The organism is Pseudomonas sp. USTB-Z, from assembly GCF_019691255.1.
Taxonomy (GTDB): Bacteria; Pseudomonadota; Gammaproteobacteria; order Pseudomonadales; family Pseudomonadaceae; genus Aquipseudomonas; species Aquipseudomonas alloputida.
The window spans coordinates 1-57,671 of sequence record NZ_JAECZP010000015.1; the positions used below are offsets into that span (position 1 = coordinate 1).

The window sequence follows — 57,671 nt, forward strand, 5'->3', positions numbered from 1 at the left end:
CAAGCCCGCCCCTACGAGGACATGCGTGTTCTGTGTAGGAGCGGGCTTGCCCGCGAAGGGGCGCAAAGCGGCCCCAGCTTTTTCCGACCCTGATTACACTTGCTCACAGCAATTTCCAGTCATTTCTGGCATATAGCGTGACCCCGCCCGCCACACCCGATACGTCATCATGAAACCACTGCTGTATATCACCCCTCTGCGTGCCTTGCTGTTCGGCCTGACCCTGGCCCTGTTCGAACTGCTGACCTACCTGGCCAGCGACGCGGTCATGCCGGCCATGCCTGTCGTGGTCAACGACCTCGACGCCAGCCCCGAATACATACCCCATGCCCTCAACCTGTACCTGCTGGGCGGCGTAGTACTGCAATGGCTGATCGGCCCGTTGGCCGACCGTTATGGACGGCGCCCGCTGCTGCTGGTCGGTTGCGCATTCTTTGGCCTGGCCTGCCTGGCCACCTTCTGGGTCCAGGACATCGGCCTGTTCAACCTGCTGCGCCTGTTGCAGGGCATTGGCCTGGGCTTTGTGGTCACGGTCAGCTACCCGGCCCTGAACGAGGCTTTCAGCGAGGCTGATGCTGTACGCATGATGGCCCTGCTGGCCAACATCGCCTTGCTGTCGCCCCTGCTCGGGCCGCTGGTGGGCACCTTGCTGCTGCAATGGCTGGATTGGCGCTGGCTGTTCGTGGCGTTCGCCATCGGCGCGGTGCTGGCCTGGCTGCTGTTGTACCGGCTGATGCCGGAAACCCTGGGCGTGGAGCGCCGTGACGGCTCGCGGCTGGCGTTCACGCCGATTCACCTGCTGCCACTGTTGGCAGGTTATGGCCAACTGCTGGGCAACCGCCGCTTCGTTGCAGGCAGCGCCGCCCTTGGGTTGGTCGGATTGCCGCTGATTGGCTGGATTGGCCTGTCGCCGGTGCTGCTGATTCACGATGAGGGATTGAGTACCCTGGAGTATGCCTTGTGGCAGTTGCCGGTCTTTGGCGGGCTGATCCTCGGTAACCTGATCATCAACCGCATTGCCGATCGCTACCCGCTGCCAGCCCTGGTGCGTGGTGCGCTCTGGCCATACCTGGCGGGCCTGTGCCTGATGGTGCTGGCGACCTGGTACTGGCCGAGTGTGACCAGTGTGGTGGCTGGCATGTCGCTGTATGCGCTGGGGTTGGGCGTGGCCAATGCGGTGCTGTACCGCATGACGCTGTTCTCCAGTGAGCAGAGCAAGGGGCTGGTTTCGGCCATGCTGGGGATGATCACCATTGCCTTGCTGGGGCTCGGCGGTGCGCTGCTGGCGATGATTGGCGCCGGTGCCAGCTTGCTGCATTTTGCCCTGGCGGCGGGGGTGGCGGGGGCGTTGGCGCTGTGGCCGCTGTGGTTTGTGGTGGGGGGGCGGCCTGGGGAAGGGGCTGTTGCTTGATAAGCGGTATTGCCTGTGCCGGCCTCTTCGCGGGTAAACCCGCTCCTACAAGGCAGCGCGGCCCGGGCTCTTCGCGGGTGAACCCGCTCCTACAAGGCAACGCGGGCCGGGCTCTTCGCGGGTAAACCCGCTCCTACAAGGCAACGCGGCCCGGTGTAGGAGCGGGTTTACCCGCGAAGAGGCCTGTACAGGCAATACAAAGTTTCAGGGCCGCTCAGCCACCGAGTGGTCGTCCGCCACCGGCGTTCCCCGCCCGGCTTCCTGATGCCACTGCAGGGCGATCAGGATCAGCGTAGGCACCCCCAGCAGCGCCGTGATCAGGAAGAAGTCGTGGTAGCCGAACTTCTCCACAATAACGCCCGAATACCCGCCGATCAGCCGCGGCAACAGCAACATGATCGAACTGAGCAGCGCGTACTGGGTCGCCGAGAACTTCAGGTTGGTCAGGCTGGACAGGTAGGCGACAAAGGCCGAGGTAGCCATGCCGGAGCTGAAGTTGTCCAGCGAGATGGTCACCACCAGCATTTCCAGGTTCGGCCCCATGTCAGCCAACATCAGGAACAGGATGTTGGTGCCGGCAGAGGCTACGCCGCCAATGAACAGGATGGGCATGATGCCGAAGCGTACGATCAGCAGGCCGCCAACCCCGGCGCCGACCAGGGTCATGATCAGGCCGAAGATCTTGCTGACGCTGGCAATCTGGTCCTTGGTGAAGCCCATGTCGATATAGAACACGTTGGCCATCACCCCCATCACCGTGTCCGACATGCGATAGGTGGCGATCAGGCCGAGCAGCAGCAGAGCCTGCCAGCGGTAGCGGGTGATGAAGTCGTTGATCGGGGTCAGCACGGGGGCCAGGCCGCGACGGCCGAGGCTCGACAGGCAGGCCCAGGTCAGCAGCACGTAGAGGATCAGGCGCAGGAAGGCGCGGTCTTCCAGCAGCAGGTCGAGCGGCGTGGCATCACCGGAGACCACGCTGGACCAGCCGGTATTGAACATCTGGGTGAAGCTGGCCGGTACCGAGACCAGCAGGATGATCAGCACGAACACCGAAGCCATCTGGTGCACCAGCCCGTAGCGCGCTGCCGACAGTTGGGTGCGCATGGGCACTGGCGGTTCGCGCATGACCAACGTGGTGAACAGGGCGGGCAGCATCATCACCCCGAATATCACGTAAGTGCCGGCCCAGGCCTTGTGCAGGTAGCTGAAGCCGGTAGAGCCGAACCACTCGGCGAAGAACAGGGCACCGGCCGTGGCGAGCAAGGCAGCCACCCGGTAGCCGGCCATGTAACTGGCTGCGAGCGCGGCCTGGCGCTGGTCGTCAGCGATTTCCAGGCGGTAGGCGTCGACAGCAATGTCCTGGGTAGCCGAGGCGAAAGCCACCAGTACGGCCATGGCAATCAGCCAGGAGAGATGCTGTTGCGGGTCGCACAGGCTCATGCCGACCAGCCCGATCACCACCAGCGCTTGCGACAACAGCAGCCACGAACGCCGGCGCCCGAGGCCGCCAAGCAGCGGCAAGCGCCATTGGTCGAGCAGCGGTGACCAGACCCACTTGAAGGCGTAGGCCAAGCCAATCAGGCTTGCATAACCGATGGTTTCACGGGCAACGCCGGCTTCGCGCAACCATACCGACAGGGTCGAAAACACCAGCATGTAGGGTAGGCCGGCGGCGAAACCGAGTAGCAAAAGTACCAATGTTGACGGGCTGGCATAGGCAGCAAGCGCAGCGCGCCAGGTTTTACGGGGCATGGGCCAACATCTGCCTCAAGTTTTCGAAAACAAAGCGCGCACTCTAACCGCTGTGCTCCATTGGGCGCCAGCCATGGCGCGTCATATCCACACGATTGTTGCTTACATTCACACCTTCTGCGCGTAACCGCGCCCGTTGTTCATCGCCCGACGGGGTGCCCAGCGCCAGGCTCAGCCGGCCACCTGCACCAAGCACCCGGTGCCAAGGCAGGCGTGTGTCTGCAGGCAACTGCCCCAGGGTGCGCCCAACCCAGCGCGCCGCACGGCCAAGCCCTGCCAGTTCGGCCAGTTGGCCATAGCTCACGACCTTGCCGGGTGGCACTTGGCCCAGTACTGAATACAGCGCCGTTCGTCGGCCCTCGGCCGAATCGAGGGCGTGCTCATATCCATCAGACATCTCGCCCGCCTTGGGCTGCAGATGAAACCGGACCGGTGGTCTGGTCAATGAGAGTTGAACTCAACGGCATACTCCCGGTCTGTCCTTGCTCTGGTCGTGGGTATCTGGATAATGCCCGGCTTTTTCGTCAAATCGAATCCATAGTCCGCAAACAAAGCCCGTTTATGAATTCTAGATCCTTGTTGTGCCTTCTCGCTGTTTCCCTGTGTGCCTCTCCGGTGTTCGCCGACACTGTGTGGATGAAGAACGGTGACCGGCTAAGTGGCAAGATCAAGGTATTCGACGGCGGCAAGCTGCTGCTGGAAACCCCTTATGGCGGGTCCATCGCCCTGGACTGGAAACAGGTCCAGACGCTGGAGAGCGACCAGGAGATGCTGGTCAAGCAGGACGCCTACAGCGGAGAGAAAGCCAAGTCGCTCAAGGCGGCAGAGCCAGGCAAGGTGACCTTGGCCAATGGCGAGGCACCGAAGACGGTGGAGCTGGCCAGTATCGAGCAGATCATGAAGCCCAAGCCGCTGGTCGAGGATTTCGTGTGGAAAGGCAATGTCGACGTGGCACTGGACTACAAGCGCGCCGAGAACGACACCGACGATTACGACGTGGGCTTCAAGACCACCGCCCGTCATGGCCTTTGGCGGCACAACGCCGAGGGTGAGTACAACCGCGAGACCAAGGACGACGTCACCACCACCGACAACTGGAGCGCCGAGTACGCGCTGGACCGCTTCATTACCGAGAAGTGGTTCTGGCAGGGGCGTGCGGAATACAAACGTGATCGCATCGAAGACCTGGCCCGCCAGCGCACCGTGGGTACCGGCCCGGGTTACCAGTTCTGGGACGATGAGCTGGGCGCGTTCTCGCTGGGCTCACTGATCAACCGTACTGACTTCGAGTATCAGGATGGTGGCAAGGATAATTTCTATTCTGCGGCCGTGAAGTGGGATTACACCCGATACCTGATCGGCAAGAACGTGCAGCTGTTCACCAACGGCGAGTTCGCCAAGCCGCTGGGTGGCGTGGCCGACTACTCGCTGGATGCCGAGGTTGGCCTGCGCTACAAGGTCACCGAGTGGGCCTCGCTGAACCTCAAGGCGGAGAAGGACATCATCACCGGCACGCGTGAAAGTGAGCTGGACAAGACACGCTATACCGCGGGCTTCGGCGTTACCTGGTAAGGCGTCTGGATGCAGGTCAGTGGCACAGGCAGCTGATAATGCTTATCTTGTCCCCAACCCGTCCGCCAGGAGCCGCCCTCAAGTGAGTACCAACGCCATCCGCCCCGCCCGGGAACTGCTGCTCAAGGAATACCGCGGCGTGCTTTCGACACATTCCAGGTCGATGCCTGGCTACCCCTTCGGTTCGGTCGTGCCGTACTGTCTGGACGACCAGGGCAACCCGCTGATCCTGATCAGCCGCATTGCCCAGCACACCCATAACCTGCAGAAGGACCCCAAGTGTTCGCTGTTGGTGGGTGAGCGCGAGGCTGAGGATGTGCAGGCGGTAGGGCGCCTGACGGTGATGGCCGAAGCGCACAAGCTGGTCGACGAGGCCGTCATCGAGGCCGCCGCCGAGCGCTATTACCGCTATTTCCCGGATGCGGCCAACTACCACAAGGCCCACGACTTCGATTTCTGGGTGCTGCAACCGGTGCGTCACCGTTACATCGGCGGCTTCGGTGCGATCCACTGGCTTGACCATGTCACCTTGGCCAACCCGTTCGCGGGCAAGGCCGAGGGGAGCATGATCGAACACATGAACAGCGATCACGCCAGTGCCATTGCCCACTACGTCGAGTTGACCGGGTTGCCACGGCACGTACCGGCGCAGATGGTTGGGGTAGACAGTGAAGGCATGCACCTGCGCATCGGCCAGGCCGTGCACTGGTTGCCTTTCCCCACTACTTGCAACACGCCGACACAAGTCCGCGAGGCCTTGGTTTTGCTGGCTCGCGCCGACCATTGGCCGCTTGTGATGCAAACCGAGGGTTGAAATCCGGAGCGCAGGCATCCATGTGAGGTCTTATTGGAAGGTTATCTTCCGTCGAGGAACCCTTGATGCGTGCTTTTCTACTGCTGTTTCTGATTTTTCCTGTGCTGGAGCTGTTCGTCTTCGTGAAGGTCAGCGCGGCAATCGGTTTCTTTCCGGCGTTGCTGCTGATCATCGCCGGCTCCGCCTTGGGCGTACTGGTCATGCGGGTGGCCGGCCTGGCGACTGCATTGCGCGCCCGTGAAAGCCTGCAGCGCGGTGAATTGCCCGCCGAGGACATGTTCCAGGGCATGATGCTGGCCGTGGGTGGTGGCCTGTTGTTGCTGCCCGGCTTCATCAGCGACGTGCTGGGTGTGCTGTGCCTGCTGCCATTCACCCGCCGCCTGGCCGCACGCAAGATGCGCGAGCGTGCCGAGGCCCAGGCCATGCGCCAGCGTGCATTCCAGGATGACCCCTTCCAGGCGCAGCCGCGTGATGGCGGCCACCGCCCGAACGTGATCGAAGGCGAGTACGAGCGCCGCGACAAGTAAAAAGGACCGGGGCCGCACAAGCGGCCCCGGTTTTTTTTGGCCTGATGAAAATTTTTCTATCTCGAGCCTTGTAATTGGATGTGGCGGCCTCATGTATGTGGTCACCGCAAGGTTTCTGGTGGCAACACCAGACATTACACAGGTGGTTCGCTCACAGCGGGCCACCCCCGGCAACGCCGGACAGCATCAAAACCGCCGGTGTCGAACCGGCCGATGAAAACCACAATTTGGGAGAGATCGACAATGAAACTTCGTCCTCTGCATGACCGCGTAGTCATCCGTCGCAGCGAAGAAGAATCGAAAACCGCTGGCGGTATCGTCCTGCCGGGTTCGGCCGCTGAAAAACCAAACCGCGGCGAAGTTGTAGCCGTCGGCACCGGTCGCGTCCTGGACAACGGCGAAGTTCGCGCGCTGGCCGTGAAAGTGGGTGACAAAGTGGTTTTCGGCCCGTACTCGGGCAGCAACACCGTGAAAGTCGATGGCGAAGACCTGCTGGTCATGGCCGAGAACGAAATCCTCGCCGTTGTTGAAGGCTGATTTCCCCCCGACTTCCCGTTACTCCAAAGTTTTTCAAGGATTAAACGATCATGGCTGCTAAAGACGTAAAATTTGGTGATTCCGCCCGTAAGAAAATGCTGGTTGGTGTCAACGTTCTGGCTGACGCGGTAAAAGCGACCCTGGGCCCGAAAGGCCGTAACGTGGTACTGGCCAAGAGCTTCGGCGCGCCGACCATCACCAAGGACGGCGTTTCCGTCGCCAAAGAAATCGAGCTGAAAGACGCTTTCGAAAACATGGGCGCCCAGCTGGTCAAGGAAGTTGCTTCCAAGGCCAACGACGCTGCCGGTGACGGCACCACCACCGCTACCGTTCTGGCTCAGGCCATCGTCAACGAAGGCCTGAAAGCCGTCGCTGCCGGCATGAACCCGATGGACCTGAAGCGCGGTATCGACAAGGCCACTGCTGCCGTTGTTGCCGAGCTGAAGAACCTGTCCAAGCCATGCGCCGACTCCAAGGCCATCGCCCAGGTAGGTACCATCTCTGCCAACTCCGACAACTCCATCGGTGAAATCATCGCCGAAGCCATGGAAAAAGTCGGTAAAGAAGGCGTGATCACCGTTGAAGAAGGCTCGGGCCTGGAAAACGAACTGTCCGTCGTAGAAGGCATGCAGTTCGACCGCGGCTACCTGTCGCCGTACTTCGTCAACAAGCCAGACACCATGGTTGCCGAGCTGGAAGGCCCGCTGCTGCTGCTGGTCGACAAGAAAATCTCCAACATCCGTGAGCTGCTGCCAGTTCTGGAAGCCGTTGCCAAGGCCGGCCGCCCACTGCTGATCGTTGCCGAAGACGTTGAAGGTGAAGCGCTGGCTACCCTGGTAGTCAACAACATGCGCGGCATCGTCAAGGTTGCTGCAGTCAAGGCTCCAGGCTTCGGCGATCGCCGCAAGGCCATGCTGCAGGACATCGCCGTCCTGACTGGCGGCCAGGTCATCTCCGAAGAAATCGGCCTGTCCCTGGAAACCGCTACCCTGGAGCACCTGGGTAACGCCAAGCGCGTCATCCTGTCCAAGGAAAACACCACCATCATCGACGGTGCTGGCGCTGACACCGAGATCGAAGCACGCGTCAAGCAGATCCGTGCCCAGATCGAAGAAACTTCCTCGGACTACGACCGTGAGAAGCTGCAAGAGCGTCTGGCCAAGCTGGCTGGCGGTGTTGCCGTGATCAAGGTGGGTGCCGGCACTGAAGTTGAAATGAAAGAGAAGAAAGCCCGCGTTGAAGACGCCCTGCACGCTACCCGTGCAGCCGTTGAAGAAGGCGTGGTGCCTGGCGGTGGTGTTGCCCTGGTTCGCGCCCTGGCGGCCATCGTCGACCTGAAAGGCGACAACGAAGACCAGAACGTCGGTATCGCGCTGCTGCGTCGCGCTGTTGAATCCCCGCTGCGCCAGATCACTGCCAACGCCGGTGATGAGCCAAGCGTGGTTGCTGACAAGGTCAAGCAAGGTTCGGGCAACTTCGGCTACAACGCCGCTACCGGTGAATACGGCGACATGATCGAGATGGGCATCCTGGACCCAGCCAAGGTTACTCGCTCGGCGCTGCAAGCTGCTGCTTCGATCGGCGGTCTGATGATCACCACCGAAGCCATGGTTGCCGACCTGCCGGAAGACAAGCCAGCTGCTGGCATGCCTGATATGGGCGGCATGGGTGGCATGGGCGGCATGATGTAAGCCAGCCTTACCCCCTGCACCATCAAAAAGCCCCGGTTCGCGAGAACCGGGGCTTTTTGTTATTCCAGTCGGGGCCTCTTCGCAGCACAAGGCTGCGCTTGAGCCTTGTGCTGTGAAAAGCGTGGATCAACCGACCAGCGGATCACCCACGTGCAGGATCTTCATGCCGTTGGTGCCACCGATAGTGTGGTAGCTGTCACCTTTGGTCAGGATCACCCAGTCACCTTGCTCCACCAGGCCACGTTTGAGCAGTTCGTCGACCGCTGCCTGGCTCACCTTGTCGGCCGGCAGCGCGGCCGGGTCGAAGGCAATCGGATACACGCCACGGAACATCGAGGCGCGTGCCTGGGTGGCGCGGTGCGGCGACAGGGCGAAGATCGGTACATGCGAACGCAGGCGCGACATGATCAGCGGGGTGTAGCCGCTTTCGGTCAGGGCGATGATCGCCTTTACGCCCGGGAAGTGGTTGGCAGTGTACATGGCCGCCAAGGCGATGCTTTCGTCGCAGCGCTGGAAGGTGGTGTGCAGGCGATGGCTGGACTTCTGGCTGGTCGGGTGCTTTTCGGCACCCAGGCAGATGCGTGCCATGGCCTGGACAGCTTCGATCGGGTAGGAACCGGCGGCGCTCTCGGCCGACAGCATCACCGCATCGGTGTTGTCCAGCACGGCGTTGGCCACGTCGGACACTTCCGCGCGGGTCGGCATCGGGTTCTGGATCATCGACTCCATCATCTGAGTCGCCACGATCACGGCCTTGTTGTTGCGGCGGGCGTGCTGGATGATCTTCTTCTGGATAGCGATCAGCTCGGCGTCGCCGATTTCCACGCCCAGGTCACCACGGGCAACCATCACAGCGTCGGAGGCGGCGATCAGCTTGTCGAGGGTCTCGTCATCGGCAACTGCTTCGGCGCGTTCGATCTTGGCCACCAGCCAGGCGCTGCCGCCAGCTTCGTCACGCAGCTTGCGCGCGTATTCCATGTCGCTGGCGTCACGCGGGAAGGACACGGCCAGGTAGTCCAGGTCCATTTCCGCAGCCAGTTTGATGTCGGCCTTGTCTTTTTCGGTCAGGGCCGGTGCGGTCAGGCCACCACCTTTACGGTTGATGCCTTTGTGGTCCGACAGCGGGCCACCGATGATCACCACACAGTGCAGGGCGTCTGCAGTGGCGGTTTCGACGCGCATGACCACACGGCCATCGTCGAGCAGCAGTTCGTCACCAACGCCGCAGTCCTTGACCAGATCGGGGTAGTCGATACCGACGATGTCCTGGTTGCCTTCGGTCAGCGGGTGGGCGGTGGAGAAGGTGAACTTGTCACCGATCTTCAGTTCGATGCGCTTGTTGGCGAACTTGGCGATGCGGATCTTCGGACCCTGCAGGTCGCCCAGCAGTGCAACATGGCGGCCGTTCTTGGCGGCGATGTCACGGATCAGGCGCGCGCGGGCCTTGTGCTCGTCCGGCGTGCCGTGGGAGAAGTTCAGACGTGCCACGTCCAGGCCGGCGAGGATCAGTTGTTCGATCACTTCCGGCGAGTTGCTGGCGGGGCCAAGGGTGGCGACGATTTTGGTGCGGCGGATGCTCATGCACAGACTCCTATAGTGAAGCGCAGCGAAAGGCTACTCCTGAATCTCGCTGTAGTCATTGTTCCGTTGCACTACCTGCGACCAAGGCAGGGTGGCATTTGAACGGGGCAGGGTATCCTTGCAAAAGGGTGTGAAGATTTGCAGGCAAACGCCGATACACTGGCATCAAAGGAGATCCCCATGCGAGCCCTGATCGTTTTAGCCTTGGCCGCCAGCGCCGTCGGCTGTACCCGCTGGTCCATGGACCACCATCTGAACAATGCCTACCGCGCCTACGACCGCGGCGATTGCGCACGGGTCATGCTCGAACTGTCGCAGGTTGATCGCACCAGCCGTGCCCGGCCGTTCATCCACCCCGAAGTATCACTGCTGCGCGGCCAGTGCCTGGAGCGCCAGGCGTTGTACGTGGACGCGGCGCAAACCTATCAGTACCTGATCCAGCAGTACCCGGGCAACGAATATGCCTATCGCGCCCGAGCGCGCCTGCAGACGCTGGAAAAACTCGGCCATTTGCGCGGCGCAGAAACGGCCGTGGCCAATCCGGTGACGACCGTACCTTGGCGCTAACACAAAGGTGTGGTTTATTTCACGGGATTTGCTGCGCGTGCTGCGCTAATCTGTAACTCAGCTGTTACAACAACCGCCAGTACCTAGTATTCCTGGCATCAGGTACGGAATACACTCGCGATCATGTTTAACAAGCGCCACATCGAACGTCATCAGCTACCTTGTGTCCTCAAGGTGTTCAACCGCTTTACCGGTCAGGAGATCGGTCAGCTAGGCAATGCCTCTGAAAATGGGTTGATGGTCATCAGCCAGCTGCCCGTGTTGGTCGGGCCTGATTACGAGCTGCAACTGCGTATGCCCCTGCCTGGCGGCGGGCACCAGTTCGTCAACCTCACGGCCAGTTGCCTGTGGTGCCGCGAGGACCAGACGCCTGGGCACTACGATTCGGGCTTCATGCTGCTGCAGTCTCCGCGCGAGTACGATGATTTCGTACGTTCGTTGCGCGACTATTTCAGTTTCCGCCCCGCGAACGCTCCCGTCTGAACGTTCATTTTTCAGAATCGCGCTAGAATCGGGTCGACCTCGATACAGGACGACCCCGTGACCTCCAGCATTTTCTGGCACGACTATGAAACCACCGGCATCAACCCGCGCTGCGATCGGCCGCTGCAGGTGGCCGGCGTGCGCACTGACTTCGACCTCAACGAAATCGACGAGCCAATCAGCCTTTATTGCCGACCGTCGGACGACATCCTGCCGCACCCGGCGGCCTGCCTGGTGACAGGCATCACGCCACAACTGTTGGCGGAGCAGGGCCTGTGCGAAGCCGAGTTCATGACTCGCGTGCACGCCCAGCTGGCGCAACCGGGCACCTGTGGTGCCGGCTACAACACCCTGCGCTTCGACGATGAAGTGACTCGCTACAGCCTTTACCGCAACTTTTTCGACCCCTATGCCCGTGAATGGCAGGGAGGCAATAGCCGCTGGGACCTGATCGACATTGTGCGCACCGCCTATGCCCTGCGCCCGGAAGGCATTGAATGGCCGCAGCAGGACGGGCGCACCAGCCTGCGTCTGGAGCTGCTGAGCAAGGCCAATGGCATTGACCACGGTCATGCCCACGAAGCGCTTTCCGACGTGCGGGCAACCATTGCCTTGGCTCGCCTGATTCGGCAGAAACAACCCAAGTTGTATGACTGGCTGTTTCAACTGCGTAGCAAGCATAAAGTGATGGAGCAGATCCGTCTGTTGCAGCCACTGGTGCATATATCCGGGCGTTTTTCGGCGGCGCGCAATTACCTGGGGGTCGTATTGCCACTGGCCTGGCACCCGCGTAATCGCAATGCACTGATTGTCTGCGACCTGCATCAGGAAACCCTACCGTTACTGCGGGAAAGTGCTGAAGTTTTGCGTCAGCGCTTGTACACCCGGCATGATGAATTGGCTGAAGGTGAATTACCGGTACCGCTCAAATTGGTGCAGATCAATCGTTGCCCGGTAGTGGCGCCGCTGTCGGTATTGCGCCCGGTCGATCAACAACGATTGGGCCTGGACTTGACGTTGTTACAATCGCGCGGCGAACAATTGGCCAATCAACAGGCGCAATGGCAAGAAAAGCTGGAGCACATCTATGGCAAGGACGAGTTCGCTCCGAGCGAGGACCCGGAACAGCAGTTGTATGAGGGTTTTATAGGTGACCGCGACCGGCGCTTATGCGAGCAAGTTCGTGCGCTGGAACCGGCGCAGTTGAGCCATGGCCAATGGATGTTCGATGATCCGCGTTTGCCGGAGCTGTTGTTCCGCTACCGGGCACGTAACTTCCCTGAAACCTTGACCCCCGAAGAGCGGCAACGTTGGTATGACTTCTGCCAGCAACGCCTGAGCGACCCGCAGTGGGGCGCGCCGAATACCTTGGGCGACTTCGAACAGGCACGCCAGCAAGCCTGGGAGGGCGCCGACGAGGCGGGCAGGCGAGTGTTGGAGGCCTGGCAACTGCATGCTCGACAATTGCAGGAGCACTATTCAATCGGCTGATGGCCGGTAAACAAAAACGCCGGCAGTGTGCCGGCGTTTTTGTTGTGCGAAGCAAGAGGCGTATGCGGATAATCAGTCCAGCAGGGTTGCCCAGCTTTCAACCACATCGCCGCCCCAAGTGGCTTTCCACTCTTTCAGGGTCTTGTGGTTGCCGCCTTTGGTTTCGATCACTTCACCGTTGTGCGGGTTCTTGTATTGCTTGACCTTGCGTGCGCGCTTGGTGGCGGTAGTCTTGACCGAACCACGAGGTGCCTTGCTCAGTTTCGATTCTGGATCGAGCAGGGCAATCACGTCGCGCAGCGACTTGGAGTACTCGCCCATCAGTGTGCGCAGTTTGCCTTCGAACTCCAGTTCTTTCTTCAGCTTGTCATCCTGCGACAGATTGGCCAGGCGGGCCTGAAGTTCCTTGATGGCTTCTTCGGTAGCGCGGTACTCGTTGATCAGGGACATGGAGTGTTCCTTAATGCGTGTTCAGAAATGTGTGGGGCAATAATAGACAGCCCATACTCGCAAGTAAACATAAGATTGGGCAATTAACTGTTAATTAAGCTGTGACAGCATTTCTCTACGTGAACAAATTTTTACATATGCCCCGTGCGTTTCCTCTTGTCTGTCAGGCAGCGCCCGTGTGGCGTTTTCGGGCCTGCATATGCAATCGCGGCAGCGATCAATACTGCGTTTTTTCTGGCGGGCCGCTAGAATAGGCGCCTTTGCGAAGTTCTGGAGTCTCATTCATGCGCACCTATCGTCTGGTGATCGCCTGCCCCGACCGTGTAGGCATCGTGGCGAAAGTCAGTAATTTCCTGGCCTTGTACAATGGCTGGATCAACGAAGCCAGCCACCACTCCGATGAGCAGAGCGGTTGGTTCTTCATGCGTCATGAAATCCGCGCTGAATCGCTGCCGTTCGGTATCGAAGCCTTCCGTGAGGCGTTTGCGCCGATCGCCGAAGAGTTCTCCATGACCTGGCGCATTACCGACTCGGCTCAGAAAAAACGCGTGGTATTGATGGCCAGCCGTGAGTCGCACTGCCTGGCAGACTTGCTGCACCGCTGGCACACCGATGAGCTGGACTGCGAGATCCCTTGCGTCATCTCCAACCACAACGACCTGCGCAGCATGGTCGAGTGGCACGGTATTCCGTTCTTCCATGTTCCGGTCGACCCCAAAGACAAGGCCCCGGCCTTTGCCGAAGTGTCGCGCCTGGTGCAGGAGCATGCCGCCGACGTCGTGGTGCTGGCCCGCTACATGCAAATCCTGCCACCACAACTGTGCCGGGACTATGCCGAGAAGGTGATCAACATCCATCACAGCTTCCTGCCGTCGTTCGTCGGCGCCAAGCCTTACCACCAGGCTGCCCTGCGTGGGGTGAAGCTGATTGGCGCGACGTGCCACTACGTCACTGAAGAGTTGGATGCCGGCCCGATCATCGAGCAGGATGTGGTGCGTGTCAGCCATGCCGACAGCATCGATGACATGGTCCGCTTTGGCCGTGATGTGGAGAAGATGGTGCTGGCCCGTGGCCTGCGTTATCACCTGGAAGACCGTGTGCTGGTGCATGGTAACAAGACTGTGGTGTTCGACTGACACCGTCCGGCTTGCTGTGAGGTGCTGGGCTGCTGCGCAGCCCAGTCGCGACAGGGGCGCAGAGCGCCCCGGCAATCTTGGGTGAAACGGCAATGACCAAGCAACGCAACAACCCCGTCGCCTCACCTCCACCGATCCTTGGCGAAGGCTGCCTGGCCCGCTACGACCCTGAAGCCCTGGATGATACGGATGGCACCGACTTCCCCGGCGCCGCCGAACTCTGGCAACAGCTCAACCCGCCTGACGCCGCCAGCGCTCCAGCAACGGACGTCCCAGCAGGCACACAAACACCGGCCCCCCAGCCAGCAGATAAAAGTAGTAAGTAACCGCCCGCCATATCAGGATTGCCGCAGCTGCGGTCGAGCTGCCCACCAAGGGTGTCAACAGGCTGGCAGACGTCAGCTCGGCGGCCCCGGCCCCGCCAGGCAGCAGACTGAATTGGCCGGCGCTGAGCGACAGCATCTGCACCAGGAAGCTGGGAATCCACTGCAGGTCTACCCCCAAGCCCCGCAACACCAGGTACAGCACGCTGTAGCGCAGCGCCCAGTGGATGCAGGTCAGGGTGAACACCAGGCTCAGCCTGCGCTTGGGCAGGCGCCAGGTCTGCGCCAGTGCTGCAACGAAGTGCAGCAGTTTGCGCGCCCAGCGACGTTTGCGCGGCTGGCCCATCCCCATGCGCTGCAACAGCCTGCCGTTCATGCGCATTATCGGGCGCCGGTAGCGCAACAGCCCGATCACCCCGGCCAACGCTGTGCACAGCAGTAACGCACTGCCAAGCAACATGCTTTCCTGGCTGCGGCCCAGGCTGTGGAACAGCGCGTAGCCGGCAATCGCCAGCATTGCGCAGAAGAAGAACACCAGGTCGTTCAGCTGGTCCATGGCAAAAACGGCGCCGCTGCGCGCCGGGCGGATGCGGTCTCGCGCCAGCAGCGCCATCAGGGTCAGCGGCCCACCACTGCCGCCAGGGGTGGTGCAGATGGCAAACTCGGTGGCCATGACCACGCCGAGGCTGCGAGCATGGCTCAACTGTTTTGCCTGCTCACCCAGCAACAGGCGCAGGCGCAGCGCATTGATGACCCAGCACAACAGAATCATGCCTAGCAGCATGAGCAGCAGGTGCGGGTCGAACCGGCTCAGCCTCGGCAGCAGCTCGCTACCACCCAGCAACGCTGGCACCAGCGCTGCCCCCAGCAGTGCCAGCGCCAGCCAGGCCCAACGCTTCATGCTGCCCCCTGGCGCTCCAGCCAGGCAGATTTGGTCAGCGGTTCGCGGCCATCCTTCACCAGTGTTTCCAGCGTTCGCAACCAATAGTCTCGGGATGAGCGATGACGCATGTCTACAGGGTGCAGCCCCAAGCGCAATGTGCTCGCGCCTCGCCAGCGCCGGCATTGCCAGTCGCACAGCGTGCGGGACAATGTGCGCCGCCATGCGCTCCGTGCGCTCCAGACCAGGCCTGGCGCATCAATGGCTGTAAAGTCTGGCAACCGGTACAGATGCTGCGGTGTACTGGTGTATTTGAGTGGCAGGCGGCACAGGGCTTGCCGCGTGCCCTGGCTCATGAGCCAGGCCGGTGCGACAAAGCCTGCCACAGGCCAACCTTGGCTCTCGAACAGCGCCAGGCCCTCCTGTAGCCGGGTAAGCGCTTCGTTCTCATCAAGGCCGTAGAACTCGCCTTCATGGGTATAAATGCGCCGCATGAAGTAGTCGATGGGGCTGCGCGGTGCGGGGCCTTCGTCAGCATGGGCATAGCCGTGAAGCGCCAGTTCGTCGCCTTTGGCAAGGCGTTCGTCCAGGAGGCGGCAGAACGAAGGTGCCTGGTGCAGCGGATTGCGTCGATGGAAGTCCGGGACCACCAGCCATGTCATTGGCACGTGGCCCAGCGCGTCCACAGCCCTTACGAACGGTTCATAGTCCGGCCAGGTTTCCGGGGCAATATCGTGCAACACCAGCATGAGGCTGCGCTGGCTGGCGGAGGGCTCAAGCATGGGCGCGCACCTGCGGCTGGTGGCCGAGCACGGCCTGGTAGTGCTGGAGCAGGCCAGCTACCACGTTATCCCAAGAATAATGTTGCTCTACATGGTGGCGGGCCTGCAGGCCGAGCTCGCGGGTACCCGCCTCGAACGCCTCGCGCACGGCGCACGCCATGGCCCGACCATCGTTGGGCGTGCACAGGCGGCCACACTGTTCGTTGATGATTTCAGGGAACGCACCGGCGCGCACGGCCACCACAGGGGTGGCGCTGGCCATCGCTTCGAGAATGACCAGGCCGAATGTTTCCTGGTCGCCAGCATGCACCAGCAAGTCGGCGCTGGCGATCAGCCGGGCCACCTCGGCAGACGGGCAGAAGTGATCGATGACGCTGACGTTGGACGGCACGCTGGCCGGCATGTTCGAGCCTACCAGTAACAGGTGGTAGGGGGCGCCGAGTTGCTGCATGCAGTCAAGCAGCACCGGCAGGTTCTTCTCCCGCGAGCCGCGGCCGGCAAAGATCAACAGGCGGCTGGTGTCGGGAATGCCCAGTTCGGCACGCACATGTGGGTCGCGCCGGGAGGGGTGGAAAGTGGCAAGGTCAACGCCCAGCGGCTGCACATGGACATCGCGCACGCCCAAGCGGCGTAATTTGTCGGCCATCACCTGGCTGGGGGCCAATACCCGATCAAAATTGCCGTATAGCTTGCTGACGTAGGCCTCGACATTGGGTGCGAACCAGTTGCCCATGCGGTTGCTGACCAGTAACGGCAGGTCGGAATGGTAGAAACCGATCACGGGCACGTCGAGCTGGCGCCGCGCTTCCAGCGCCGCCCAGGCGGTCAGGTAGGGGTCGCCAACTTCAATCAGGTCGGGTTTGAGCGTGCGCAGTGTATTGCACCAGGGGGCCAGGCGTACCGGAAAGCGGTAGCCCTTGCCAAACGGCAAGGGTGGCGCAGGTACCTGATAGATGCCATCGCCGTGTTGGGCGCTGGCACCGGGAATCAACAGGCTGTGGCGTACGCCGTGAATGGCGTCGAGACGGTGATGTTTGGCATCAAGATAGGTACGTACGCCACCGCTGGCCGGGGCGTAGAACATGGTGATGTCGGCGATGTGCACGATCAGCATCCCTCCGGGATCGTCTTCGGGTCTGTCATCCGGCGTTGAATGGCCGGCGATGAAACGCCTAAAGGTGGACCTATCAGAAGGATAGTTTGTTCGATCGGTTTGAGAGGGGGAGTGCGCAATGCCTGGAGCAGCACAAGGCTGCTCCAGGTGAAGGTGTAGCCTTTATCAGATACGGAAGCTGCCCACCAGGTGTTTCAGGCGGCCAGCCTGCTGCTCGAGGTCGGAGCAGGCGCGCAGGGTCGCTTGCAGGTTCTCCACGCCTTCCTGGTTGAGCATGTTGATCTCGTTGATGTCCATGTTGATCGCCTCGACCACGGCGGTCTGCTCTTCGGTGGCAGTGGCCACCGACTGGTTCATGCCGTCGATCTCGCCAATGCGCACGGTAACGCTGTCCAGTCGCTCACCCGCCTGGTTGGCGATCTGCATGCTGTCCTGGCTGTGGCGCTGGCTCTGGTCCATGGTGTCGACCGACTCGCGGGCACCGACCTGCAGCTCTTCGATCATGGTCTGCACTTGCTGCGCCGACTCCTGGGTGCGGTGCGCCAGATTGCGCACCTCATCGGCGACCACGGCAAAGCCACGCCCGGCCTCACCGGCGCGGGCCGCTTCGATGGCGGCGTTCAGCGCCAGCAGGTTGGTCTGCTGGGAAATGCTGGTGATCACTTCCAGGATCTGGCCGATATTCACGGTCTTGCTGTTCAGTGTCTCGATGTGCGCGCTGGAGGTGACGATCAGGTCGGACAGGCGGTTCATCGCGGCAATGTTGCGCTCGACCACTTGCTGGCCTTCTTCGGCCAACAGGCGCGCGGAGCTTGCGTGCTGCGAAGCTTGGGCGGCGTTGCCGGCGATTTCCTGAGCCGCAGCGCCCAATTCATTGATGGCGGCGGCGACACTGTTGGTCCGGTTGGACTGCTCGTCGGAGTTGGTCATCGACGAATTCGAAGCGCTGATCACCCGCAGGGCTACTTCGTTGACCTGCTCGGTGGCCGAGGACACTTCGCGAATGCTGCTGTGAATGCGCTCGACGAAGCGGTTGAAGGCGTTGCCGAGGACACCGAATTCGTCGTGGTTGTGGATGTGCAGGCGCTTGGTCAGGTCGCCTTCACCTTCGGCAATGTCTTCCATGGCGCGGGTCATGGTGTGCAGCGGCTGCATCAACACGCGGATTAGCAAGCCGAGCAGGCCGATGATGATCACCACTGCCACCACCGTGGCGATCACCGCCGAGGTGCGGAAGGTACTGAGCATCGAGAAGGCCTTGTCCTTGTCCACCGACAGGCCGATGTACCAGTTTGCCGACGGCAGGCCAGTAATCGGGCTGAAGGTCAGCAGGCGGGTCTGGCCCTCGCTTTGCACTTCGGTCAGCTCACCGGTCAGTTTCGGCGTGTGCTGCGGGAACAGGTCCGACAGCGATTTCATGACCAGATCTTTATCCGGGTGCACCAGGATCTTGCCCTGGTCGTTGACCAGGAAGGCGTATCCCATGCCGCCGAAGTTCAGCGAGTTGATGATCTGCACCAAGCCGTCCAGGGCCAGGTCGCCGCCGACCACGCCCACGCTGCTGGAGACCTTGCTGAGGATACCAATGACCATCTTGTTGGTGGTCATATCGATGTAGGGTTCGGTCAGCGTCGCGCCGCTGGCGTTCATGCCGTCCTTGTACCAAGGGCGGGTGCGCGGGTCGTAGCCGTCGGGCATCTTCGCGTCCGGGCGTACGCTGAAACCGCCGTCGACTTTGCCCAGGTAGACCGTGAGGAAGCTGGATATCAGCGCATTCTGACCCATCAGGGTTTCGGCGTTGGCTGGGTCTTGGGCAATGTTCTGCGCCAGGTTCTCCACCAGCTTTATCCGGCCCTCGAACAGGTTGCGAATGTTGGTCGACGTGGAGGTGCCCATTTCAGCCAGATAGTTTTCCAGGTCCTCGCGGATCGCATTACGCTGGAGGTAATCGTTGTAGAGGGTGAAAAGGCTGAAGGCGAGTATCACGATCAGTGATGCCGCCAAAAGAATCTTGTGGCTGAAACGAAGGCTTTTGTTCATGGCGTAATCGGTTCCGCTAAGGTTTTATATCAGGCGTTCGCACGAGTGGAGCCGTAGGTTGTGCAACATCCCGAAAAGTCCCTTTTCGGCTGTTCCTCTCTAATTAAGGCGAATAACACCCACAGGTATCGGCCGAATTAAGCTAAAGCTTGAGCAGAGGATTAAAGAGATGTCGGAATTTTCGACCATCGTTGTAGGCGCGGGCCCGGATGGCCAGCCAGTCGGGCAAGCAATGCGCCTGGCCAACCGCCACGGTCTGGTGGCTGGCGCAACCGGTACTGGCAAGACCGTCACCCTGCAGCACCTGGCGGAGGTGTTCAGCGACGCGGGGGTAGCGGTGTTCGCCGCCGATGTCAAAGGCGACCTCTGTGGCTTGGGGGCTGCTGGTGCGCCACAAGGCAAGGTGGCTGAGCGCATCGCCGGCATGCCGTGGCTGGGGCATACGCCCAAGGCCTACCCGGTGAGCTTGTGGGATATCGCCGGGCTGTCGGGCCACCCGCTGCGCACCACCCTCAGTGAAATGGGGCCGCTGCTGCTGGGCAACTTGCTGGAACTGACCGACAGCCAGCAGGCGGCGCTGTATGCAGCATTTAAGGTGGCCGACCGCGAAGGCCTGCTGCTGCTGGACCTCAAAGACCTCAAGGCCCTGCTGGCGCATCTGAAGGACAACCCGCATCTGCTTGGCGAAGACAGCGCGCTGATGACCACGGCCTCCACCCAGGCTTTGTTGCGCCGGCTCGCTACCTTGGAGCAGCAGGGTGCCGAGGCATTGTTCGGCGAGCCGGCATTGCAACTGGAGGACCTGCTGCGCCCTGATCCGGATGGCCGTGGACGTATCCACCTGCTCGATGCCAGCCGATTGGTGCACGAGGCACCCAAGGTGTACGCGACGTTCCTGTTGTGGTTGCTGGCCGAACTGTTCGAGCAGTTGCCCGAGCGCGGTGATGCCGACAAGCCGGTGCTGGCGCTGTTCTTCGATGAAGCACACTTGCTGTTCAACGGCACGCCCAAGGCGCTGCAAGACCGTCTTGAGCAAGTGGTCCGGCTGATCCGCTCCAAGGGGGTGGGGGTCTATTTCGTTACCCAGTCGCCGGGTGACTTGCCGGACGCGGTACTGGCCCAGTTGGGCTTGCGCATTCAGCACGGCTTGCGGGCGTTCACGGCCAAGGAGCAGAAGTCGCTGCGGGCGGTAGCCGATGGTTTCCGTCCCAACCCAACATTCGACACCCTGGCGGTGCTTACCGAACTGGGTATTGGCGAAGCGCTGGTGGGTACGTTGGAAGAAAGGGGCACACCGGCCATCGTGCAGAGGGTGCTGGTTGCACCGCCGCAGTCGCGTATCGGGCCACTGAGTGCGGCTGAGCGCAGTGCGCTGATTGCGGCTTCGCCATTGTCGGGGCGCTATGACAAACCGGTGGACCGTGAGTCAGCCTATGAAATGCTGAGCCAGCGTAAGGGCGAGCCGGTGGAACCGGCGCCGCAACCGAAGGCGGATGAAGAGAGTTTTGCCGACAAGGCGGGTGAGTTCTTGCAGAGTGCAGCGGGGCAGGCGATCAAGTCAGCAGTGCGCCAGGCCGCTAACCAGTTGGGGCGGCAGTTGGTGCGCGGGTTGATGGGGTCGTTGTTAGGGGGCAAGAAAAGGTAGTCTTCCTGCGCCGCGCCCATACCCTTGGTAGCACAAGGCTGCTTCGGCAGGCATAACGGCTATGAAAAAGGCGCCCGAGGGCGCCTTTATTCATTGCGGTGTCACTCAGCCAATGGCTTTGGACGCCAGCCAGAACAGGCCGGCCGCCAGGCCCATCGAGGCAGGCAGGGTCAGGACCCATGCCAGCAGGATGGTTTTCACAGTGCCGCCTTGCAGGCCACTTTTGTTGGCAACCATGGTGCCGGCCACGCCGGACGACAGCACGTGGGTGGTCGACACCGGCAGGGCGAATACGTTGGCCATACCGATGGCGCAGGCTGCGGTGATCTGTGCCGACATACCTTGGGCATAGGTCATGCCTTGTTTGCCGATCTTCTCGCCCACCGTCAATACCACGCGCTTCCAGCCAACCATGGTGCCCAGGCCAAGGGCCAGGGCGACGGCCACGATCACCCAGAACGGGGCGTATTCGGTGGTGGCGGTGAGGTCTTTGCGCAGTTTTTCAAGGTCGGACTTTTCACGGGCGTCCAGGCCTGGCAGCTTGCCAACCTTCTTTGCCGTGTCATCCAGGCACAACAAATAGCGGCGCACTTCAACGCGCTTCTCGGCATCGAGGCTGTGGTAGTCCGTCACGCCTTTCAGCGAGGTCTGCAGCGCAGCAATGGTCGGCTCGGTCTGCTGCGGGTTGCAACTGAACTGCTCCGGCAGATCGCTGGCCTTGGCCTTGCCCAGTGCCAGGAACTCGCCCAGGGTGGCGGCGTTACGCTGGTAGAACTGGCTCATGTGCAGGGTAGCGTCGCGAGTACGTTCGATCTGGTAGGTGGTGCTGTTCAGATCGAGTACGAACTTGGCCGGCACAATACCGATCAGCACCAGCATGATCAGGCCGATGCCTTTCTGGCCGTCGTTGGAGCCGTGCACGAAGCTCACGCCCATGGCGGAAACAACCAGGACCAGACGGTTCCAGAAGGGTGGGTGCTTCTTGTCATCGAGCTTGCGGCGCTGTTCCGGGGTTTTGTGCATCTTCGACAGCGGGCGCCACCATTTCAGGCCGATCAACACCAGGGCAGCAACGGCGAAACCGGCCATTGGCGAGACTACCAGCGACATGGCGATATCAATCGCTTTCTGCCAGTTGACGCCGTCGCCTAGCGGAATGTCGTTGATCAGGGCGTTGGCCAGCCCGACACCGAGAATGGAGCCGATCAGCGTGTGCGAACTGGAGGCAGGGATGCCAAAGTACCAAGTGCCCAGGTTCCAGGTGATGGCCGCGGCCAGCAACGAGAAGACCATGGCCAGGCCGTGTCCGGTGTTCACATTGATCAGCAGCTCTACCGGCAACAGGTGCACGATGGCATAGGCCACCCCTACACCGCCGAGCAGAACCCCAAGGAAGTTGAACACGCCGGAGAAGAACACGGCGAGGTGTGGCGGCATGGCTTTGGTATAGATGACGGTAGCTACCGCGTTGGCGGTGTCATGAAAGCCATTGATGAACTCGAAGGCGAGTACGAAGGTCAAGGCGAGCAGCAGGCTCACCAACACCCAGGCATCCAGTCCGCTGAATAAATCGATCATGAAGGTTGTCTGGCGGGTCATAGGGGGGCGGGATTATGCCAGAAAACCTTGGCAATCGATGCACCTGCATCAGACAGATGACCGCCTTCATGGTGCAACCGTGTCGTGCGGAGGGGGGTGCTCAATGCGATAAATGGCGTTAAAAAATCACAAAATATGGCGAAATAAGGCCGAAATGTTGAGAAATGGTCATTTCCCTAAAATTCAAACGGCCGTATGAAATTTGTGTGATTCCATTTCATCATCGGCCAGACAGTAAAGATCGACCTCGCCCGGGTGCACCGGGCGACGACACGCAGAGGGCGCCCCCGACGCTCAGGGGTTGTCGCTGCGCAGTTCTTTTTCGATGCGTTCCAGTTCCTGGCTGAAGGCCTGGTCACGAACGCTGGCACGCTTGCGCCAGGGTTTGCGTTCCGGATCCGGTTGTGCGGCGTATGTGGTGACTTCGCCACCATAAACATCCTTGTAACGTTCAGCCTGGCGCTCGAGTTCCGCGCGCAGTTCATCTTTCGTCACGTGCAGTACCTGAAATAAGTGTAATGACTGTTGTTATGCATTGTGCAACATGCATTTTGCCTTGCGGGCCGCAACGGCTTGATAAAGCGGAAGGTTCCATGACCACGGTAAGCGGAGGGCCTGCGCAATCGATTATAGCAACCGATAATTCGCCGATCATCGTTAATTTACTCAGCCCTGACATCATCTGGCGTAAATAGCAGGATGTGCCCGCGAACAGTTTGGACCTTTCGTACAAGTTAGAAAGGAATGACGGATAGAAGTTCGTTGCAATGTCAGGGCGGGCCGTAATGAAAAACGGCCTCGCCGAAAGGCGAGGCCGTTGCCTGGGGACTTCTACGGTGGGTACCTGACCAGTCTCTCCAAAGAAGCCACAAGTGGCATGAGAAAGGTATAAGCAAAAGTGTCGGCGGTCAATTGCGATTATCGGCCGTTTGTTCGATAATCGCACGAACCGGTGTTTTTTTTGAGGTGTGCGATGAGTGACGAAACCCTGGGCAACGATTCCGGCAATGCAGAGGTGGCGCGACCTGCTTCGGCTGCCATGGCGCCGCCGATCGTGGCTTCCCCGGCCAAGCGCATCCAGGCCTTTACCGGTGACCCGGACTTCATGACCTCGCTGGCACGTGGCCTGGCGGTGATCCAGGCATTCCAGGAGCGCAAGCGCCACCTGACCATCGCCCAGATCAGCCACCGTACTGAAATCCCTCGCGCAGCGGTGCGCCGTTGCCTGCACACGTTGATCAAACTGGGTTACGCCACCACCGACGGGCGTACCTATTCGCTGCTGCCCAAAGTGCTGACCCTGGGGCATGCTTACCTGTCGTCGACGCCACTGGCAATTTCTGCCCAGCCGTACCTGGATCGCATCAGCGACCAGTTGCATGAGGCGGCCAACATGGCCACCCTCGAAGGCGACGACATCCTTTATATAGCCCGTTCGGCCACGGTCGAGCGGCTGATTTCGGTCGATCTCTCGGTGGGGGGACGCCTGCCGGCCTACTGCACGTCGATGGGGCGCATTCTGCTGGCGGCCATGGACGACACCAGCCTGCGTGAGTATCTGGAACGTGCTGATCTCAAAGCGCGCACCAGCCGCACCCTGAATGATCCCGAATCGTTGTTCGCCTGCATCCAGCAGGTGCGCGCCCAGGGCTGGTGCGTGGTGGACCAGGAACTGGAACAGGGGCTGCGATCGATTGCAGTGCCGGTGTATGACGCTTCGGGGCAGGTGTTGGCTGCCTTGAACGTAAGTACCCATGTTGGGCGGGTGACCCGCAGTGAATTGGAGCAGCGGTTCTTGCCGATTTTACTGGCAGCCAGTCGAGACCTTTGCCATCAGTTGTTTGGTTGAAACCGCAGGGAGCACGTTGCGGCCCCGGATCAGAACAGGCAAAACCGTTTCTTGTGCGATAAACGCACAGTGTCGTGCCGGGTGAATTGCTTCACCCCGGCCCGCTGATTAATGTCTCTCGCAACGGTCGGCTAGCCGACCGAACAAGAAAAACATAAGAGGCACTTACGCATGAATACTGTCACCTCGCTGCTGCGGCCGCACCCGCATGCAGTACCGTTGTATCCAGGCTGACCCAGGCCATATACCCCAATCATCGCCTTTGTACCGGTTACCCGCGTGCAATGGCCTGACTGTGTCCCTCATTCTGGATAACAATAATGAATCAAGCGCAAACCAACGTCGGCAAAAGCCTCGACGTTCAGTCGTTCATCAATCAGCAGCCGCTGTCCCGCTATCAGTGGCGAGTCGTGCTGCTGTGCTTTCTGATCGTCTTCCTCGATGGCCTGGACACTGCTGCCATGGGTTTCATCGCCCCGGCACTGTCGCAAGAGTGGGGAATCGACCGCGCCAGCCTTGGGCCGGTCATGAGTGCCGCGTTGATCGGCATGGTGTTCGGCGCCCTGGGCTCCGGGCCCCTGGCTGACCGTTTCGGCCGCAAAGGCGTGCTGGTGGGGGCGGTGCTGGTATTTGGTGGTTTCAGCCTGGCCTCGGCCTATGCCACCAACGTCGACCAGTTGCTGATACTGCGCTTCCTGACTGGCCTGGGCCTGGGTGCAGGCATGCCCAACGCTACCACGCTGTTGTCCGAATACACCCCGGAGCGCCTCAAGTCGCTGCTGGTGACCAGCATGTTCTGTGGCTTCAACCTGGGCATGGCGGGTGGTGGCTTCATTTCCGCCAAGATGATCCCGGCCTACGGCTGGCACAGCCTGCTGGTCATCGGTGGCGTGCTGCCGTTGCTGCTGGCGCTGGTGCTGATGGTCTGGCTGCCGGAGTCGGCGCGGTTCCTGGTGGTGCGCAACCGCGGCACCGACAAGGTGCGCAAGACCTTGTCGCCAATCGCCCCGCAAGTGGTGGCCGAGGCAGGCAGTTTCAGCGTGCCTGAGCAAAAGGCGGTGGCTGCGCGCAACGTGTTCGCGGTGATCTTCTCTGGCACCTACGGCTTGGGTACCGTGTTGCTGTGGCTGACCTATTTCATGGGCCTGGTGATCGTCTACCTTCTGACCAGCTGGCTGCCAACCCTGATGCGTGACAGCGGCGCGAGCATGGAGCAGGCGGCGTTCATCGGTGCGCTGTTCCAGTTTGGCGGCGTGCTGAGTGCAGTCGGCGTGGGTTGGGCCATGGACCGTTTCAACCCGCACAAGGTGATTGGCATTTTCTATCTGCTGGCCGGGGTGTTCGCCTACGCAGTGGGGCAGAGCCTGGGCAACATCACCTTGCTAGCTACGTTGGTACTGGTTGCCGGTATGTGTGTGAACGGTGCGCAGTCGGCAATGCCATCGCTGGCGGCGCGCTTCTATCCCACTCAGGGCCGTGCCACAGGTGTATCGTGGATGCTGGGTATTGGCCGCTTTGGTGCGATTCTTGGGGCCTGGAGTGGTGCAACGCTGCTTGGCCTGGGCTGGAACTTCGAGCAGGTGCTGACGGCGTTGCTGGTGCCGGCAGCGCTGGCGACTGTGGGTGTGGTCGTCAAGGGGCTGGTCAGCCACGCCGACGCAACCTGAGGGCGAGGGCCGCGGTACGGCCCATTCACAGCGCAACGCCGCGCCGACAGGTGCGGCGTTGTGCTGCGATCAGGGCGCACAGCTGCCCTGCGGTGGGCGTGGGCAGTTGCGCAACAAATGGTTCGTTAATCGCACAAATAGTCGATTATCGGATTGTAAGGCGCCCACCAGTCTCCTTAATCTGGGTTCATCGAAGCACCCTGACCAGGAGCCTCCAAATGCCACGCGCAGACCATTTCCACACCCACCCCAATCGAGCCGTCCGCCATGCGTGACCTCGACGCCCGTACCGCCGCTGATCATGGTCAGCTGGCAGGAGAAGCCTGATGCACGACGTATTCATATGTGACGCCATCCGTACCCCGATCGGCCGCTTTGGCGGCGCCCTGGCCAGCGTGCGGGCCGACGACCTGGCAGCCGTGCCGCTGAAGGCGCTGATCGAGCGCAACCCTGGCGTGCAGTGGGACCAGGTAGACGAAGTGTTCTTCGGCTGCGCCAACCAGGCCGGTGAAGACAACCGCAACGTGGCCCGTATGGCACTGCTGCTGGCCGGCCTGCCGGAAAGCATCCCGGGCGTCACCTTGAACCGCCTGTGCGCGTCGGGTATGGATGCCATCGGCACCGCGTTCCGCGCCATCGCCAGCGGCGAGATGGAACTGGTGATTGCCGGTGGCGTCGAGTCGATGTCGCGCGCCCCGTTCGTCATGGGCAAGGCTGAAAGCGCCTATTCGCGCAACATGAAGCTGGAAGACACCACCATTGGCTGGCGTTTCATCAACCCGCTGATGAAGAGCCAGTACGGTGTGGATTCCATGCCGGAAACCGCCGACAACGTGGCTGACGACTATCAGGTTTCGCGTGCCGACCAGGACGCTTTCGCCCTGCGCAGCCAGCAGAAGGCTGCCGCTGCACAGGCTGCCGGCTTCTTTGCCGAAGAAATTGTGCCGGTGCGTATCGCTCACAAGAAGGGCGAAATCATCGTCGAACGTGACGAACACCTGCGCCCGGAAACCACGCTGGAGGCGCTGACCAAGCTCAAACCGGTCAACGGCCCGGACAAGACGGTCACCGCCGGCAACGCCTCGGGCGTGAACGACGGTGCTGCGGCGATGATCCTGGCCTCGGCCGCAGCGGTGAAGAAACACGGCCTGACCCCGCGTGCCCGCGTTCTGGGCATGGCCAGCGGCGGCGTTGCTCCACGTGTCATGGGCATTGGCCCGGTACCGGCGGTGCGCAAGCTGACCGAGCGTCTGGGGGTTGCGGTAAGCGATTTCGACGTGATCGAGCTTAACGAAGCATTTGCCAGTCAAGGCCTGGCGGTGCTGCGTGAGCTGGGTGTCGCTGACGATGCACCACAGGTAAACCCTAATGGTGGCGCCATTGCCCTGGGCCATCCGCTGGGCATGAGCGGTGCACGCCTGGTGCTGACTGCGCTGCACCAACTGGAGAAGAGTGGTGGGCGTAAAGGCCTGGCGACCATGTGTGTGGGCGTTGGCCAAGGTCTGGCACTGGCCATCGAGCGGGTTTGACCTGTACCGGCCGCTTCGCGGGCAAGCCCGCTCTTACAGGGATCCACGCAATCACCTGTGGGGCGGGCTTGCCCGCGAAGAGGTCTGTCCTGTGAGACACAAGGCCAATTGCCAGCCAGATAGCGGAACGAGTGTGTTACTAGGTATGTCTAGACTTACCTAGGACCCTCCAGGAGTGAAACCCTCATGACCTCAACCTATTACACCGGCGAAGAACGCAGCAAGCGCATCTTCGCAATTGTCGGTGCCTCGTCAGGCAACCTGGTGGAATGGTTCGACTTCTACGTCTACGCCTTCTGCGCGATCTACTTTGCCCCGGCCTTCTTCCCCTCCGACGACCCCACCGTGCAGCTGTTGAACACGGCAGGTGTATTCGCCGCAGGCTTCCTGATGCGCCCCATTGGTGGCTGGATCTTCGGCCGCCTCGCCGACCGCCACGGTCGCAAGAACTCCCTGATGATCTCGGTGCTGATGATGTGCTTCGGCTCCCTGATGATCGCCTGCCTGCCCACCTATGCCAGCATCGGCACCTGGGCCCCGGCGCTGCTATTGCTGGCCCGCCTGATCCAGGGGCTGTCGGTAGGGGGCGAATACGGCACCACGGCCACCTACATGAGTGAAGTGGCACTGCGTGGGCAGCGCGGCTTCTTTGCTTCGTTCCAGTACGTCACCCTGATCGGTGGCCAGTTGCTGGCGGTATTGGTCGTGGTGATCCTGCAACAGCTGCTGACTGAAGATGAACTGCGGGCCTGGGGCTGGCGCATTCCCTTCGTGGTGGGGGCCATCGCCGCCCTGATCTCGCTGATGTTGCGCCGTTCGCTGCACGAGACCAGTAGCGCCGAAGCCCGCAATGACAAGGATGCAGGTTCTATCGCAGGCCTGTTCCGCAATCACGCAGCGGCGTTCATCACGGTACTGGGCTACACCGCGGGTGGCTCGCTGATTTTCTATACTTTCACCACCTACATGCAGAAGTACCTGGTCAACACCGCGGGCATGACAGCCAAGAACGCCAGCTACGTGATGACCGGGGCGTTGTTCCTGTTCATGGTGTTGCAGCCGTTCTTCGGCATGCTGTCCGACCGTATCGGTCGGCGCAATTCGATGCTGCTGTTCGGCGGCCTCGGTACCCTGTGCACCGTGCCGCTGCTGATGGCACTGAAAACCGTGACCAGCCCGTTCATGGCCTTCGTGCTGATCAGCCTGGCCCTGTGTATCGTCAGTTTCTACACCTCGATCAGCGGTCTGGTGAAGGCTGAGATGTTCCCGCCGCAGGTGCGTGCACTGGGTGTTGGCCTGGCCTATGCGGTGGCGAACGCAGCATTCGGCGGTTCGGCCGAGTATGTGGCCCTGGGCCTGAAGACCCTGGGGATGGAAAACACTTTCTATTGGTACGTCACGGCGATGATGGCGATTGCCTTCCTGTTCAGCCTGCGCCTGCCGAAGCAGGCGGCGTACCTGCACCATGATGACTAAGGACGCTGCATGAGCAACCAACTGTTCGACGCCTATTTCACCGCGCCGGCCATGCGCGAGATTTTCTCCGACCGTGGCCGCCTGCAGGGCATGCTGGATTTCGAAGCAGCGCTTGCCCGTGCCGAAGCCTCTGCCGGTTTGGTCCCGCACAGCGCGGTAGCAGCCATCGAGGCGGCATGCCAGGCCGAGCGCTATGACGTTGGTGCGTTGGCCAATGCCATCGCCACCGCCGGCAACTCGGCCATTCCGCTGGTGAAAGCGTTGGGCAAGGTGATCGCCACTGGCGTACCTGAGGCTGAGCGCTATGTGCACCTTGGGGCCACCAGTCAGGATGCGATGGACACGGGTCTGGTTCTGCAGCTGCGCGATGCCCTCGATTTGATCGAGGCCGACCTCGGCAAGCTGGCCGATACCCTGTCGCAGCAGGCCTTGAAGCACGCCGATACGCCATTGGTGGGTCGTACCTGGTTGCAACACGCCACCCCGGTGACTCTGGGCATGAAACTGGCCGGTGTACTGGGGGCTTTGACCCGCCACCGTCAGCGCCTGCAGGAACTGCGCCCGCGCCTGCTGGTCCTGCAGTTCGGCGGTGCCTCGGGCAGCCTGGCGGCCCTGGGCAGCAAGGCAATGCCGGTGGCCGAAGCGCTGGCCGAACAGCTCAAGCTGTCCCTGCCCGAGCAGCCCTGGCACACCCAACGCGACCGCCTGGTGGAGTTTGCCTCGGTGCTGGGCCTGGTTGCCGGCAGCCTGGGCAAGTTTGGCCGTGATATCAGCTTGCTGATGCAAACCGAGGCGGGGGAGGTATTTGAGCCTTCTGCGCCGGGCAAGGGGGGTTCTTCGACCATGCCACACAAGCGCAACCCGGTGGGTGCCGCCGTGTTGATCGGTGCCGCAACCCGCGTGCCGGGCCTGCTGTCGACGCTGTTTGCAGCCATGCCTCAGGAGCACGAACGCAGCCTGGGCCTATGGCATGCCGAGTGGGAAACCCTGCCGGACATCTGCTGCCTGGTCTCGGGTGCCCTGCGCCAGGCTCAAGTGATTGCCGAGGGCATGGAGGTGGATGCCGCGCGCATGCGCCGTAACCTCGACCTGACACAAGGCCTGGTGCTGGCTGAGGCGGTTAGCATCGTCCTCGCCCAGCGTCTGGGTCGCGACCGTGCCCACCACCTGCTGGAACAATGCTGCCAGCGCGCGGTGGCCGAACAGCGGCACCTGCGTGCCGTGCTGGGTGACGAGCCGCAGGTCAGCGCCGAGCTGTCTGGCGAAGAACTCGATCGCCTGCTCGACCCTGCCCATTACCTGGGCCAGGCCCGCGTCTGGGTGGCGCGCGCCGTGTCCGAACATCAACGTTTTACTGCCTGAAGGAGACCGCTGTGGCGCACTTGCAACTGGCCGATGGCGTTTTGAATTACCAGATCGATGGCCCGGATGACGCCCCGGTGCTGGTCCTGTCCAACTCGCTGGGTACCGACCTGGGCATGTGGGACACCCAGATTCCGCTCTGGAGCCAGCACTTCCGGGTGCTGCGCTATGACACCCGTGGTCACGGCGCATCGCTGGTCACAGAAGGCCCTTACAGCATCGAACAGCTGGGCCGCGACGTGCTGGCCCTGCTCGATGGCCTGGACATTCAAAAGGCTCACTTCGTCGGCCTGTCGATGGGAGGCCTGATCGGCCAGTGGCTGGGTATTCATGCAGGTGAGCGCCTGCACAGCCTGACCCTGTGCAACACGGCCGCCAAGATCGCCAACGACGAGGTGTGGAACACCCGTATCGACATGGTACTCAAAGGCGGCCAGCAGGCCATGGTCGACCTGCGCGATGCCTCTATCGCCCGCTGGTTCACCCCGGGCTTTGCCCAGGCACAGGCGGAGCAGGCCCAGCGTATCTGCCAGATGCTGGCGCAAACCAGCCCGCAAGGCTACGCAGGCAACTGTGCAGCGGTACGTGACGCTGATTATCGTGAGCAACTGGGCCGCATCCAGGTGCCTGCGCTGATCGTTGCCGGTACGGAAGACGTGGTTACCACCCCTGAGCATGGCCGCTTCATGCAGGCCGGTATCCAAGGTGCCGAGTACGTCGACTTCCCGGCGGCGCACCTGTCCAATGTCGAGATTGGCGAGGCCTTCAGCCGCCGCGTGCTCGATTTTCTGCTGGCTCACTGAGGACAACGCCATGGACGAGAAACAACGTTACGACGCTGGCATGCAAGTGCGCCGCGCAGTGCTGGGTGATGCCCACGTGGACCGCAGCCTGGAGAAGCTCAACGACTTCAATGGCGAGTTCCAGGAAATGATCACCCGCCACGCCTGGGGTGACATCTGGACCCGCCCGGGGCTGCCGCGTCATACCCGTAGCCTGATCACCATCGCCATGCTGATTGGCATGAACCGCAACGACGAGCTGAAGCTGCACCTGCGTGCGGCGGCCAACAATGGTGTGACCCGCGACGAGATCAAGGAAGTGCTGATGCAGAGCGCGATCTACTGCGGCATTCCGGCGGCCAATGCCACGTTCCACATGGCTGAGTCGGTGTGGGATGAACTTGGCGTAGAATCGCGCCAGTAAACCGTGTTCGCGGGCAAGCCCCCTGCAACAGGGCACTTGCCCGCGAATGGCCTTTACACCGATGCCTTTTTTTGCCGCATGGCAATCGGGCCGGCGTTGGTTTCCACGGCGCGCTTCAGGGTCGGGCACAGGCCCAGCATGAACGCAGCTTCCGCCACCACGAACAGCGGCCCGATGATCAGGCCACTCACGTCGTCAACAAATGCCGGTTTGCGGCCTTCGTAGTAATGGCCGATGAACTGGATGATCCAGCCCACCACGAACGCTCCCAGCCCGGCGCCGAGCCATAGCGTTGTCGACTGCACTGCCAGCGCCTCACCGACCCACAGGCACAGGCCCAGCAACAGCCCCATCACCAGCCCGAAGCGCAGGTCCAGGCGCAAGTAGAACCACACAGACGCCGCCGCTGCCACCAGGGCAGGGGACAGCCACATGTCAGCTATCCCCCAGCCTGGGCGTGAAAGCAGGATGGTGACTGCCAGCACGATCATGGGGATGCCGACGAAGTGGGTGGCGATATTGCGCGGATCGCGGTGGTAGTTGGCGTATTGGCTCAGGTGGTCGACGAGGGTTTTCATTGTTGTGCCTCCCTGTTCTGCTTTGTTTCACCTGTACCTGATAGTGATCAGGATAGCCTGCAGTCACCACCATCATCAGCTCAGCGAATGGCGGCAGCGTGCACTGGCAAATTCATGGCAGGGATTTCATCAAGCTGTTGCAAATCATGCCTTCAAAAAAGGGGCATGGATTTTTATAGCTTCAGGTCATTTGAGGAGGCGTCTGGCCTCCTCGCGGGTTTATCCGCGAAGAGGCCATTTGATTCACAGAAGATTCAGCGGATAACTCACGATCAAGCGGTTCTCATCGAACGCGTTGGTGCTGAAGTCGCGACGCATGGTCGAGTTGCGCCATTTCACCGACAGGTCCTTGAAGCTGCCCGACTGCACCACATAGGCCAGCTCTGTTTCCCGCGCCCATTCCTTGCCATCGTCCACGCTGCCCACGGTGACGTTGTCACCCTTGATATAGCGGTTCATCAGGGTCAGGCCGGGTACGCCGACGGTGGCGAAGTTGAAGTCATGGCGAACCTGCCAGGAACGCTCCTTGGCATTGTCGAAGCTTGAATTGTAGCTGTCGTTGGCCAGAGTACCGCCACTGGTGCCATTGACCCGCATCCAGGCATCGTCGCCGCTGACCTTCTGCAGGCCAACGTAAAAGGTGTGGCCTTGGTAGCGCGCGGAAAGCAAGGCGGAGGCGGTGCGGTTGTCCAGCTTGCCGGCCCGTTCGGCGCCATCTTCCTTGCCGATGAAGTAGCCCAGGTTGGCGCCCAGCGTCCAGTCGCCCAGCGGCTGGCTGTGCGTCAGGTTGAGGTATTGCTGGCGGTAGATGTCCTTGAGCTGGGCATCCCACAGCCCGATCATGGTGCGCTTGTCGTTGAAGGTGTACTCACCGCCGCCGAAGTTGAAACGGTCGGAGGTGAAGGCGGCTTTGCCGTTGAGCGACATATCTTCCATGCTGGCATCGTTGCGCGGGCTGTTGCCGCGGAACTGGCCGGCGTACAGGGTCAGGCCGGCGATTTCCTTGGAGGTCAGCTGGCCACCGCGGAAGGTTTGCGGCAGTGAGCGGCCATCGTCCGAACGCAGGATTGGCAGTACCGGCATCCATTCACCGACTTTCAGCTCGGTTTCGGACAGCTTGGCCTTCAGCGCCACACCCAGCCGACCAAAATCATCGGCCGGGCGGCCGTCGCCATGCACGGGCAGCAGGTGAGTGTTGGTGGTGCCTTTGCCACCGTCGAGCTTGACCGAGTACAGGCCCAGTACGTCCACGCCGAAACCGACCGTGCCCTGGGTGAAACCGGAACGGGCATCGAGGATGAAGCTTTGTGTCCATTCCTCGGCCTTGCCCTGTGGGTGGGCCGGGTCGACGAAGTTGCGGTTGATGTAGAAGTTGCGCAGGTTGAGGGTGGCCTTGGCGTCCTCGATGAAACCACCTTCGTTGGCGGCGAATGCGGGGAGGGCGCAGGACATGGCCAACAGGCCAGGCAGCAGCTGACGTGCGGGTAGCGAAATGCTCATCTGTCGTGGATCTCTTGTTTTTATGGTCGAGCCGGTGCACTGCGGGATCGGGCCTGCAGGTGCGGGTGTTTTTGATGAACTTGAGTGACGTTGCGTGGGGGGATGGTGCGGGGTAGTGCGGGGGTGAGGCAATTCGCCGCAAACGGAACGGGGCGATAATCGAACGGAATGTTCCGTTTGGTTAATAACTCTCCTGGGGCGGCCTCTTCGCGGGTAAACCCGCTCCTACAACGGCTTGCGCCCAACCACCGTATGTGTCCGCCACACGATCCGTGTAGGAGCGGGTTCACCCGCGAATTCGGTGGTGGCTGCGACGCTGAATCGCCAGGGGATACAGGTCGGCACAGGCAGTAAAAAAGCAAAGCCCACCGCTAAGGGTGGGCTTTGCTGTAACAAGGCCGATCAGCCTTTCGGTGTTTCCACCGATGCCTGCTGGTTGGCCTGCCCGGTCTGCTCGTACCAGCCACCGCCAAGCGCCTTGTACAGGTTGACCTCGCTGGTCAGCTGCGACAGGCGGTCTCCGATCAGCGCTTGCTGGGCACTGAACAGGTTGCGTTGGGCATCGAGGAAGGTCAGGTTGCTGTCAATCCCGATGCGGTAACGGCGTTCGGCCAAGCGGTAGTAGTCCTGGTTCGCCTGCACCAGGTCGCGCTGGGCCTGCAACTGCTCTTCGAAGGTCTTGCGTGCCGCCAGGCCATCGGAGACTTCCTGGAAGGCCGTCTGGATGGTTTTTTCGTACTTGGCGACGTTGATGTCCTTCTGGATTTTCGAGTAGTCCAGGCTGGCTTTCAGGCTACCGGCGTTGAAGATCGGCAGGTTGATCTGCGGCTGGAACAGCCAGGTGCCTTGGCCGCCCGCGAACAGGTGGCCCATGTCGGGGCTCAGGCTACCAGCGTTCGCGGTCAGGCTGATGCTCGGGAAGAACGCTGCGCGGGCTGCACCAATGTTGGCGTTGGCGGCCTTGAGCAGGTGCTCGGCTTCCTGAATGTCCGGGCGACGCTGAAGGATATCCGATGGCAGGCCGGCCGGTACTTCGGCCAGTTGGTCGGCATCAAGCTCCAGCGGCTTGGCCAGGTCGGCAGGAATGCCGGTGCCCAGCAGCACGGTCAGGCTGTTGACGTCCTGGGCGACCAGGCGCTGGTACTGCGAGTACTTGACCCTGGCGCCTTCCACGGCGGTACGCGCCTGGCTGACGTCCAGGGCCGATGCCACGCCGACCTCGTTGCTGCGACGGGTGAGGTTGTAGCTTTCCTCGTAGGTCTTCAGCGTTTCTTCGGTCAGCTTGAACAGGGCCTGGTCGGCCTGCCAGGTGTAGTAGGCGTTGGCCACGCTGGCTACCAGGGCGATTTGCGTGGAACGACGCGCCTGCTCGCTGGAGAGGTAGGTTTCCAGGGCCTGCTCGGTCAGGCTGCGCACGCGGCCGAACAGGTCCAGCTCGTAGGCGCTGACGCCCAAGGTGGCCGAGTACTGGCTGGTGATGCCAGATTCGCCTGTTTGCGACATGTTCGCCGGGACACGCTGGCGGCTGCCACTGCCGGTGGCCGAAACTGCCGGGAACAGGTCGGCGCGCTGAATGCGGTATTGCGCACGGTAGGCATCGAGGTTCAGCGCCGCGACCCGCAGGTCGCGGTTATTGACCAGCGAGGTCTGGATCAGCTGTTGCAGCGCCGGGTCGTGGAAGAACTGGCGCCAGCCCTGTTCAGCAGCGGCAACATCCGCCGATTGCGTCGGCGAGTATGCAGGGCCTTGCGGCCACTGTGCAGCCACCGGCGCCTCTGGGGTCTGGTAGTCAGGGATCAGCGAGCAGCCGCCAAGAATGAAAGCGGTTACCGCCAGGGACAACAAAGACTTGGTCATTGCCCAGCCTCATAACGTGGATTTTCAGGGGTGACGTCTTTTTCCGGCTCTTTGCTGCCGAACAGCGACGACACTGCGACGAAGAACAGCGGTACCCAGAAGATAGCCAGCACGGTCGCACTGATCATGCCGCCGATCACGCCAGTACCGATGGCGTGCTGGCTGCCGGCGCCGGCGCCGCTGGCGATGGTCAACGGTACCACGCCCAGGATGAACGCCAGCGAGGTCATGATGATCGGGCGCAGACGCATGCGGCACGCTTCAATCGCTGCGTCGTACAGGCTACGGCCTTGTTCGTGCAGCTCCTTGGCGAATTCCACGATCAGAATGGCGTTTTTCGCCGCAAGACCGATGGTGGTCAACAAGCCAACCAGGAAGTACACGTCGTTGGACAGGCCGCGCAGGCTGGTGGCGATCAGCGCACCGATGATACCCAGCGGTACCACCAGCACCACAGCGATCGGGATCGACCAGCTTTCGTACAGGGCCGCCAGGCACAGGAACACGAACAGCACCGAGAGGGCGAACAGCGCCGGCATCTGCGAGCCGGAGAGTTTTTCCTCGTAGGACATGCCGGTCCAGGAGAAGCCGATACCGCTCGGCAGCTCGCCTGCAATGCGCTCGACCTCGGCCATGGCTTCACCGGTACTGTAACCAGGCGCCGGCGCACCGAGGATTTCCATCGCTTCGACACCGTTGTAACGCGACAGCTTCGGCGAACCGTAGGTCCATTCGCCTTTGGCGAAGGAGGAGAACGGCACCATCTCGCCTGCGCCGTTGCGCACGTACCATTTTTGCAGGTCTTCCGGGCTCATCCGCGCGCTGGGTTCGCCCTGGATGTACACCTTCTTGACCCGGCCACGGTCGATGAAGTCGTTGACGTAGCTGGCACCCAAGGCAATCGACAGGGTGTTGTTGATGTCGGCAATGGTCACGCCCAAGGCGCTGGCACGTTCGTCATCAATGGTCAGCTGGTACTGCGGTTCATCGTTCAGGCCGTTCGGGCGCACGGCGCTGAGGATCTTGCTCTGCGCAGCTTTGGCCAGGAACTGGTTGCGCGCCTCCATCAACTTCGCGTGGCCGACACCGCCGCGGTCCTGAAGGAACACGTCGAAGCCGGTGGCATTACCCAGTTCAAGCACCGCTGGCGGGGCGAAGGCGAACACCATCGCATCACGGAAGGTGAAGAAGTGCTGCTGGGCACGCTGGGCCAGGGCGAACACGCTGTTCTCCTTCGAGCGTTCATCCCAGGGTTTGAGCATGATGAAGGCCATGCCTGAGCTCTGGCCGCGGCCTGCGAAGTTGAAACCGTTGACCGTGAACACCGACGATACGGTATCGGCTTCGTCCTTGAGCAGGTATTCACGCATCTGGTCGACCACGACCTGCGTGCGCTCGGCACTGGAACCGGCCGGGGTCTGCACCTGAGCGAACAGTACGCCCTGGTCTTCTTCTGGCAGGAAAGCGGTAGGGATGCGGGCGAACAGCCAGATCATGCCGACCACGATCAGCGCATAGGCCAGCAGGAATGGCACCTTGTTGCGCAGGATGGTGCCTACGCTACGCTCGTAGCCGTTGACGCTGCGGTCGAAGTTGCGGTTGAACCAGCCGAAGAAGCCGCCTTTGGCGGTGTGGTGTTCGCCCTTCTTCAGCGGTTTGAGCATGGTTGCGCAGAGCGCCGGGGTGAAGATAAGCGCAACCAGTACCGACAGGCCCATGGCCGAGACGATGGTGATGGAGAACTGCCGGTAGATCACACCCGTGGAGCCGCCAAAGAACGCCATGGGCAGCAGTACGGCCGAGAGCACCAGGGCGATACCCACCAGGGCGCCCTGGATCTGTTCCATCGAGCGCTTGGTCGCTTCCTTGGGCGGCAAGCCTTCTTCGGACATGACCCGCTCGACGTTCTCCACCACGACGATGGCGTCGTCCACCAGCAAGCCGATGGCCAGAACCATGGCGAACATGGTCAGGGTATTGATGCTGAAGCCCGCGGCGGCAAGGATACCGAAGGTACCCAGCAATACGACCGGTACGGTCATGGTGGTGATGATGGTGGCGCGGAAGTTCTGCAGGAACAGGTACATCACCAGGAACACCAGCACCACGGCTTCGATCAGGGTGTGGATCACGCCGCTGATCGATTCGGTGACCACGGGGGTGGTGTCATACGGGAATACCGCCTTGACCCCCGGCGGGAAGAACGGTTCCAGGCCTTTGATGGTCTCGCGCAGTGCCTTGGCGGTGTCCAGGGCGTTGGCGCCGGTTGCCAGTTTTACCGCCAGGCCGGAAGCCGGCTTGCCGTTGAACTGGGCGCTGACAGCGTAGTTTTCACCCCCCAGGCCCACTTGGGCGACGTCACCCAGGCGCACCTGTGAACCGTCTTTGTTGACCTTGAGCAGAATGCTCTCGAACTGCTCGGCGGTTTGCAGGCGGGTCTTGCCGATGATGGTGGCGTTCAGCTGGGTGCCCGGCAGGGCTGGCAGGCCGCCGAGCTGGCCGGAAGACACCTGCACGTTCTGTGCAGCCACAGCGGTCTTGACGTCGACCGGGGTCAGCTGGAACTTGTTCAGCTTGGCCGGATCGAGCCAGATACGCATGGCGTACTGCGCACCGAACACCTGGAAGTCACCTACACCCGCGGTACGCGAGATCGGGTCCTGCATGTTCGAGACGATGTAGTTGGCCAGGTCGTCCTTGGTCATGCTGCCGTCTTCGGAGACCAGACCAATCACCAGCAGGAAGTTCTTCACTGCTTTGGTGACGCGGATACCTTGCTGCTGCACTTCCTGCGGCAGCAGCGGGGTGGCCAGGTTCAGCTTGTTCTGTACCTGTACCTGCGCGGTGTCGGGGTTGGTGCCCTGTTCGAAGGTGGCGGTAATGGTCATGCTGCCGTCGGAGTTACTTTCCGACGACACATAACGCAGGTTGTCGATACCGTTGAGCTGCTGCTCGATCACCTGCACCACGGTGTCCTGCACGGTTTGCGCCGAGGCGCCCGGGTAGGTCACGGCGATGGCGATGGCCGGCGGCGCGATACTGGGGTACTGGTTGATCGGCAGCTTCAGGATAGACAAGGCCCCGACCAGCATGATCACCAAGGCGATCACCCAGGCGAAGATCGGGCGATCGATAAAGAACTTCGACATGGTTTACTCCGCTTTGGCGTCTGCTTTCGCCGCGTTGGCCTGATCAGGGCCGGCCGGCTTCTTGACGTTGGTGGCATCGCTGACCTTCACCTCGACGCCTGGGCGCACGTACTGCAGCCCTTCGGTGATCAGGCGGTCACCCGGGTTGAGGCCTTCCTCGATCAGCCAGTCGCTACCCAAGGTGCGGCTGGCCTTGAGCTGGCGCAGTTCGACCTTGTTCTCCTGGTTGACCACCAGGGCGGTGGGTGCGCCCTTGAGGTCGCGGGTCACGCCTTGTTGCGGTGCCAGGATGGCGTTGGCGTTGACCCCGGCCTTGAGCCGCGCATGCACGAACATGCCTGGCAGCAGGGTGTGATCGGGGTTGGGGAACAGCGCGCGCAGGGTCACCGAGCCGGTGGTCTCGTCCACCGCGACTTCGGAGAACTCCAGGCGGCCTTCCTGCTTGAACAGGCTGCCGTCTTCCAGTACCAGCTGAACCGAGGCGGCGTTGTCGCCGGCCTTCTTCAGCTGGCCGCTTTCCAGGTCACGGCGCAGCTTGAGCAGCTCGGCGGTGGACTGGGTAACGTCGACATAAATAGGATCGAGCTGCTGGATGGTGGCCATGGCGTCGGTCTGGCCATTGCTCACCAGTGCACCCTCGGTGAACGAAGAGCGACCGATACGGCCGCTGATTGGCGCCAGAACCTTGGTGTAGCGCAGGTCGATCTGTGCGCTCTTGAGCGAAGCCTCAGCCTGCAATCGTTTGGCATTGGCGTCGTCGTACTCCTGTTTGGAGACGGCCTGTTCGTCAATCAGTTGCTTGTAACGTTCGGCCAGTGAGCGTGTAGCCAGCAGGTTGGCCTTGGCATTGGCCAGGGTGGCTTCGTACACGGCAGGGTCGATCTGATACAACTGCTGGCCTTCCTTGACCTCACTGCCTTCCTTGAACAGGCGCTTGAGGATGATGCCGTTGACCTGCGGGCGCACTTCGGCGACGCGGTAGGCACTGGTTCGCCCCGGCAATTCCGAGGTGAGGGTGAAGGCTTGCGGCTGGATGGTCACGACGCCGACCTGAGGAGCCTGCGCCGCTGGCGCTGCTTCTTCTTTCTTACAGCCACTGAGCAGGGTTGCCAGGGCGACGGCGGAAACCAGAGCGGTAACGGCTGGCTTGAATTGCATGAGGATCCTCGGGTCGCTGGAGCAGGGAGACGCTCAAGAGTAATGGAAGAGATCTTGATCTGGAAAAAATGCTATCCGGTGGATAAATAGCTTGCTAAGGAATATACTTACATTCATGGTTGTTTGTAAATACTGCTGGGTGGTACTCAGGTACTGCCTCAGCGCTTGATTAGCTCATCCGAGAGGCCCCGGCAGAGGTGCCCCCGGAGCGTTCCCCGCACGCGCTGCGCGTTCGGGCCAGATGAGGTTGTACTGCCATGGTCCGTCGAACCAAAGAAGAAGCCCAGGAAACCCGTGCCCAGATCATCGAGGCGGCGGAAAGGGCCTTCTACAAGCGTGGGGTCGCGCGAACCACCCTGGCCGACATCGCCGAACTGGCGGGTGTGACGCGGGGGGCGATCTACTGGCACTTCAACAACAAGGCCGAGCTGGTGCAGGCGTTGCTCGACAGCCTGCACGAGACCCATGACCATTTGGCGCGCGCGAGCGAAAGCGAGGATGAAGTCGACCCGCTTGGCTGCATGCGCAAGCTGCTGTTGCAAGTGTTCAACGAGCTGGTGCTCGATGCCCGAACCCGTCGTATCAATGAAATCCTGCATCACAAGTGCGAGTTCACCGATGACATGTGTGAAATTCGCCAGCAGCGCCAGAGTGCGGTGCTGGATTGCCACAAGGGCATCACCCTGGCGCTGGCCAATGCCGTACGCCGGGGCCAGTTGCCTGGCGAGCTGGATGTCGAGCGCGCGGCGGTGGCCATGTTTGCCTATGTCGATGGCCTGATCGGGCGCTGGCTATTGCTGCCTGACAGTGTCGATCTGTTGGGTGATGTCGAAAAATGGGTCGACACCGGGCTGGATATGCTGCGCTTGAGCCCGGCTCTGCGCAAATGACACTTTGTTAAGGATTGTGAGGGAGTGTTTCCCCTTTGTGTTAAGGGGAGATTAAGGTCGCCGCCGCCTTGCAGCTGTTCGCACCACAAGGCGGCAGCGCGTGTGCAACCTTCAGCGGCCGCGCAATTGCCGGTCAGGCAAAGCAAATGCCGCGAACAGTCCCAGCACCGCGACGAGCGCACTCCCCATCAGCAGTTGCCTGAACGTCTCCAGCAACCGCCCTTGAGTCACCAGGTCCACCTCTGCGGCCTTCAAACTCCCCAGCAACGGGTTACCCGTCAAGTCGAAACCACCTTGATGCAGCAGTGCCAGCAACAGGCTGGACATGCACGCTACGCCCATGGCTCCGCCCAGCGAGCGGAACAGGTTGGTGGTGCTGGTGGCCACGCCGATGTCCTTGCTGGCCACCGCACTTTGTGTACCCACCAGTGAGGTCGGGAATTGCAGCCCGCAGGCTATACCGGTCAGCAGCATGAACAGCGCACTGAGCAACGCTGATTGCGGCGGAGTCAGTGCCATCGCGAAAATGGCCACTGGCATCAGCAGTGCACCGGCCAGGATCTGTGGCTTGTAGCGCCCGGTCCGGCTGGTCATCCGGCCTCCTGTGAAGGCGCCCATGGGCAGCCCCATGGCCAGCGGCAGCAGATGCAGGGCGGCGCTGTCGGCACCGGCGCCGGTAATGCCCTGGTAACGCAAGGGCATCAGCATGGTCAGGGAAATGGACTGGAAGCTGGCGAAGAAGATCACCGCCCAGCACAGCACTGCCACACGGTTGCCGAACAGGCTGAGCGGCAGCAGCGGTTCTGGGCAGCGGCGTTCGTGTGCGATGAAAAGCGCCAGGCCCAGCAGGGCGCAGCCGAACAGCGCCAGCACGGCCGGGTCGGCCCAGGCGTGGCCCTGGCCCACCAAGGTAATGCCCAGCAGCAGGCTGCCAAGGCCGAGAATCAACAGCATGGCGCCAAGGTAGTCCACCTGTGCCTCGCGACGCTGCACCGGCATGTCAGCGAGCGCACGGCGAATGGCCCACAAGGCGACCAGCCCCAGCGGCAGGTTGATCCAGAACACCCAGCGCCACGACAGGTACTCGGTCAACCAGCCGCCCAGCACTGGCCCGGCCACGCTGGCCGCGGCGTACATGCTGCTGAAGTAGCCCTGGTAGCGGCCGCGTTCGCGTGGGGGCACGAAGTCGCCAATGATTGCCTGGCTCACCGAGACCATCCCGCCTGCGCCGATACCCTGCAGTACCCGGGCCAGCACCAGTTGCGGCATGTCCTGGGCCATGGCGCAGGCAATGGAGGCCAGGGTGAACAGGCTGATGCCGGTGAGGATCATCCGGCGCCGGCCGTAAAGGTCGCCCAGTTTGCCGTAGATCGGCACGGCCACGGTCATGGCCACCATATAACCGGAGATGACCCAGGCCAGCAGGCCGACATCGCTGAACTGCGCCGAGATGGCGGGCAGCGAGACGGCAACGATGGTCTGGTCCAGTGCGCCGAGGAAGATGGCCAGCATCAGGGCGGTGAGCACGTTGCGCAGGGCGGTGGGGGGCAGAGCGGCGGTCACGGGAATACCTTGTTTGTCTATGGCGGCCCCTTCGCGGGCAAGCCAGCTCTCACAGAGCCCTCGGATTGTAACCTGAGTTAGGTAGCTTCCTATGTACTATCTGCATCCCCTATGCAAGATCGGCATTGGCGCATTCATCCAGTGCTGCATGGCTGCGTGATATCGTTGGTATGCCACAGAGGCTGAAATCCGGGGGTTGCACCAGGTTGGTGCAGCATATTGCCGCAGGTTTTTCAGTCCGCTGTCTCCCACACCTTTTATTCCTCTGCCTGCATGTCGAGCATGACCGCCCAGATGGCGACGGTTGGAACAGGTCAGGTAGACCCGATTACAGGGGTCGGTAGTTACCGTTCAAATTTCAACTTTTTTGCGGAGTGATCATGCCCAAGGCTTCCCACCAAGATTTGCGTTTTGCCTTCCGCGAGCTGCTCGCTTCGGGTTCGTGTTTCCACACTGCCTCGGTGTTCGACCCGATGTCGGCACGCATTGCCGCAGACCTGGGCTTCGAAGTCGGTATCCTCGGCGGTTCGGTCGCTTCGTTGCAGGTACTGGCTGCTCCGGACTTCGCTCTGATCACCCTCAGCGAGTTCGTCGAGCAGGCCACCCGCATTGGTCGGGTCGCGCAACTGCCGGTACTGGCCGACGCCGACCATGGCTATGGCAACGCACTCAATGTGATGCGCACGGTGATCGAACTGGAGCGCGCCGGTGTGGCCGCACTGACCATCGAGGACACCCTGCTGCCTGCCCAGTTCGGGCGCAAGTCCACTGACCTGATCCCGGTCGAGGAGGGCGTTGGCAAGATCCGCGCGGCGCTGGAGGCACGAGTCGATTCGTCCCTGTCGATCATTGCCCGTACCAACGCGGGCGTACTCAGCACCGAAGAAATCATCGTGCGTACCCAGAGCTACCAGAAGGCGGGCGCTGATGGCATCTGCATGGTCGGGGTCAAAGACTTCGAGCAGCTCGAACAGATTGCCGAGCACCTGACTGTGCCGCTGATGCTGGTTACCTATGGCAACCCGAACCTGCGCGATGACGAGCGCCTGGCGCGTCTGGGCGTGCGCATCGTGGTCGATGGCCATGCGGCTTACTTTGCCGCGATCAAGGCCACTTACGACTGCCTGCGGCTGCAGCGTGGTCGGCAGAACAAGTCGGAAAACCTCAGTGCCACCGAACTCTCGCACACCTACACCCAGCCTGAAGACTACATTCGCTGGGCCAAGGAATACATGAGCGTCGAAGAGTGATCGGCAGGGCGCCGTTCATTCAACGGACGGCGCTCAAGGTTGCACTGTGAGGCACGCAATGTGCCTGCTCGCAGCTATTGGCGACGCTGGGCTGGCTGCGTAGCAGTTCGGCGCGCCAGCAGGCTGAGCCATACAGCGCTGTGACTGCGGTAAGGGCCATGACAAGGGCGACTCTTCTGGATTTGATGCCCATGGTGCTCACCTCCCGTGACAGCGATAGGGGTGTACGCCACTAGTATAGATCCCGATCCCACTCCGGCTCGTCCTTGAAACGCTGTACCAGGAAATCCAGCATGCTGCGCAAGGTCGCCGGCATGTGTTTGCGCGACGTATACACCGCATTCAGGTTCAGTTCCCGCGGTTTGGCCTCGGGCAGCAGACGCACCAGTTCACCCCGGCGTATGGCGTCGGCGGCCTGGAAGGTTGGCAGCATGGCGATACCTGCGCCAGCCAGCGCGGCCCTCTGCAGGGTCATCACCTCATTGGCACTGATGTTTCCGGATACGGGCACGGCGACCTGCTGGCCGGCTACCGCGAAATGCCACAAGCTGTGTCCGAAGTAGGCATGGGTCAGGCAGTTGTGCAGGCCCAGTTCCTCAACCCGTTGCGGCGTGCCTCGCTCATTCAGGTAGGCGGGTGCCGCGCACACGACCGAGCGGCACACGCTCAGGCGCCGGGCGATGAGGCTGGGGTCCACGTCATTGCTGGTGCGAATGGCCAGGTCGATGCGCTCGTCCACCAGGTTGACGGTGCGGTCGAGCATCTGCAGTTCTACCTTCACGTCAGGGAAGCGCCGCACATAGGCGGCCACTGCATCCACCAGCTGTGCCTGGCCGAATGAGGTACTGACGCTGATACGCAGTGCCCCCCTTGGCGCGTCTTCCGGCTGCTGCACGGCAGCCTGCAGGTCGCCGGCCAATTCCAGCAGTTGCCGGCAGCGAGGCAGGGTTTCCTGGCCGGCTGCCGTGAGGCTGAGCTTGCGCGTGGTTCGCTGCATCAGCCGCGTGCCAACCCAGTCTTCCAACTCTGCCAGGTAGCGCGACACGACCGGCCGCGATAACTGCAGATAGTCCGCCGCCGCCGACTGGCTGCCCAGGTCGATGACTGTGACGAATACCCGCATGGCGTTGAGACGGTCCATGATTTGCCCGATTTCAGAAACAAACTATGTCTGAGCATCGCATTTTTTGTGACGAATCGGGTAACTAAGCTATGCGCATTGTTTGGTAGAAGGCGTTACCCGAAGCCGGCAGGCGAGTGCCCTGGCGCTGGCGGCGAAGGTCACCAAGGGCGGTCATTCCGTTCAACTGATGGAGAGTATTTCATGAGCAAGATCGCAATCATCGGTGCCACCGGCCGTGCTGGCAGCCAGTTACTGGAAGAGGCCCTGCGCCGTGGTCACCGTGTACTGGCCATAGCCCGCGACCCTTCCACGCTGGAAGGGCGTGAGGGTGTGACCGTCAAGTCGCTGGATGCCACGGACAGCGCGGCCCTGCAGGCAGCGGTCGCAGGTATGGACGCTGTGTTGAGTGCCGCGCATTTCTCGACAATGGAGCCGCACGCCATCATCGAGCCGGTGAAGCGCGCCGGGGTCAAGCGCCTGCTGGTGGTGGGTGGCGCCGGTAGCTTGTTGCTGCCGTCAGGGCACCGGGTGATCGACAGCCCGGATTTCCCGGAGGCGTATAAAGCCGAGGCCAGTGCCGGCGTGCGTTTTCTGGAGGCGCTGCGGCGCGAGCCGAACCTGGACTGGACCTTCCTTTCGCCTTCGGCTGAGTTCGTTGAGGGTGAGCGCCGAGGTCACTATACGCTGGGCAAGGATCATCTGTTGATCGGTGCGGACGGCAAGAGCTGGATCACGTTTGCCGACTATGCGATTGCCATGCTGGATGAGCTGGAGAAGCCGCAGCACTCGCGGCAACGGTTCACAGTCGGCTATTGAGTCGACTGCGAAAGGGCCGTCACAGGCTGGCCTGGCCCTCCAGCCAGTCCAGCAATTCCAGCAGCCCCGGCGGCAAGCTCCTGGCCTGGCTCACCAGGTAATACCCCTTGCCTGTCAGCACCTTCAGCGCAAACGGCATGCATAACCGCCCACCGCGCAGGTCATCGCCAATCAGCGACCAGTCACCGATTGCCACCCCTGTCCCCTGCGAGGCCATGGCCATCGCCATGTCCAGTGTCTCGAAATGTTGTTTAGGCCCATGCGTGGCGAGCGTCACTCCAGCCGCCTGCAACCACAACCGCCAGTCGTGTTCATCCCGCGAGGGATGCAGCAACATATGTCGGGCCAGGTCTTCCACCTGCTGCAACGGCACTGGCCCCTCACGCAGTGACGGTGCGCACACCGGGGTCAGCTGCTCATCGAACAGCTTGCGCACCTGCAGCCCGTGGTTCGGCGCATCGCCGTAGACCACAGCGGCATCGAAGCCCTCGCGACGGAAATCCACCCCGTGCTGCACGGTCGTGGTCAGCTCAACCGGCACATCCGGGCGCAGTGCCTGCCATTCCATCAGGCGTGGCAGCAGCCAGCGCATTACGCAGGTTGGTGCCTTCAGCTGCAGGGTAGTGCTGTGCTCACCCACCTCGCGCACCCCTTGTTCGATCAGGGCGAACACCTGCTGCACCCGCGGCAGCCAGTCCAGGCCTTCACGGGTCAGGCTCAACCCACGCGCCTCGCGCTTGAACAGGGCATAACCGAGGTGTTCTTCGAGTGCTGCAATCTGGCGGCTGACAGCGCCCTGGGTGATGTGCAACTGCTGCCCGGCGCGGGTGAAGTTGCAGTGCTGGGCGGTGACCAGAAACGTGTGCAGGGCAGGCAGGGGCGGGAGGCGTTTCATTGCAGTAAGCCATGATCACAGGACATGGCTAGTATGTGTTTTTTTACATTGTGGCGATAGCCGTGGCTTGGGTCCAATAAGGGCATACCCCAACACGATTCATGGTGACCCCTGATGGCAACCTGCGGCGAAGTACTGGTCAAACTCCTTGAAGGCTATGGCGTCGATCATGTCTTCGGCATCCCCGGTGTACATACCGTGGAGCTCTATCGTGGCCTGGCGGGCTCTTCCATTCGCCACATCACCCCGCGTCATGAGCAAGGTGCCGGGTTCATGGCTGACGGCTATGCGCGCACCCGCGGTAAACCCGGGGTGTGCTTCATTATCACTGGCCCGGGCATGACCAATATCACCACTGCCATGGGCCAGGCCTATGCCGACTCGATCCCGATGCTGGTGATTTCCAGCGTGCAGTCCCGAGACCAACTGGGCGGTGGCCGTGGCAAGTTGCACGAGCTGCCCAACCAAGCCGCGCTGGTATCGGGTGTGGCGGCGTTTTCCCACACCTTGATGAGTTCAGCCGACTTGCCGCAGGTGCTGGCCCGGGCATTTGCCGTGTTCGACAGTGCCCGGCCACGCCCGGTGCATATCGAAATCCCGCTCGATGTGCTGGTTGAACCGGCCGACTTCCTGCTGCCGGGCCGCCCTGTACGGGGTAGTCGGGCAGGGGCTGCACCTCAGGCCGTGGCGCAGATGGCTGAGCGACTGGCCAGTGCGCGTCGGCCGCTGATTCTGGCCGGTGGCGGGGCGTTGGCTGCGGGCGCTGCGTTGGCACGCCTGGCCGAACACCTTCAGGCCCCGGTGGCGTTGACCATCAATGCCAAAGGCTTGCTGCCAGCCAGCCACCCATTGCAGATCGGCTCGACCCAGTCGTTACCCGCCACACGGGCGCTGGTGGCCGAGGCCGACGTGGTGCTGGCGATCGGTACCGAACTGGCTGAAACCGATTATGACGTGACCTTCAAGGGAGGCTTCGAGATCCCGGGCAGGCTGCTGCGCATTGACATCGACCCGGACCAGACCGTGCGTAATTATCTGCCGGAGCTGGCGCTGGTAGCCGATGCCGAGCTGGCAGCCGAAGCGCTGCTCGGTGCCTTGCAAGCCCAGCCGCAGCCAGCGCACGAAAGCACTTGGGGCATGGCTCGCGTGGCCAACCTGCGCAAGGTCCTGGCGGCAGACTGGGACCAGCCAACCCTGAGCCAGACACGTTTGCTGAGCGCCATACTGGAGCGCCTGCCTGATGCGATTCTGGTGGGCGACTCGACCCAACCTGTGTACACCGGCAACCTGACACTCGACATGGAGCAGCCACGCCGCTGGTTCAACGCCTCGACCGGTTACGGCACCTTGGGTTACGCGTTGCCAGCAGCCATGGGCGCCTGGTTGGGCAGTGCCGAGCAGGCCGTCGAACGCGCTCCGGCGGTGTGCCTGATTGGTGATGGTGGTTTGCAGTTCACCCTGCCGGAACTGGCCAGTGCAGTGGAGGCACAGGTACCGCTGATCGTGCTGCTGTGGAATAACCAGGGGTACGAGGAAATCAAGAAATACATGGTCAATCGGGCGATCGAGCCGGTCGGGGTGGATATCCATACCCCGGATTTCATCGGCGTGGCGCGAGCGTTGGGCGCGGCAGCAGAGAACGTGGCCGATATTGCCCAATTGCAGGCGGCGCTCGGACAAGCGGTGGAGCGCAAGGGGCCGACCTTGATTCAGGTGGACCAGAATCAGTGGCAGGCCGCGGTGTTGGGTTGAAACGGCCTCTCGTGCCTGCAGGCAGCGCGCAATTTTCGCATCTGTGCAAAAACCTGCAGGAGCGGGTTTACCCGCGAAAGCGCCGGGGCAGGCGAATGTTGAGCTTCAGACCGCAGTAGCCCGCAACCGAGCCACATCGCGAATTGGCGGCGCGCCGTAAAGCCGGCTGTATTCACGGCTGAATTGCGACGGGCTTTCATAACCCACCCGATAAGCCGCCACCGCCGCCTCCAGCCCGTCGTTCAACATCAGCCGCCGCGCCTCTTGCAGGCGCAGTTGCTTCTGGTACTGAAGCGGGCTCATCGAGGTCACGGCCTTGAAGCGGTGGTGCAAGGTCGAGGTGCTGAGGTTGACCTCACGCGCCAGGTCCTCGATACGCAGCGGCTGTTGGAAGTTGTTGTTGAGCCAAGTGATGGCCTGGCAAACCCGGTGGGTCTGGCTGTTGGCCAAGGCAATTTCATACAGCCGGTAACCCTGCGGCCCACGGAGCAGGCGGTAGAGAATCTCGCGGCGGAACAGCGGCGCCAGCATTGCGATGTCGCGGGGGGTGTCCAGCAGCCGCAGCAACCGCAGCAGGGCATCGAGTAGCGCGGCATCAGTCCTTTCCACATACAAACCACGGCCGGAAGGTCGATTGGGTACCAGCATCGGTCCGCTCTCGGCGATCAGCTGGCTGATCTCGGCCGGGTCCAGGTCCATGCGCAGGCCCAGGCTTGGGTTCTCGGGGCTGGCATCCAGCCTCACGGCACTCAGTGGCAAGGTTACCGAAACGACCATGTAATGCAGTGGGTCGTAGGCGTATTGCTCGTCACCCAGGAACAGGCTTTTGCTGCCCTGGGCAAGGATGCACAGGGCAGGCTGCGCCAGGGTGGGTACAGAACGCACATTTTCGGTGTAACGCACCAAGTACAGGTCATCGATGGCCGATGCTGGGCCATAGGGCTCGCCCGCGTGGCGGTTGATCAGCTCGGCCAGCTCCAGGCGCTGCAGTTCCAGGGTCGGTTCGGTGGACGTGGCGGTGGTCATGATGGCTTTCCTCTGCTGACCGACGCAGCATAGGTTTGGGCAAAGACGGGCGCTAGTCGAAAGCTGCATGTCGATTGCCTGATCCTGCCGCGCTGCAGGATCAGGCAATCGACATGCAGTAATGGCCTAACGCGCCGCGCGGGTGAGCGCCTAACCTTGGCAGCCTGGCTTTTCCGTCCGCCTGCTTCAAGGAGATTGTGCAATGACCCTTAAACAACCGGTCACCCACCTTGCTTTCATCCGTGCCAGCAGCGGGCGCTCGGCAGAGCTGGGCGCGCGCCTGCGTGACCTGCTCGAGCCCTCGCTGCGAGCACCGGGATGCCTGAGTTTCACCGTGCAGCGTTCTCAGGCTGATGCTGACCTGTGGTTGCTCAGCGGAAGCTGGCAGGACCAGCAGGCGATGAGTGGCTACTTTGCTTCACCGACACTGGAGGTGTTCGGTGAGCTGGTGCAGGCTCAGGTGGTCAGCAGCCTGGACTTGCATACCTTCGATTGAGCGTGGATGAGGTAAAGTGACACCCTTGTTCAATCACGCGGACAGCAACATGGCACGTAGGGAATTCACTCATTTCGAAGCGGTATCGGCGATGGTGCCAGTGGAAGGTGGCGGCTACAACGCAGCCATCGCGGTCAAAGCCTTGGGCATGGGCGGCGCGCCGCGCTTTCACAAGGTTCTCGACGGGCAGGTGTTCAAGGGCGCTGTGGCCGCCGACGAAGCGGCCACCGCCGAGCTGCAACGCTTGCAGGGCGTCAGCGAAGAGGGTGAGCTGGTCTGGTGATCAGGCCGGCGGCCGGGCCATCTTGAACAGGTTGCCCAGCTCGAAATAATCCGCCGGGCCACCCCCACGCAGGATCGGCTCGGCGGCAGCGGTATCGTAGATGCCGTTGTTCAACAGGTGCTCGGCAATGTGCACCGCCACCACTTCCCCAAGGATCAGCCAGCTGGGCACCTCTTGCTGGTCGGCGCGCTTGAGCTGGACGATCTGGCTGACCTTGCACTCGAAGGCTACCGGCGTTTCACCCACGCGCGGCACCTTGACGATGCTAGACGGTGCGGCAGTGAGGCCGCTCAATTCGAATTCGTTCACTTCGGCAGCAACCGGTGCGCAGCTCAGGTTCATTTGCTCGGCCAGTGGGCGGGTGGCCAGGTTCCAGACGAACTCACCGGTCTGCTCGATGTTGTTCAGGCTGTCTTTGCGCCCGACGCTGCAGAAACCGATGATCGGCGGGATGTAGTTGAACGCATTGAAGAAGCTGTAAGGCGCCAGATTCAGGCGGCCTTCGCGGTCCTGAGAGGAGATCCAGCCGATAGGGCGGGGACCGACGATGGCATTGAACGGGTCGTGCGGCAGGCCGTGGCCTTTGGCGGGTTCGTAGTAATACATCTGTGCTGGGCTTGTTGGCCCTACCTCCTGGTGGACAAGGTGCCTAGTGTGCCAAGCCTGAGCTCGTGTGCAAATGATCAAGCCCGGCCGAAGCCGGGCTGGGTGCTCGCAATCAGGTATCAGCTGATGCGGTGCGCGTTGGTGCGGTCGAAGCCGTCTTCAGCGAAGCGTTGGCCACCGGTGCGGTCGAAGCCGTCTTCAGCGAAGCGTTGGCCACCGGTGCGGTCGAAGCCGTCTTCAGCGAAGCGTTGGCCGCCGGTGCGGTCGAAGCCGTCTTCAGCGAAGCGCTGGCCGCCGGTGCGGTCGAAGCCGTCTTCAGCGAAGCGTTGGCCACCGGTGCGGTCGAAGCCGTCTTCGGCGAAGCGTTGGCCGCCGGTGCGGTCGAAGCCGTCTTCAGCGTAGCTGGCTGACTGGGTTTGAACCGCGGCAAAGGTGTGAGCGTCGGTCCGGTCGAAGCCATCTTCGGCGAAGGCGCCAGCTGCGAAAACCGAAAGGGCCAAGGTGAGGATCAGTTTGTTTTTCATGGTCGTTGCTCCAGGGGTTTGTGAGTTGTTTGTTTCTATGGGTTTAATCCTACGCCGAATAATTTGATTAAAAAGCGCAAAAAACAGTGCTTAATAATCTATTTATTAGATGTTTTTGTGCGCGTATGCCGTGCTTCAGGCCGCAAGCCTGGCTTGGGAGCGTTCGCGCGGGCGCCAACGTTCTGCCAGCCATTGCAGCTTGAAAAGGTGGAATTAATAGGGCGTTAAGAAGGAAAGGTCTGAATGAAAAAGGGGCGCTCCATGCAATGGAGCGCCCCTTTTAGTACTGCCAGGCCAGCGTTACTCAGTGGTAATCCGCGAGTGCTGCTTGGTGTCTTTCATGGTCGCGTAAACCAGCAGCGAGCAGGCGATACAGGCGGTGACGTACCAGTAGAAGCCGCTCTCCATACCAGCGCTCTTGAACCACAGGGCCACGTATTCGGCGGTGCCACCGAAGATCGACACCGTCAGGGCATACGGCAGGCCCACGCCGAGGGCGCGAATCTCGGTAGGGAACAGCTCGGCTTTGACCACGGCGTTGATCGAGGTATAGCCGCTTACGATGATCAGTGCGGCCATGATCAGGAAGAACGCACCCCACCAGGTCTGGATGGTGTGCAGGGTGCTGAGGATGGGAACGGTGAACAGGGTACCGAGCACACCGAAGGCGATCAGGATCGGACGGCGGCCGATCTTGTCGGACAGACCACCGATCACCGGCTGCAGGCACATGAACAGGAACAGCGTGGCGGCCGAGATGGTGGTCGAGTCACTGATGCTCATGCCCACGGTGTTGACCAGGTATTTCTGCATGTAGGTGGTGTAGGTGTAGAAGGCCAGGGTGCCGCCCATGGTCAGACCGACGACGGTCATCAGCTCCTTGGGGTGACGCAGCAGGGTGCGCATCAGGCTTTCCTTGGCCTTTTCCTTCTTGGTGAACGAGGCGGTTTCTTCCATGCCGCGACGCAGGTACAGGGCCACCACCGCGCACAGCGCACCGATCACGAACGGCACGCGCCAGCCCCAGGCGTACAACTGCTCGGTGGTCAGGGTCTGTTGCAGGACGATCAGTACCGCCAGGGCGATGAGCTGGCCAGAGATCAGGGTCACGTACTGGAAGCTGGAGAAGAAACCACGGCGCTCCTTGCTGGCCATCTCGCTGAGGTAGGTGGCCGAGGTGCCGTATTCACCACCCACCGACAGGCCCTGCAGCAGGCGCGCGATGACCAGCAGGACAGGTGCGGCGACGCCGATGGTTTCGTAACCCGGGGTCAGGGCGATGACCAACGAGCCTGCGCACATGAGCAATACCGACGCCATCAGCGCGGCCTTGCGGCCCTTGCGGTCGGCGTACAGGCCCATCAGCCAGCCACCGATCGGGCGCATGAGGAAGCCCACGGCGAAGATCGCAGCGGTATTGAGCAGTTGTGCGGTGGAGTCGCCGGCGGGGAAGAAGGCCTTGGCGAAGTACAGCGAGAATGCGGCGTAGACGTACCAGTCGTACCATTCGACCATGTTGCCGATGGACCCGCTGAAAATCGACTTCAAGCGGCTGGCGGTGGTTTTTTCTGCGGCAGGCGCGGTGGCCGCCCCGGCGGGCAGGGAGGTGGCGTTATCCATCAGGGATACCTTCTCGTTGTTTTTGTGGAGCGCGCCGTGGCGCAGCTTGCCAAGGCAATTGCAGAAGGTGTGCCAAATGGGGGCGGGCTGATTCATTTCAGGGCATCCAATACCCCAAAACCGGCACAGTAGCGGGGCTTGCGCTGCCCTTTGCGGGAGCGGGCTTGCCTGCGAAGGGCTGCAAAGCAGCCCGGAATCTCGACGTGATAAGCGGTTTTTTGCCTACCAGGTGCAGGTCATAAGCGGATTTCCGCTCATTCCTGCCCAACAAAATCCTCGCGCACCAGCCCATGCCGTTGCATCTTCTCGTTAAGGGTGCGCCGCGGCAGTTGCAACGCCTCCATCACCGACTTGATCTCGCCCCCATGCTGACGCAAGGCCGCGCGCAGGCATTGCGCCTCGAATGCTTCCATCTGCTCGCCCAGCGACTGCCCGGCAGGTGCCACCTCGATGTTTGGCGAACCTAGCCCCAGCGCATGCCGCTCCGCCGCATTGGCCAGCTCACGCACGTTGCCAGGCCAGTCATGTGAGAGCAGCTGCGCCAGCTGTGCAGCCGATAGCGGCGGGGCGGTGCGACCCAGCTTTTCACCTGCAGCACGGGCAAAGTGTTCGAACAGCAGCGGTATGTCCTCCCGCCGCTCGCGCAGCGGTGCCAGGCGCAATTCGGCCACGTTCAGGCGGTAGGCCAGGTCTTCGCGGAAGCGCCCGGCACGCGCCTCCTCGAGCAGGTCGGGCTTGGTCGCAGCAATGATGCGCAGGTCCACGCTGATGCTCTGGTTGGCCCCCAGGCGCTCCAGCTTCTGCTCCTGTATCACCCGCAACAGCTTGGCCTGTTGGGCCAGTGGCATGCTCTCGATTTCGTCGAGGAACACGGTGCCACCGTTGGCATATTCCAGCTTGCCGATCCGTTTACCCTGGGCGCCCGTGAAGGCGCCGCTCTCATGGCCGAACAGTTCGGCCTCGAACAACGACTCGGGGATGGCTGCGCAGTTAAGGGCTACAAAGGGCTTGGCGGCACGGGGGCCAAAGTCGTGCAGGCAGCGGGCCACCCGCTCCTTGCCACTGCCGGTTTCACCGCGAATCAGCACGTTCACCGGCAGGCCGGCCAGGTCCAGCACTTGCCGGCGCAGCTGTTGCAGGCCCTGGGACATGCCCAGTAGCGTGACTTCCAGGCGTGACTTGAGGTCGGCCTGCTCGTGGAGCCGGCGGTTCTCAAGCACCAGCTGGCGCTTTTCCAGGGCGCGGCGCAGGCTGCCCAGCAAGTCTTGCGGCGTAAAGGGTTTTTCCAGGAAGTCATAGGCCCCCATGCGCATGGCTTCTACCGCCATCGGTACATCACCGTGACCGGTCAGCAGAATCACGGGCAGGTCGGGGTCGTTCGCCTGCAGGCGTTCGAGCAATTGCAGGCCATCCATGCCCGGCATGCGCACATCGCTGATGATCACCCCAGGGAAGTGCTGCGGCAGGTGTGCCAGGCACGCTTCGGCGTGAGCGAACAACTGCACGCTGAAGCCAGACAGGCTCAGCCATTGCTCGACAGCAGTGCGGATACTGGCTTCATCATCGACGACGATCACCGAATTCAACATACAGGCTCCAGGTCACGGGGCAGGGTAAGGCTCAGGCGCGCGCCGCCAGGCAGGTTTTCGGCCCGCAGCTGGCCGCCGGCCTCGTGGACGATGCCGTAAGAAATGGCCAGGCCCAGCCCTAGCCCTTCCCCCACCGGTTTGGTGGTGAAGAACGGGTCGAAGACCTTGGCCAGGTCGGCTTCGGCAATGCCGCCACCCGAGTCGAGCACACTCAGGCGCCATAGCGTCCCGTCGGGTTCGATGCGGATCTCCAGGCGTTTGTAACGCTTGTCGAGCATGGCGTCGAGTGCATTGTGCAGGAGGTTTATCAGCACCTGCTCCAGGCGGATGGCATCGCCGCGTACCCAGGCCGGGCGTGCCAGGTACAGCGCCACTTCCACGTCTTCGTTGCGAAGGCGCGCTTCCAGCAGGTGCAAGGCCTGGTCGACCACGGTTGCCAGGTCAAGGCGTTCGCGCAGGCCCATCGGGCTGTTGCGGGCAAAGGTTTTCAGGTGGCTGGTAAGTGCTGCCATGCGCGTGAGCATCTGTTCCAGTGGCTCCAGCGCTTGCCGCGCTTCGTCATGGCGACCATGGTCAAGCAGCAGGCGCAGGGTTTCCAGTTGCATACGCTGGGTGGTCAGCGGTTGGTTGATTTCGTGGGCCATGGCTGCCGACATCTGCCCGAGAGCGGCGAGCTTGGCTGATTGCACCAGGCCTTCCTGGGCAGTGCGCAGCTCACGGGTGCGTTCTTCGACCTGGCGTTCGAGTTCTTGCCGGCTGCGCTGGCGCAGGCGTGCCAGGCGCAGGCGTTGGCTGACGAAAAGGGCGGCGAACACCAGGCTCAGCCAGACGGCGGCGGCGCCAAGCGCGGCATTACGACCGTCGGCAGCGACCTGCGGTTTGCGCAGCAGGTGCAAGGTCCAGTTTTCGCCTTCCAGCGGCAGGCTTTCCCACAGGTACTCGGTACTACCCTCGGGGCCTTGCACGCGGCTAAGGGTGCTGTAGGGGGCAAACCGCGTCAGCACCTGATGGTGTAGCGGCACCAGCGGTTGCTTGTCGTACTGACGGGTTTCGGCCAGCTCGGCACGGTCGGCGCCACTGAGCGGCTGAAGTTCGCGGTAGCGCCAGCCATCCTGGTTTGCGATGAAAGTGATGCCGCGGGCGTCGCTGACCAACAGGATATCGTTGCCCTGTCGCCATTCGCGCTCCAGCTCGGGGAACTCCAGCTTGACCACCATGGCGCCAAGGAATCGGCCATGCTCGTCGTTCACCGCGCTGGCGAGGAAGTAGCCCGGCACGCCACTGGTCACGCCCACGGCATAGAAGCGGCCACTGCCCTGGTTGCGGGTTTGCTTGAAGTAGGGTCGGAAGCCGTAGTTGGAGCCGACGTAGCTGCTGGGCAGCCGCCAGTTGCTGGCGGCAATGGCCAGCCCGGTGCGGTCGAGCAGCTCGAGGGTGGAGGAATTGGCGGCGCCATTGATGCGTTCGAGCTTGAGGTTCAGGGCGTTCTGAACCTTTTCGTCGACCGGGCCGCGCAAGGCTGCGATCAGCTCCGGGTCCAGCGCCAGCACGGCGGGGAGGGCACGGTAGCGATCGATCAGGGTGTGCAGTGCGTTGGCGTACAGGCCCAGTTGCTGGCTGGCACGCTTGGCGTCGTCTTCCATGGCCTGGCGCTTGGCCTGGTGCATGGCCCAGCCGGCGCTGAGTGCGGTACCCAGCACGATCAGCAGGGTGATCAGCCCCAGACGCAGGGCGCGAACGGAAAAGGGCATCGGGGGGCGGATCCGGTGGTGGGATAACGGGGCCGGCCTCTTCGCGGGTTTACCCGAGAAGAGGCCGGAACAGGCGGCCTTTTTCAGTCAAAGCAATTCAAAGCTCTGCTGCTGCACCGCCTGGGAGTCCAGCCCTACCTGGACATTGAACTCCCCTGGTTCGGCAACCCGCTGCAACTGGCCATTGTAGAACTTCAGGTCGTCTTCGCTGATGCGGAAGGTCAACGTGCGGGTTTCACCCGGTTCAAGCATCAGCTTCTGGAAGTTTTTCAGCTCTTTCATTGGGCGGCTCATCGATGCCGACACATCCTGCAGGTACAGCTGCACCACCGTCTCGCCTGCAACCTTGCCGGTGTTCTTGACCGTTACCTTGGCTTCCAGCGTATCGCCGCGCTTGAGATCCTTGCTCGACAGGTTCAGGCCCGACAGCTCGAAGCTGCTGTAGCTCAAGCCATAGCCAAACGGGTAAAGCGGCCCGTTGGGTTCTTCGAAGTATTGCGAGGTGTAGTTACCCGGCTTGCCCGGCGTGAACGGCCGGCCGATGCGGGTGTGGTTGTAGTACATCGGGATCTGCCCCACCGACCGTGGGAAGGTAATGGCCAGCTTGCCGGAGGGGTTGTAGTCGCCAAACAGCACGTCGGCGATGGCATTGCCGCCTTCGGTGCCGGCGAACCAGGTTTCGAGGATGGCGTCGGCCTGCTCGCGCTCCCAGCTGATCGACAGCGGTCGGCCGTTCATCAACACCAGCACCAGCGGTTTGCCGGTGGCCTTGAGCGCCTTGATCAGCTCGCGCTGGCTGGCCGGGATCTCCAGGGTGGTGCGGCTCGACGACTCGTGGGACATGCCACGGGACTCGCCGACCACGGCGACCACGACGTCGGATTGCTTCGCCGCCTTGACTGCTTCATCGATCAGCACGGCAGGCGGGCGTGGGTCGTCGACGATTTCCGGGGCATCGAAGTTGAGGAAGTTCAGGTAGTCGAGTATCGCCTTGTCACCCGTGACGTTGGAGCCTTTGGCGTAGACCAGCTTGGCCTTGCCTTCCACGGCGCGGCGCAAGCCTTCGCGCACGGTCACCGAGTGGACGGGTTTACCGTCGGCGGCCCAGCTGCCCATCATGTCGATCGGGGCATCGGCCAGCGGGCCGACCAAGGCAATGGTGCCGGCCTTTTTCAGCGGCAGGGACTGGTTGCGGTTTTCCAGCAGCACCAGGCTGCGGCGTGCCACGTCACGCGCAGCTTCGCGGTGCAGGCGGTCGTTGCCGTAGTAGTCCTTCAGGTCGGTTTCGGCCTTGCCGATGCGCACGTACGGGTCTTTGAACAGGCCCATGTCGTACTTGGCACCCAGCACTTCACGCACCGCCTGGTCCAGCTCGCGCTGGGTCACCTCGCCGGACTTCAGCAGGCCCGGCAGCTCTTCGCCGTACAGGGTATCGTTCATGCTCATGTCGATGCCGGCCTTGATCGCCAGCTTGGCGGCTTCACGGCCATCACGGGCGACGCCGTGGCGAATCAGCTCCTGGATGGCACCGTGGTCGCTGATGGTCACGCCCTTGAAGCCCCACTCCTTGCGCAGCAGGTCGTTCATCAGCCAGGTGTTGGAGGTGGCCGGTACGCCGTTGATCGAGTTCAGCGCCACCATCACGCCACCGGCACCCGCATCGAGCGCGGCGCGATAGGGTGGCAGGTAGTCGTTGTACATTTTCGGCAGGCTCATATCGACCGTGTTGTAGTCGCGCCCGCCTTCCACGGCGCCATACAA

Annotated in this window: 49 protein-coding genes and 1 pseudogene (1 of these 50 running past the window's edge); 24 read left to right on the forward strand and 26 right to left on the reverse strand. The window is 61.9% G+C overall.

Annotation, left to right across the window (positions count from 1 at the left end):
* Positions 1–169 precede the first annotated feature (169 nt).
* Positions 170–1,411, forward strand: coding sequence for an MFS transporter (locus I8746_RS17590; protein ID WP_012053645.1), 1,242 nt, complete (start codon positions 170–172; stop codon positions 1,409–1,411).
* 204 nt (positions 1,412–1,615) lie between these two features.
* On the opposite strand, the gene I8746_RS17595 is transcribed toward I8746_RS17590, so the two are convergent.
* Both I8746_RS17595 and I8746_RS17600 read right to left on the reverse strand, forming a co-directional pair.
* Positions 1,616–3,163, reverse strand: coding sequence for an AmpG family muropeptide MFS transporter (locus I8746_RS17595; RefSeq protein WP_221100891.1), 1,548 nt, complete (start codon positions 3,161–3,163; stop codon positions 1,616–1,618).
* A gap of 43 nt (positions 3,164–3,206) precedes the next feature.
* Complete coding sequence (locus I8746_RS17600; RefSeq protein ID WP_010952470.1) at positions 3,207–3,560, reverse strand: MGMT family protein; 354 nt, start codon at positions 3,558–3,560, stop codon at positions 3,207–3,209.
* A gap of 164 nt (positions 3,561–3,724) precedes the next feature.
* Between I8746_RS17600 and I8746_RS17605 the strand changes: the two genes are divergently transcribed.
* From I8746_RS17605 to groL, 5 genes are all read left to right on the forward strand, one after another.
* A complete protein-coding gene (locus I8746_RS17605; RefSeq protein WP_221100892.1) occupies positions 3,725–4,735 on the forward strand; it encodes a DUF481 domain-containing protein in 1,011 nt (336 codons plus the stop codon).
* A gap of 82 nt (positions 4,736–4,817) precedes the next feature.
* On the forward strand, positions 4,818–5,549 hold the full coding sequence (locus tag I8746_RS17610; RefSeq protein WP_221100893.1) for a HugZ family protein: 732 nt from the start codon (positions 4,818–4,820) through the stop codon (positions 5,547–5,549).
* A 65-nt stretch (positions 5,550–5,614) separates the two neighbouring features.
* The gene (locus I8746_RS17615; RefSeq protein ID WP_003251903.1) at positions 5,615–6,076 is read left to right on the forward strand and encodes an FxsA family protein; all 462 of its coding nucleotides are present in this window, start codon (positions 5,615–5,617) and stop codon (positions 6,074–6,076) included.
* 243 nt (positions 6,077–6,319) lie between these two features.
* The gene (locus I8746_RS17620) at positions 6,320–6,613 is read left to right on the forward strand and encodes a co-chaperone GroES (RefSeq protein ID WP_003251905.1); all 294 of its coding nucleotides are present in this window, start codon (positions 6,320–6,322) and stop codon (positions 6,611–6,613) included.
* 50 nt (positions 6,614–6,663) lie between these two features.
* A complete protein-coding gene (gene groL, locus I8746_RS17625) occupies positions 6,664–8,304 on the forward strand; it encodes a chaperonin GroEL (RefSeq protein WP_003251907.1) in 1,641 nt (546 codons plus the stop codon).
* Between the two features lie 126 nt (positions 8,305–8,430).
* On the opposite strand, the gene pyk is transcribed toward groL, so the two are convergent.
* Positions 8,431–9,885 (reverse strand): pyruvate kinase, encoded by a 1,455-nt coding sequence (gene pyk / locus I8746_RS17630; protein ID WP_003251912.1) that lies wholly within the window; start codon positions 9,883–9,885, stop codon positions 8,431–8,433.
* A gap of 180 nt (positions 9,886–10,065) precedes the next feature.
* On the opposite strand from pyk, the gene I8746_RS17635 reads away from it, so the two are divergent.
* The 3 genes from I8746_RS17635 (at position 10,066) to sbcB (ending at position 12,426) form a co-directional block, all read left to right on the forward strand.
* Complete coding sequence (locus I8746_RS17635) at positions 10,066–10,452, forward strand: hypothetical protein (protein ID WP_003251914.1); 387 nt, start codon at positions 10,066–10,068, stop codon at positions 10,450–10,452.
* A 123-nt stretch (positions 10,453–10,575) separates the two neighbouring features.
* The gene (locus I8746_RS17640; protein WP_012053641.1) at positions 10,576–10,935 is read left to right on the forward strand and encodes a PilZ domain-containing protein; all 360 of its coding nucleotides are present in this window, start codon (positions 10,576–10,578) and stop codon (positions 10,933–10,935) included.
* A 57-nt stretch (positions 10,936–10,992) separates the two neighbouring features.
* Entirely contained in the window at positions 10,993–12,426 is a 1,434-nt protein-coding gene (gene sbcB / locus I8746_RS17645) for an exodeoxyribonuclease I (protein ID WP_221100894.1), read from the forward strand.
* Between the two features lie 72 nt (positions 12,427–12,498).
* Here the strand turns inward: sbcB and mvaT are convergent, their stop codons facing one another.
* Positions 12,499–12,876 carry a histone-like nucleoid-structuring protein MvaT gene (gene mvaT / locus I8746_RS17650; RefSeq protein ID WP_003251920.1) on the reverse strand — a complete coding sequence of 126 codons (378 nt, stop codon included), beginning with the start codon at positions 12,874–12,876 and terminating at the stop codon, positions 12,499–12,501.
* Positions 12,877–13,160: 284 nt separating this feature from the next.
* On the opposite strand from mvaT, the gene purU reads away from it, so the two are divergent.
* Positions 13,161–14,012: a formyltetrahydrofolate deformylase gene (purU, locus tag I8746_RS17655; protein ID WP_088513329.1), complete on the forward strand. Its 852-nt coding sequence runs from the start codon at positions 13,161–13,163 to the stop codon at positions 14,010–14,012.
* A gap of 231 nt (positions 14,013–14,243) precedes the next feature.
* On the opposite strand, the gene I8746_RS17660 is transcribed toward purU, so the two are convergent.
* The 5 genes and pseudogenes from I8746_RS17660 to I8746_RS27640 form a co-directional block, all read right to left on the reverse strand.
* Positions 14,244–15,236, reverse strand: coding sequence for a lysylphosphatidylglycerol synthase transmembrane domain-containing protein (locus I8746_RS17660; protein ID WP_221100895.1), 993 nt, complete (start codon positions 15,234–15,236; stop codon positions 14,244–14,246).
* Positions 15,233–15,997 carry a DUF2334 domain-containing protein gene (locus I8746_RS17665; RefSeq protein WP_014754370.1) on the reverse strand — a complete coding sequence of 255 codons (765 nt, stop codon included), beginning with the start codon at positions 15,995–15,997 and terminating at the stop codon, positions 15,233–15,235. The genes I8746_RS17660 and I8746_RS17665 overlap by 4 nt, the downstream gene beginning before the upstream one ends.
* The gene (locus tag I8746_RS17670) at positions 15,990–17,111 is read right to left on the reverse strand and encodes a glycosyltransferase family 1 protein (RefSeq protein ID WP_012053637.1); all 1,122 of its coding nucleotides are present in this window, start codon (positions 17,109–17,111) and stop codon (positions 15,990–15,992) included. Before I8746_RS17670 ends, I8746_RS17665 begins: the two co-directional genes overlap by 8 nt.
* Before the next feature lie 165 nt (positions 17,112–17,276).
* The gene (locus I8746_RS27635) at positions 17,277–18,041 is read right to left on the reverse strand and encodes a methyl-accepting chemotaxis protein (RefSeq protein WP_370588296.1); all 765 of its coding nucleotides are present in this window, start codon (positions 18,039–18,041) and stop codon (positions 17,277–17,279) included.
* 93 nt (positions 18,042–18,134) lie between these two features.
* Positions 18,135–19,151 (reverse strand): annotated as a pseudogene (locus I8746_RS27640) (cache domain-containing protein); the annotation flags it as partial.
* 169 nt (positions 19,152–19,320) lie between these two features.
* Here I8746_RS27640 and I8746_RS17680 point away from each other — a divergent pair.
* Positions 19,321–20,796 carry a helicase HerA-like domain-containing protein gene (locus I8746_RS17680; RefSeq protein WP_012053636.1) on the forward strand — a complete coding sequence of 492 codons (1,476 nt, stop codon included), beginning with the start codon at positions 19,321–19,323 and terminating at the stop codon, positions 20,794–20,796.
* A gap of 105 nt (positions 20,797–20,901) precedes the next feature.
* On the opposite strand, the gene I8746_RS17685 is transcribed toward I8746_RS17680, so the two are convergent.
* Together I8746_RS17685 and I8746_RS17690 are read right to left on the reverse strand one after the other, a co-directional pair.
* Positions 20,902–22,374 carry an inorganic phosphate transporter gene (locus tag I8746_RS17685; RefSeq protein ID WP_003251935.1) on the reverse strand — a complete coding sequence of 491 codons (1,473 nt, stop codon included), beginning with the start codon at positions 22,372–22,374 and terminating at the stop codon, positions 20,902–20,904.
* Between the two features lie 315 nt (positions 22,375–22,689).
* On the reverse strand, positions 22,690–22,890 hold the full coding sequence (locus tag I8746_RS17690) for a hypothetical protein (RefSeq protein ID WP_003251937.1): 201 nt from the start codon (positions 22,888–22,890) through the stop codon (positions 22,690–22,692).
* Between the two features lie 478 nt (positions 22,891–23,368).
* Between I8746_RS17690 and pcaR the strand changes: the two genes are divergently transcribed.
* The 7 genes from pcaR (at position 23,369) to pcaC (ending at position 31,484) form a co-directional block, all read left to right on the forward strand.
* A complete protein-coding gene (gene pcaR / locus I8746_RS17695) occupies positions 23,369–24,244 on the forward strand; it encodes a pca regulon transcriptional regulator PcaR (protein ID WP_003251938.1) in 876 nt (291 codons plus the stop codon).
* A gap of 320 nt (positions 24,245–24,564) precedes the next feature.
* Positions 24,565–25,911, forward strand: coding sequence for an MFS transporter (locus I8746_RS17700; protein WP_014754364.1), 1,347 nt, complete (start codon positions 24,565–24,567; stop codon positions 25,909–25,911).
* Positions 25,912–26,234: 323 nt separating this feature from the next.
* Positions 26,235–27,440 (forward strand): 3-oxoadipyl-CoA thiolase, encoded by a 1,206-nt coding sequence (gene pcaF / locus I8746_RS17705; RefSeq protein ID WP_172830960.1) that lies wholly within the window; start codon positions 26,235–26,237, stop codon positions 27,438–27,440.
* Between the two features lie 186 nt (positions 27,441–27,626).
* The gene (locus I8746_RS17710) at positions 27,627–28,916 is read left to right on the forward strand and encodes an MFS family transporter (protein ID WP_003251946.1); all 1,290 of its coding nucleotides are present in this window, start codon (positions 27,627–27,629) and stop codon (positions 28,914–28,916) included.
* Positions 28,917–28,925: 9 nt separating this feature from the next.
* On the forward strand, positions 28,926–30,278 hold the full coding sequence (locus tag I8746_RS17715) for a 3-carboxy-cis,cis-muconate cycloisomerase (RefSeq protein ID WP_003251947.1): 1,353 nt from the start codon (positions 28,926–28,928) through the stop codon (positions 30,276–30,278).
* An 11-nt stretch (positions 30,279–30,289) separates the two neighbouring features.
* A complete protein-coding gene (gene pcaD / locus I8746_RS17720) occupies positions 30,290–31,081 on the forward strand; it encodes a 3-oxoadipate enol-lactonase (RefSeq protein WP_221100897.1) in 792 nt (263 codons plus the stop codon).
* Between the two features lie 10 nt (positions 31,082–31,091).
* Positions 31,092–31,484 (forward strand): 4-carboxymuconolactone decarboxylase, encoded by a 393-nt coding sequence (gene pcaC, locus I8746_RS17725; protein WP_003251949.1) that lies wholly within the window; start codon positions 31,092–31,094, stop codon positions 31,482–31,484.
* A 53-nt stretch (positions 31,485–31,537) separates the two neighbouring features.
* On the opposite strand, the gene I8746_RS17730 is transcribed toward pcaC, so the two are convergent.
* The 5 genes from I8746_RS17730 to ttgA all read right to left on the reverse strand — a co-directional run bounded on the left by I8746_RS17730 (position 31,538) and on the right by ttgA (position 39,726).
* The gene (locus I8746_RS17730; protein WP_221100898.1) at positions 31,538–32,062 is read right to left on the reverse strand and encodes a DUF962 domain-containing protein; all 525 of its coding nucleotides are present in this window, start codon (positions 32,060–32,062) and stop codon (positions 31,538–31,540) included.
* A 243-nt stretch (positions 32,063–32,305) separates the two neighbouring features.
* Positions 32,306–33,562 carry an OprD family porin gene (locus I8746_RS17735; protein ID WP_014754361.1) on the reverse strand — a complete coding sequence of 419 codons (1,257 nt, stop codon included), beginning with the start codon at positions 33,560–33,562 and terminating at the stop codon, positions 32,306–32,308.
* A gap of 402 nt (positions 33,563–33,964) precedes the next feature.
* A complete protein-coding gene (locus I8746_RS17740; protein ID WP_003251955.1) occupies positions 33,965–35,419 on the reverse strand; it encodes an AdeC/AdeK/OprM family multidrug efflux complex outer membrane factor in 1,455 nt (484 codons plus the stop codon).
* Entirely contained in the window at positions 35,416–38,568 is a 3,153-nt protein-coding gene (gene ttgB / locus I8746_RS17745) for a multidrug efflux RND transporter permease subunit TtgB (protein WP_014754360.1), read from the reverse strand. The genes I8746_RS17740 and ttgB overlap by 4 nt, the downstream gene beginning before the upstream one ends.
* A gap of 3 nt (positions 38,569–38,571) precedes the next feature.
* Complete coding sequence (gene ttgA, locus I8746_RS17750; protein WP_003251957.1) at positions 38,572–39,726, reverse strand: toluene efflux RND transporter periplasmic adaptor subunit TtgA; 1,155 nt, start codon at positions 39,724–39,726, stop codon at positions 38,572–38,574.
* 257 nt (positions 39,727–39,983) lie between these two features.
* On the opposite strand from ttgA, the gene ttgR reads away from it, so the two are divergent.
* Complete coding sequence (gene ttgR, locus I8746_RS17755) at positions 39,984–40,616, forward strand: efflux transport transcriptional regulator TtgR (RefSeq protein WP_003251959.1); 633 nt, start codon at positions 39,984–39,986, stop codon at positions 40,614–40,616.
* 111 nt (positions 40,617–40,727) lie between these two features.
* Here the strand turns inward: ttgR and I8746_RS17760 are convergent, their stop codons facing one another.
* The gene (locus tag I8746_RS17760; RefSeq protein WP_014754359.1) at positions 40,728–42,179 is read right to left on the reverse strand and encodes an MDR family MFS transporter; all 1,452 of its coding nucleotides are present in this window, start codon (positions 42,177–42,179) and stop codon (positions 40,728–40,730) included.
* A 380-nt stretch (positions 42,180–42,559) separates the two neighbouring features.
* Here I8746_RS17760 and I8746_RS17765 point away from each other — a divergent pair, with 380 nt between their 5' ends.
* Positions 42,560–43,429 (forward strand): oxaloacetate decarboxylase, encoded by an 870-nt coding sequence (locus I8746_RS17765; protein ID WP_003251963.1) that lies wholly within the window; start codon positions 42,560–42,562, stop codon positions 43,427–43,429.
* Positions 43,430–43,661: 232 nt separating this feature from the next.
* Here I8746_RS17765 and I8746_RS17770 read toward each other — a convergent pair whose 3' ends face one another.
* Positions 43,662–44,570, reverse strand: coding sequence for a LysR family transcriptional regulator (locus I8746_RS17770; RefSeq protein ID WP_012053628.1), 909 nt, complete (start codon positions 44,568–44,570; stop codon positions 43,662–43,664).
* Positions 44,571–44,753: 183 nt separating this feature from the next.
* On the opposite strand from I8746_RS17770, the gene I8746_RS17775 reads away from it, so the two are divergent.
* Positions 44,754–45,368: an NAD(P)-dependent oxidoreductase gene (locus I8746_RS17775; RefSeq protein ID WP_003251968.1), complete on the forward strand. Its 615-nt coding sequence runs from the start codon at positions 44,754–44,756 to the stop codon at positions 45,366–45,368.
* Between the two features lie 19 nt (positions 45,369–45,387).
* On the opposite strand, the gene I8746_RS17780 is transcribed toward I8746_RS17775, so the two are convergent.
* Positions 45,388–46,263, reverse strand: a complete 876-nt coding sequence (locus I8746_RS17780) for a LysR substrate-binding domain-containing protein (RefSeq protein ID WP_012053627.1) — start codon at positions 46,261–46,263, stop codon at positions 45,388–45,390.
* Positions 46,264–46,377: 114 nt separating this feature from the next.
* Here I8746_RS17780 and I8746_RS17785 point away from each other — a divergent pair, with 114 nt between their 5' ends.
* Positions 46,378–48,015, forward strand: a complete 1,638-nt coding sequence (locus I8746_RS17785) for a 5-guanidino-2-oxopentanoate decarboxylase (protein WP_221100899.1) — start codon at positions 46,378–46,380, stop codon at positions 48,013–48,015.
* A 105-nt stretch (positions 48,016–48,120) separates the two neighbouring features.
* On the opposite strand, the gene I8746_RS17790 is transcribed toward I8746_RS17785, so the two are convergent.
* Entirely contained in the window at positions 48,121–49,041 is a 921-nt protein-coding gene (locus tag I8746_RS17790; RefSeq protein ID WP_003251974.1) for an AraC family transcriptional regulator, read from the reverse strand.
* A gap of 202 nt (positions 49,042–49,243) precedes the next feature.
* Here I8746_RS17790 and I8746_RS17795 point away from each other — a divergent pair, with 202 nt between their 5' ends.
* The gene (locus I8746_RS17795; protein ID WP_003251976.1) at positions 49,244–49,537 is read left to right on the forward strand and encodes a putative quinol monooxygenase; all 294 of its coding nucleotides are present in this window, start codon (positions 49,244–49,246) and stop codon (positions 49,535–49,537) included.
* Between the two features lie 16 nt (positions 49,538–49,553).
* Positions 49,554–49,820 carry a hypothetical protein gene (locus tag I8746_RS17800; protein WP_014859143.1) on the forward strand — a complete coding sequence of 89 codons (267 nt, stop codon included), beginning with the start codon at positions 49,554–49,556 and terminating at the stop codon, positions 49,818–49,820.
* Here the strand turns inward: I8746_RS17800 and I8746_RS17805 are convergent, their stop codons facing one another.
* The 6 genes from I8746_RS17805 to bglX all read right to left on the reverse strand — a co-directional run.
* Positions 49,821–50,426: a flavin reductase family protein gene (locus I8746_RS17805; RefSeq protein ID WP_004575149.1), complete on the reverse strand. Its 606-nt coding sequence runs from the start codon at positions 50,424–50,426 to the stop codon at positions 49,821–49,823.
* A gap of 119 nt (positions 50,427–50,545) precedes the next feature.
* Positions 50,546–50,950, reverse strand: a complete 405-nt coding sequence (locus I8746_RS17810; protein ID WP_070384322.1) for a heme utilization protein — start codon at positions 50,948–50,950, stop codon at positions 50,546–50,548.
* A 300-nt stretch (positions 50,951–51,250) separates the two neighbouring features.
* Positions 51,251–52,570, reverse strand: coding sequence for an MFS transporter (locus I8746_RS17815; RefSeq protein WP_003251986.1), 1,320 nt, complete (start codon positions 52,568–52,570; stop codon positions 51,251–51,253).
* A gap of 254 nt (positions 52,571–52,824) precedes the next feature.
* Positions 52,825–54,159 carry a sigma-54 dependent transcriptional regulator gene (locus I8746_RS17820; RefSeq protein ID WP_003251989.1) on the reverse strand — a complete coding sequence of 445 codons (1,335 nt, stop codon included), beginning with the start codon at positions 54,157–54,159 and terminating at the stop codon, positions 52,825–52,827.
* Positions 54,153–55,910 (reverse strand): ATP-binding protein, encoded by a 1,758-nt coding sequence (locus tag I8746_RS17825; protein ID WP_221100900.1) that lies wholly within the window; start codon positions 55,908–55,910, stop codon positions 54,153–54,155. Before I8746_RS17825 ends, I8746_RS17820 begins: the two co-directional genes overlap by 7 nt.
* 87 nt (positions 55,911–55,997) lie before the next feature.
* A protein-coding gene (gene bglX, locus I8746_RS17830; RefSeq protein ID WP_221100901.1) for a beta-glucosidase BglX crosses the window boundary here: on the reverse strand, positions 55,998–57,671 show its 3' portion. The gene runs 618 nt beyond the window's last position; only the last 1,674 of its 2,292 coding nucleotides appear in the window; its start codon lies off the right edge, out of view; it ends in the stop codon at positions 55,998–56,000.

Coding starts and splice junctions, on each gene's coding strand:
- I8746_RS17590 (WP_012053645.1), top strand. CDS start 170: ATGAAACCACTGCTGTATATCACCCCTCTGCGTGCCTTGCTGTTCGGC.
- I8746_RS17595 (WP_221100891.1), bottom strand. CDS start 3,163: ATGCCCCGTAAAACCTGGCGCGCTGCGCTTGCTGCCTATGCCAGCCCG.
- I8746_RS17600 (WP_010952470.1), bottom strand. CDS start 3,560: ATGTCTGATGGATATGAGCACGCCCTCGATTCGGCCGAGGGCCGACGA.
- I8746_RS17605 (WP_221100892.1), top strand. CDS start 3,725: ATGAATTCTAGATCCTTGTTGTGCCTTCTCGCTGTTTCCCTGTGTGCC.
- I8746_RS17615 (WP_003251903.1), top strand. CDS start 5,615: ATGCGTGCTTTTCTACTGCTGTTTCTGATTTTTCCTGTGCTGGAGCTG.
- I8746_RS17620 (WP_003251905.1), top strand. CDS start 6,320: ATGAAACTTCGTCCTCTGCATGACCGCGTAGTCATCCGTCGCAGCGAA.
- groL (WP_003251907.1), top strand. CDS start 6,664: ATGGCTGCTAAAGACGTAAAATTTGGTGATTCCGCCCGTAAGAAAATG.
- pyk (WP_003251912.1), bottom strand. CDS start 9,885: ATGAGCATCCGCCGCACCAAAATCGTCGCCACCCTTGGCCCCGCCAGC.
- I8746_RS17635 (WP_003251914.1), top strand. CDS start 10,066: ATGCGAGCCCTGATCGTTTTAGCCTTGGCCGCCAGCGCCGTCGGCTGT.
- I8746_RS17640 (WP_012053641.1), top strand. CDS start 10,576: ATGTTTAACAAGCGCCACATCGAACGTCATCAGCTACCTTGTGTCCTC.
- mvaT (WP_003251920.1), bottom strand. CDS start 12,876: ATGTCCCTGATCAACGAGTACCGCGCTACCGAAGAAGCCATCAAGGAA.
- purU (WP_088513329.1), top strand. CDS start 13,161: ATGCGCACCTATCGTCTGGTGATCGCCTGCCCCGACCGTGTAGGCATC.
- I8746_RS17660 (WP_221100895.1), bottom strand. CDS start 15,236: ATGAAGCGTTGGGCCTGGCTGGCGCTGGCACTGCTGGGGGCAGCGCTG.
- I8746_RS17665 (WP_014754370.1), bottom strand. CDS start 15,997: ATGCTTGAGCCCTCCGCCAGCCAGCGCAGCCTCATGCTGGTGTTGCAC.
- I8746_RS17670 (WP_012053637.1), bottom strand. CDS start 17,111: ATGCTGATCGTGCACATCGCCGACATCACCATGTTCTACGCCCCGGCC.
- I8746_RS27635 (WP_370588296.1), bottom strand. CDS start 18,041: ATGACCAACTCCGACGAGCAGTCCAACCGGACCAACAGTGTCGCCGCC.
- I8746_RS17680 (WP_012053636.1), top strand. CDS start 19,321: ATGTCGGAATTTTCGACCATCGTTGTAGGCGCGGGCCCGGATGGCCAG.
- I8746_RS17685 (WP_003251935.1), bottom strand. CDS start 22,374: ATGATCGATTTATTCAGCGGACTGGATGCCTGGGTGTTGGTGAGCCTG.
- pcaR (WP_003251938.1), top strand. CDS start 23,369: ATGAGTGACGAAACCCTGGGCAACGATTCCGGCAATGCAGAGGTGGCG.
- I8746_RS17700 (WP_014754364.1), top strand. CDS start 24,565: ATGAATCAAGCGCAAACCAACGTCGGCAAAAGCCTCGACGTTCAGTCG.
- I8746_RS17710 (WP_003251946.1), top strand. CDS start 27,627: ATGACCTCAACCTATTACACCGGCGAAGAACGCAGCAAGCGCATCTTC.
- I8746_RS17715 (WP_003251947.1), top strand. CDS start 28,926: ATGAGCAACCAACTGTTCGACGCCTATTTCACCGCGCCGGCCATGCGC.
- pcaC (WP_003251949.1), top strand. CDS start 31,092: ATGGACGAGAAACAACGTTACGACGCTGGCATGCAAGTGCGCCGCGCA.
- I8746_RS17730 (WP_221100898.1), bottom strand. CDS start 32,062: ATGAAAACCCTCGTCGACCACCTGAGCCAATACGCCAACTACCACCGC.
- I8746_RS17735 (WP_014754361.1), bottom strand. CDS start 33,562: ATGAGCATTTCGCTACCCGCACGTCAGCTGCTGCCTGGCCTGTTGGCC.
- I8746_RS17740 (WP_003251955.1), bottom strand. CDS start 35,419: ATGACCAAGTCTTTGTTGTCCCTGGCGGTAACCGCTTTCATTCTTGGC.
- ttgB (WP_014754360.1), bottom strand. CDS start 38,568: ATGTCGAAGTTCTTTATCGATCGCCCGATCTTCGCCTGGGTGATCGCC.
- ttgA (WP_003251957.1), bottom strand. CDS start 39,726: ATGCAATTCAAGCCAGCCGTTACCGCTCTGGTTTCCGCCGTCGCCCTG.
- ttgR (WP_003251959.1), top strand. CDS start 39,984: ATGGTCCGTCGAACCAAAGAAGAAGCCCAGGAAACCCGTGCCCAGATC.
- I8746_RS17765 (WP_003251963.1), top strand. CDS start 42,560: ATGCCCAAGGCTTCCCACCAAGATTTGCGTTTTGCCTTCCGCGAGCTG.
- I8746_RS17770 (WP_012053628.1), bottom strand. CDS start 44,570: ATGGACCGTCTCAACGCCATGCGGGTATTCGTCACAGTCATCGACCTG.
- I8746_RS17775 (WP_003251968.1), top strand. CDS start 44,754: ATGAGCAAGATCGCAATCATCGGTGCCACCGGCCGTGCTGGCAGCCAG.
- I8746_RS17780 (WP_012053627.1), bottom strand. CDS start 46,263: ATGAAACGCCTCCCGCCCCTGCCTGCCCTGCACACGTTTCTGGTCACC.
- I8746_RS17785 (WP_221100899.1), top strand. CDS start 46,378: ATGGCAACCTGCGGCGAAGTACTGGTCAAACTCCTTGAAGGCTATGGC.
- I8746_RS17790 (WP_003251974.1), bottom strand. CDS start 49,041: ATGACCACCGCCACGTCCACCGAACCGACCCTGGAACTGCAGCGCCTG.
- I8746_RS17795 (WP_003251976.1), top strand. CDS start 49,244: ATGACCCTTAAACAACCGGTCACCCACCTTGCTTTCATCCGTGCCAGC.
- I8746_RS17805 (WP_004575149.1), bottom strand. CDS start 50,426: ATGTATTACTACGAACCCGCCAAAGGCCACGGCCTGCCGCACGACCCG.
- I8746_RS17810 (WP_070384322.1), bottom strand. CDS start 50,950: ATGAAAAACAAACTGATCCTCACCTTGGCCCTTTCGGTTTTCGCAGCT.
- I8746_RS17815 (WP_003251986.1), bottom strand. CDS start 52,570: ATGGATAACGCCACCTCCCTGCCCGCCGGGGCGGCCACCGCGCCTGCC.
- I8746_RS17820 (WP_003251989.1), bottom strand. CDS start 54,159: ATGTTGAATTCGGTGATCGTCGTCGATGATGAAGCCAGTATCCGCACT.
- I8746_RS17825 (WP_221100900.1), bottom strand. CDS start 55,910: ATGCCCTTTTCCGTTCGCGCCCTGCGTCTGGGGCTGATCACCCTGCTG.